Here is a 44,721-nt window from a genome sequence, read left to right as displayed (position 1 = left end):
CAGACCCAGGCCCGGCGGCGCCGCCGGGGGCGTCGGCGGTCAGCGGCGGCGGGCGAGGTCGGCGGCGCCCACGACGCCGGCCGAGGCGCCCAGCTCGGCCATCCGCACCTCGGCGACGGGCCGGTGGCCCCGACCGGTGAGCCGCTCCTCGAAGGCCGCGCGGGCCCGGTCGAGGAACAGGTCGGCGGCCCTGGACACGCCGCCGCCGAGGATGAAGCACCCGGGGTCGAGGACGGCGGCGAGGTCGGCCATGCCCTGGCCGAGCCAGTCGGCGACGCTGGCGAAGGCGGCGAGCGAGGCCTCGTCGCCCATCCGGGCCGCCTCGGTCACCTCCTCGCCCTCGATCCGGCCGCCGGCCAGCCCGAGCAGCGTCCGGGCGCGCTCGGGGTGCAGGGCGGCGGTCTCCCTGGCCTCGGCGACGAGCGCGTTGCCGCTGGCGTACTGCTCCCAGCAGCCGTGGCGGCCGCAGCCGCACAGCCGCCCGTCGGGCACCACCTGCATGTGGCCGAGTTCGGCGCCCATGCCCCAGTGGCCGCGGTAGAGGTGGCCGTCGAAGACGATGCCGCCGCCGATGCCGGTGCCGATCGTCAGGCAGACCACGTGGGACTGCCCGCGCCCGGCCCCGAACCTGGTCTCGCCCCAGGCCATGGCGTTGGCGTCGTTCTCGATCACCACGGGCAGGCCGACGAGCCCGCTGATCTTCTTCTGCAGGGGCTCCTCACGCCAGGCGAGGTTGGGGGCGAAACGTACGATCGACCGGGTCTCGTCGACGAACCCTGCCGCGCCGACGCCGACGGCCTCGATCTCGCGGTCGCCCGCGAGCTCGCGCACCACGTCCGCGACCGTCTCGGCGACCAGGTCGGGCCGGTCGGCGGCGGTGGGCCTGAGCGCGTGCTGGACGATCTGTCCGTCGTCGTCGACCACACCGGCGGCGACCTTGGTGCCGCCGATGTCCACACCGATCGTGAACATTGCCCGCCTTCCCCTTTTTATCCCAGGTCTATGTGCTCGACATTGTCGCGGTCGCGCTCGTCGCGCGGCCGGCGGGGGGCGGGCCTGCTCAGCGCGTCGAACGCCTCGCGGAAGGCGGCGAACAGCTCGCCGCCGGCGGCCATGATGTGCCCGGCGACGTCACCCGCCGCCTCGCCTGCCCGGTTCGTGGCGCCTTCGCGCTGTGCCGCGATCGCGCGGCAGAAGGGGCACGCCTTGCAGACGTACTCGCCTTCGGGCTCGGACACGGCCTCGCCCCAGACGTCCTTCTGCTCCCGCCCGCCGCCACCGCCCGTGAACGAGTTGAACACGGTCTTGCCGACCTGGCGGGTGGCCCGGCCCTGGATCGCGTCGAAGAGCTTGCGCGCCTCTTCGGCGACGGTCCCGATGGGATCTCTGTCGTTGTTGTCGGTCATGTGGCCCTCCCGGCTGATGCGGCGCTCATCCCGTCGCGTGCGCTTCGTCGGATTTCGCCTCCGAGGTGAACCGTACCCGGAGCGCGCCGTCGCGGAGCACCGCCGAGCTGATCTTCCTGCGGGCGAGGGCGGCGGGCAGCGCCAGGATGCGCCGGTAGGGCCCGGCGGTGATGATCAGTTCGTCGCCCTTGCGGGCCAGGTCGACGTCGCCGTGGCGGGCGCCCGGCAGCGCCAGCGTGAGCTCGTCGGCCGACAGCCGCAGCGGCGGCGGCGCGGCGGGCGGGGCGAACGGGTCGGCCTCGCCGTAGAGCGCCTCGCCGAGCCTGGCCAGCGCCTCCCTGCCGACCGGCTCGGCGGGCAGGTAGGGGACGACGTGCACGGGCAGCGGCGCGAACGACTCCTCGGCCTCGGCCAGCAGCCTGCTCTGGGCCTCCACCCACTGGGCGCGCCACGGGTCGGCGTCACCGGCGGGGAAGACCCGGTTGGCGACGACGGCGTCGACGCGGTAGCCGTACAGGTTGAGCGACGTGAGGGTGCGCCGGGCCTCGGCGAGCACCACCGACTCGGGCGTGAGCACGAGGCGGACGGAGGCGTGGCCGCCGGTGAGCAGGTCGCGCACCTCCATCAGGCCGCGGTGGAAGCGTTCGGCGGCGCCGACCACCTCGTCACCGGGCGCGCTGACGCGGGCGACGCCGCGCACGAACGGCGCGGCGACCCGCAGCAGCCGGCGGCCGAGCGGCATCAGCCGGTTGACGTGCCAGTCGAGCGCCTCGGGCAGCGCGAGCAGGCGCAGCGTCTCGGCGGTGGGCGCGCAGTCGACGACGATGACGTCCCAGCGGCCCTCGCGGGCGTGCTCGCGCAGCTCCATGAGGGCGATGAGCTCCTCCGCGCCGGGCAGCACGGTCAGCTCCTCGGAGGTGATCTCGTCCAGGCCCAGCTCGGCGAGCAGGCCGCGGGCGTAGTCGCGCAGCTCGCCCCAGTGGCGCTCCAGCGAGCGCTGCGTGTCGACCTGGTGCAGGTGCAGGCCGGGCGCGACCTCGCCGGGCTCGACGGCGAGCGCGTCGGCCAGCGAGTGGGCGGTGTCGGTGGAGACGATCAGCGTCTTGAGCCCGCGCCGGGCGGCGAGCGTGGCGGTGGCCGCGGCGGCCGTCGTCTTGCCGACGCCGCCCTTCCCGGTGAACAGCAGGACGCGGGGGCTCACCTCAGCGGCCTTCGACGCGCTTCTTGAGGCCCTTGAGCGCGGTGTCCACGATCACCTTCTCCGCCTTGCGCTTGATCATGCCGATCATCGGGACGGCGAGGTCGACCGCGAGCTCGTACGTCACCTCGATCCCCCTGCCCGTGTCGGCGAGCAGATAACTGCCGTCGAGGCGGGAGACCATCTTGCCGGGCTCCGACACCCGCCAGCTCACGCTCTGGTCGTCGTTCCAGGTGTAGGCGAGGGTGTAGGTGTCGCTGATCATGCCGGCGTCGAGGACGAACCGCACGGACTCGGGCCTGCCGTCGGCGCCGGTGGACAGGACCTCGGCGCTCTTCACCTGGCCGGCCCACTCGGGGTAGGCGGGCAGGTCGGCGATGACCGCCATGACGCCGGCGCGATCGGCGTCGATGACGATGCTCGAACTGGTGCGATCAGCCATGCGACCAAGATACTGGGCCGCTCACCATTCGAGGATGTACGGAACGCCCTTTCCCCGGAAATGGCCCACGTTCACGCATTCGGTGCGGCCGATGCGCAGGCGCGGGTAGAGCGGCTGGTGGACGTGGCCGAACAGGGCGTAGCGCGGCTGGGTCCGCCTGATCAGCTCCAGCGTGGCCTCGCTCCCCCGCTCGAAGCGCCGGGCGACCACGTCGTAGAGCAGCTCGGGCACGGCGGGCGGGATGTGGCAGCACAGCACGTCGACCTCGCCGAGCGCCTCGACCTTGGCGGCGTACGCCTCGTCGCTGATCTCGTACGGGGTGCGGTAGGGGGTCTTGAGCCCGCCGCCGACGAACCCGAAGCGCAGCCCGCCGATCTCCGCCGTCTCCCCGTCGAGCACCCGGTGGCCGGGGCGCAGGTAGTCGGCCCACAGGCGCGGGATGTCGACGTTGCCGTAGGTGAGGTAGGCGGGCGCGGGCATGGCGGCGAACAGGTCGCGGTACTGGGCGCGCACGTTGCGCTCGATGTGCTCGCGCGGGTCGCCGTCGAGGCTCGCCCACAGCGCCGCCGACATGGCCCTGGCCTCGTCGAACCGCTTGGCCGTGCGCAGCGCGATGAACCGGGCGGCCTGCTCGGCGCCGAACAGGTCGGCGAAGATGCCCTGCGCGTGGTCGTCGTAGTCGATGAACAGGATCAGGTCGCCGAGACAGATGAGCGCGTCGGCGCCGTCGCCCGCCCGCGCCAGCGCGTCCGCCCTGCCGTGCACGTCACTGACCACGTGGACCCTCATGGGCCGATCCTATGAACAACGGCTGCTAGCGTGATGAATGCCCTTCATCACGTCTGGATGACGAACCTACCGGCGCGTAACTTGTCGCGGTAACGTCCAGCGCATACCAGAAGCGTGCACCCGACTAGGAGTGGATCCGTGCGCGAGTACAGCGTCCCGGTGCTGGTGGATGTGCCTGCCGCCGCCTGCCTGCCCGACACCGTGTTCCGGCGGGGCGAGCAGGAGCCCGGCCGGGTCGTCATGCGCCGCAAGCAGGACGACGCCTGGCCGGTCGTCACGGCGGGCGAGTTCCGCGACCAGGTGGTGGCGCTGGCCCGCGGCCTCGTCGCGGCCGGCATCGAGCACGGCGACCGGGTGGCGCTGATGTCGCGCACCCGCTACGAGTGGACGCTCATCGACTACGCGATCTGGTCGATCGGCGCGGTGACCGTGCCGGTGTACGAGACCTCCTCGGCCGAGCAGGTCCGCTGGATCCTCGCCGACAGCGGCGCCAAGGCCGTCTTCGTCGAGCTCGACACGCACGAGGAGACCGTGCGCGAGGCCGCGCCCGACCTCAAGCTCGTGTGGCGGGTCGACGCCGGCCCCGAGGGCGCCGACGTGGAGGAGGCCGCCGTGCACGAGCGGCGCTCCCTGGTGTGCGCCGCCGACCTGGCCACGATCGTCTACACCTCGGGCACCACCGGCCGGCCCAAGGGCTGCCGGATCACCCACGACAACCTGCTGTTCACCGCCGTCAACGTGCTGCGCGGGCCGCTGGAGCCGCTGTTCGCCGCCAAGGACCCGGCGGCGCTGCTGTTCCTGCCGCTGGCGCACATCTTCGCGCGGATGATCCAGGTGGTGCTCGTCGAGGCGGGCGCGATCATGGCGCACACCCCGAACATGAAGAACGTCGCCCCCGACCTCCAGGACTTCAAGCCCACGTTCCTGCTCGGCGTGCCGCGCGTCTTCGAGAAGGTCTACAACGCCGCCGAGCAGAAGGCCATCGCGGGCGGCAAGGGCAAGATCTTCGCCCGCGCCGTCGACGTGGCCGTGGCCTGGAGCAAGGCCGAGAGCTCCGGCGGCGCCCCCCTCGGCCTGCGGCTGCGGCGGGCGCTGTTCGACAAGCTCGTGTACGGCAAGCTGCGCGCGGCCACGGGCGGCAGGCTCACCGCGGCGGTGTCGGGCGGATCGGCGCTCGGCGACCGGCTCGGCCACTTCTTCCGCGGCGTCGGCATCGAGGTGTACGAGGGCTACGGGCTCACCGAGACCTCGGCCCCCTGCTCGGTCAACATGCCGGGCGCCAACAAGATCGGCACGGTCGGCAAGCCGCTGCCCGGCGTGACGCTGCGCATCGGCGACGACGGCGAGATCCTGGCCCGGGGCCGCAACGTGTTCGCCGGCTACTGGAACAACGACGAGGCCACCGCCGAGGCGATCGACGAGGCCGGCTGGTACCACACCGGCGACGTCGGCGAGCTCGACGCCGACGGCTACCTGCGCATCACCGGGCGCAAGAAGGAGATCCTGGTGACGGCCGCGGGCAAGAACGTCGCCCCCGGGCCGCTCGAGGACTCCCTGCGCGCCCACCCGCTCATCTCGCAGGCCATGCTCGTCGGCGACGGCCGGCCGTTCGTCGGCGCGCTCGTCACGCTCGACCCCGAGGCGCTGGAGCAGTGGTCGTCCGGCAACGGCCGCCCCGCCGACCCGCGCACCGACCCGCGCATCCTGGCCGAGGTGCAGGGCGCGGTCGACCGGGCCAACGCCATGGTGTCGAAGGCCGAGCAGATCAAGAAGTTCACGATCCTGGCCGCCGACCTCACCGAGGAGAGCGGCCACCTGACCCCCACCCTCAAGGTCAAGCGCAACCTCGTCATGCGCGACTTCAACCCCGAGATCGAGGCCCTGTACGGGTAATGCTGGGGCTCCAGCATTGCCAAGAAACCGTATGGAGTCGTCTGCACACGCGGAGTAGCCTTTGGATGACATCGGGACCGGAGATCGCCAACATCCCCGGTCCCTGCCTTCGAAGGTAGGGAGTTCCACCGTGAGTATCAAGGAGACAGGCGTTCGATTCGCGCAGGCAATCCACGATGAGGTGATTCACATCCGAGCGGACAACAAGGAACTCGCGCAGGATCTGACGGAGAGGATCAACGGCGTCGCCGCCCGGGTCAAGACCCTCGACGGAAAGGTCACCCTGCTCGACAAGCGCGTCGAGCGCCTGGAGGTCAAGGTCGACCGCCTGGAAGTCAGGGTCGAGCGTCTGGAGGTCAAGGTCGACCGCCTGGAGGAGAAGGTCGACGCGGGCTTCCAGGCCGTGGAGCGCAGGTTCGAAGCGGTCGACCGCCGGTTCGAGACCATGCAGAAGACGCAGAACGACATGATGGGCATCCTGGTCGACATCCAGCGCAGGCTGAGCGACCCGAGCGCCTGTAACTAGCCGGTCAACTGAGAGGCCGTCGGCCCGCGGGAGCGGGTCCGGCGGCCTCTTCGGCGTTCGTGGGGCGGAAACGCACACGTTGACAGTTTGAAATGGTGCGTTTTCGATGAAGGGTGAGTGAACTCGGGGGAACTTGAGGGTCCGGCAAGGAGGAACCATCATGGACCAACGTCCGCCACTCTCCCGCCGCAATCTCCTGATAGGGGCCGCCGCAGCGTTCGGCGTGCCCGCCGTCCTGACCGGGTGCGGCTCCGGCGCGCCCGCGCCCGGCGGCAGCACGACCGGCAACACGGCCGCCGGCGCCGTGACGCTGGGGTCCAACGCCTCGGACGAGGTGCCGAAGAAGTCACTGGAGACCGTGCTGAAAGGCTTCACCTCCGGCCAGGTGAAGGTCAACACGGTGGACCACAACACCTTCCAGGAGAACATCAACCGCTACCTGCGCGGCACCCCGGACGACGTGTTCACCTGGTTCGCGGGATACCGGATGCAGTTCTTCGCCGAGCAGGGCCTGGCGACGGACATCTCGGACGTGTGGCGGGAGATCGGGGCCGACTACACCCCGGCTTTCAAGGCGGCGTCGACGGGCACCGACGGCAAGCAGTATTTCGTGCCGTTCACGTACTATCCGTGGGCGGTCTTCTACCGCAAGAGCGTGTGGGAGGAGAAGGGGTACGAGCCTCCGAAGACGCTGGACGAGCTGACGGCGCTGTCGCGGCGGATGAAGGCCGACGGGCTGGTCCCGATCGCGTTCGCCGACAAGGACGGCTGGCCGGCGATGGGCACGTTCGACATCATCAACATGCGCACGAACGGCTACGACTTCCACATCGCGCTCATGGCGGGGAAGGAGTCGTGGACGGATCCCCGGGTGAAGCAGGTGTTCGAGACGTGGCGCGGGCTGCTGGAGCACCACCAGCCGGCCGCGCTGGGCCGCACCTGGCAGGAGGCGGCGCAGTCGCTGGCGGAGAAGAAGACCGGCATGTACCTGCTCGGCATGTTCGTCGCCCAGCAGTTCCCCGAGGCGGACCGGGACGACCTGGACTTCTTCACGTTCCCCGAGATCAACCCGGCCTACGGCACCGACTCGATCGACGCGCCCATCGACGGCTACATGGTCTCCGCCAAGGCCAGGAACGTGGACGGCGCCAAGGCGCTGATCAAGCACTTCGCCCAGGCGGCCGCGCAGAACGTGGCCACCGAGGCCGACCCCGGCACGCTGGCGGCCAGCTCCAAGGCCGACACCAGCGGCTACAGCGCGCTGCAGAAGCGCGGCGCCGAGCTGGTCTCGCAGGCGTCGCACATCGCCCAGTTCCTCGACCGTGACACCCGGCCCGACTTCGCCTCCACCGTGATGATCCCGTCGCTGCAGTCGTTCATCGACAAACCTGCCGAGATCGACTCCTTACTCGTGTCCATCGAGAAGCAGAAGGCCAACATCTTCCGTTGATGGCCGTCAAGACCCGTCGCTACTCCGCCCGCGACGTGACCGTGCTGGTCATCGGGCTGGGGGTGGCCGTCATCGCCAGCGTGGGCCTCGTCTGGGGGCCCACGCTCGCCTCCGTGGTGCTGTCCGCGACCGACTGGAACGGCTTCGGGCCGATCGAGTGGGTCGGCGGGCGCAACTACGGCGACCTGGCCGGCGAGTATCCGCCGTTCTGGTCGGCCGTGCGCAACAACGTCCTGTGGCTGGGCTTCCTCGGGCTGGTCGCGACCCCGTTCGGCCTGTTCTGCGCGGTGCTGCTGGACCGGCGGCTGCGGCTGTCGCGGTTCTACCAGAGCGCGCTCTACCTGCCGGTGGTGCTGTCGCTGGCCGTGGTCGGGTTCATCGCGCAGCTCGTCTACTCCACCGACTACGGCGTGCTGAACGCGGTCACCGGGCTGTCGGTCGACTGGCTGGGCGACCGGTCGGTCAACATCTGGGTGGTCATGGTCGCGGCGGCCTGGCGGCACGTCGGCTACGTGATGATCATCTACCTGGCGGGGCTGAAGGCCGTCGACCCGGCGCTGAAGGAGGCCGCGGCCATCGACGGAGCCAATGAGGCGCAGACGTTCTTCCGGGTGGTGTTCCCGACGCTGCGGCCGGTCAACGTGATCGTGCTGGTGATCACGGTGATCGAGGCGCTGCGCGCGTTCGACATCGTCTACGCGATCAACAAGGGCCGCAACGGGCTCGAACTGCTGTCGGTGCTGGTCACGGAGAACATCGTGGGCGAGGCCAGCCGGATCGGGTTCGGCTCGGCGATCGCGGTGGTGCTGCTGGTGATCTCGCTGGGGTTCATCGTGACGTACCTGTCGCAGCTGTTCAGGGAGGAACGATGACGGCCCTCGCCCCGGCCCGGCGGCGGGCCAGGCCGCTGCGCGTCCTGCTGCACGCCTTCCTCGCGCTGGTGGCGCTGGGCTGGCTGCTGCCGCTGGCGCTGGCCGTGTACGCCTCGCTGCGCCCGTACGAGGAGACGGCCAGGCTCGGCTACTTCTCGCTGCCCGAAAGTCTCACGCTGGACTACTACGGGCAGGCGTGGAGCCAGGCCGAGCTGCCCCGCTACTACCTCAACACGCTGATCATCGTAATCCCGGCCCTGCTGCTGACGCTCTTCCTGGCCTCGTTCGCCGCCTTCGCCATCGCCCGGGCCAGGATCCCCGGGCGCCGGACCCTGCTCATCGTCTTCACCGCGGGCAACCTGCTGCCGCCGCAGGTGCTCATCACCCCGCTCTACACGCTCTACACGCTGGTCCCGCTGCCGCTGTGGCTGTCGGACTCCCAGGCGCTGTACGACTCCTACCTGGGGCTCATCCTCATCCATGTGGCGTTCCAGTTCGGGTTCTGCGTGTTCGTCATGGCGAACTTCATGCGCACGATCCCGGAGGAGATCACCGAGGCGGCGCTGGTGGACGGGGCGAGCGTGTGGCGGCGCTACTGGAAGCTGACGCTGCCGCTGTGCCGCCCGGTGCTGGCGGCGCTGGCGACGTTGCAGTTCACCTGGATGTACAACGACTTCCTGTGGGCGCTGGTGCTCATGTCGTCGGGTGACAAGCTGCCCGTCACCTCGGCGCTGAACAACCTGCGCGGCCAGTTCTTCACCGACTACAACCTGCTGGCGGCCGGGTCGGTGCTGGTCGCGCTGCCGACGCTGATCGTCTTCCAGCTCCTGCACAAGCAGTTCGTCGCCGGGCTCACGCTCGGGTCCACGAAGGGGTGATCAGGCAGGGAGGATCACAGCAGGGCGCGGAAGCGGTCGGCGACCCGGTCCCACGACCATTCGGCGGCGATCCAGTCGCGGCCGGCCTCGCCCAGCTTCCGCGCCCGCTCGGGCGCGCTCAGCAGCTCGATCAGGGCCGCGGCCACCTCCCCGGTGTCGCGGCCGTCGACGACCAGGCCGGTCTCGCCGTGCCGCACCGCCTCGGGCGCGCCTCCGGACGCGCCCGCCACCACCGGCAGCCCCGTCGCCGACGCCTCCAGGAACACGATCCCGAGCCCTTCCACGTCGACCCCGCCCCACCGGGTACGGCACGGCATCGCGAACACGTCGCCGGCCGCGTAGTAGCCGGGCAGGTCGGCGGCCGGGACGCTGCCGGTGAACACGATCGACGGGCTGCCCGCGGCCAGCCGCTCCAGCCTGCGCCGGTGCGGGCCGCCGCCGACCAGCAGCAGCACCGCGCCCGGCACCTCGCGCAGGACCGTCGGCCAGGCTCTGATGAGCTGGTCCTGCCCTTTGCGCGGCACCAGCCGGGACACGCACACCACCACCGGCCCGCCGCCGGGCCACCGGGGCTCCACGTCGGGCCGGAACTGCGTCACGTCCACGCCGGGGGCCAGCCGTACCAGCTTGTCCTCGGGGACGACCGGCGCCAGCCGGGCGCGGGTGTAGGGGCCGAGGTAGGTGACCACGTCGGCGTGGCCGGCGATGCGGCGCAGCACCGAGCGGAACCCCGGCGCGCCCGCCCAGGACGCCTCGTGGCCGTGCGTGAGCATGACGATCCGCCGCGCGCCCGCCGCGCGCAGGCGCGGCGCGAGCAGGCCGAGCGGCGCCGCCGCGCCGAACACGACGGTGTCGGCGCCGTGCTCGGCCACCAGCCGCGCCGCCCGCCGGGCGACGGCGGGCGTCGGCAGCATCAGCCGGCCCGGGTGCCGGACGACCCGGTACGGCTGCCGCCGGTCGAACTCGGCGCAGCCGGGCCAGGCCGGGGCGTAGACGGCCACGCCGGGGGTGCGCAGGGCCAGGCCGTGCACGAACGACTGGATGCCGCCGGGGCGCGGCGGGAAGTCGTTGGTGACGACGACCACCCGGCGAGGTGCGCTCACGGCTGGGGGCGGCCGTTCAGCTCGGCCCAGGAGCGGGCCATGGCGATCCGCTGGGCAGCCGTGGGATGGGAGGCATAGAGCACATATTCCACCGCATCTGGCGACAAGTCGGAAATATTGGCTGTTGCCAGGCGTTTCTGCATCGCGACGAACGTGGCCGGGTCGCCCGTCAGGTCCAGGGCGTGCGCGTCGGCCCTGGCCTCGATGTGGCGGCTGATCACGTTCTGCGCCGGGCCGGACAGAAACGTCGCCAGCGTCATCAGCCCCAGCACCACGCCCACCGCCCGGGGATCGGTGATCGGCGCACCACCCGTACGCCGCCGTGCCGCTCCGAACACCAGGAACAGCAGGACCGCCCCCAGCGCCGCGCCGAGCGCCCCGACGAGCGTGCCGTGCAGGACGTCGCGGTTCTTCGCGTGGCCGAGCTCGTGCGCCACCACCAGCTCCACCTCACGCGGCGGCGCCTTGAGCAGCGTGTCGTAGACGACGATCCGGCGGGTCGCGCCGAACCCCGAGACGTAGGCGTTCAGCGCGGTCGTCCGGCGCGAGGCGTCGGCCACCAGCACGTCCTCCACCGGCACCCCGTCACGCTCGGCCATCGCCATCAGGTTGGCGCGCAGCGGCGAGTCCGGCATGGCGTGGAAGTCGTTGAACACCGGCTCGAACACCACCGGGTAGACGAACGACGCCCCCACGGTCAGCGCGAACGCCCCGGCGGCGGCCGGGATCCACCAGCGCCGGATCCGCCGCGCCAGCGCCACCACGGCCAGCACCATGACGGCCAGCAGGGCCGCGTTGATGCCGACGCTCTTGAGCCGGTCGCCCGTCCAGGCCGCCCAGTCCTGCGTGGACAGCCCGAAGTCGCGCAGCGTGCCCTCGAACCACATGCCGAGCGGCCACCGTACGGCCTCCTCGATCACCGTGAGCACGAGGACGCCCAGCAGCACCCGCGCCCACCACGGGCCCCGCAGCCATCCCAGCAGCCTCGCGCCGAGCGGCGTGGCCACGAGCAGCCCGGCGAACACCAGCGTGACGCCCAGCGACAGGTAGCTCGGCACGCTGGTGGCCGCGTCGAACGCCTGCGAGCGGGCGATCTCGGCGGCGCCGAAGTCACGCGCCGGGTCGGGCGTCACCTCGGGCGCCCCGGCGGGCAGCGCCGTCCACGGCGTCGTGAACGCCACCACCCCGGCGATCACCGCCCCCAGCACGGCCAGCCCGGCCCCGGCCTCCCGCCGCAGCCTCGCCTCACGCCCGCCCCCGTCGCCTGTCACGTGCCCGTCCCCGTCCCCGGCCACGTCCTCGTCCCCCGTCTCGGGCGACGGCTCGGCGACGTCCGCCCTCTGGAGGGCGCGGGTGGCGGGCGGGCCGACGTCCTGTTCGGTCGTCTCGCGCCGTTCCTGCCGGTCGTCCATGTCGCGTCCCCTCACGCCAGTCGGTCCCGGACGTACGCGCGCCACAGCCGGGTCAGCGTGCCCGCCGAGAGCCCCAGCGAGGCCAGCGCCCGGCCGGCGCCGTACGTCTGGGCATCACGGTAGAGCCTCACCAGGCTCTTCTCACCCCAGCGCGCGGCGACGAAGCGACACACCAGCCAGGCTTCCTGGTACGCGCGGGCGAGCCGGCCCGCGTCGGCCCCGGGGACGAAGTCGGCCGCGTCCGGCAGATCGGACGGCGTCCGCCCGGCCCGCACCTCGGCGGCCAGCTCGGCGGCGGCCACCTCGACGGGCAGCCCGGCGTCCCGGTAGGCCACGTAGTCGGCGAAGCCCTCGTACAGCCAGACGGGCAGCCCGTCGGTCCCGGCGGCCACGTGGGTCAGCTCGTGCGCCAGCACGACGTCACGCCCGACCGGGGTGAGCCGGGCGAAGTGCTCGGGCACCACGATCACGCGTCCCCGGTCGGCCACCGCCGCCAGCCCGTCGACCGACGCGACGCCGGCCAGCGCGGCGGCCTCCCGCGCCGAGGCGGGCACCAGGACCACGGCCCGGACGTCGCCGCCCAGCACTCCGCCGACCCGCCGCCCCGCGGTGTCGGCCCGGCGCGCCAGGTCCGCCAGCAGCCCGGGGGGCGCGTCCTGCCCGGCGACGAGCGACCGCTCACCGCGTACGACGTCGAGCCCGTCGCCCCAGCGCGCCCGCACGCCGGCGAGCACCCCCGCCTCGATGGCGGCGCCTCCCGGCGCCGGGACCGGGCCGGGCCCCCCGGCCAGGAACGCCGCGACAACCAGCAGCACCACCGGCACGACCCGCCGACGCATCCACGCGGACACCCTGCCGGGCGCGCCGCCGGACGTGCTGCCGAGCCCCTTGCCGGACGTGCTGCCGGGCCCATTTCCAGGCCCGCTGCCGGACCCCCTGTCGGACACGCTGCCCGATCGTAGCCGCCGATCCTGAGCGTCAGCCCGGTCCGGAGCCCGGGAAGGCCGAAGGCCCCGTCCCGGGTCGGGGACGGGGCCTTCGGCGCAGGTCACAGACCGGGACGCACCGCGCCCGCGAACGACGCCTTGCGCCAGCCGCGAAGCTTCTCGACACGCACGCGCTGGCCCGTTCTCGGCGAGTGGACCATCTTGCCGTCGCCGACGTACATGCCCACGTGCCCGAGCCCGCGGAAGAACATCAGGTCACCCGGCTGCAGGTGCTTGTAGGAGACCTTCTTCCTGATGCGCGCGAACTGGCTGTTCGTCACGCGCGGGATCTTCACCCCGGCCTTCTTCCAGGCGTACTGGACGAGGCCCGAGCAGTCGAACGACCCGGGGCCGGTGGCGCCGTAACGGTACGGGTCGCCGATCTGCTTCTTGGCCACGGCCACGGCCTTGCGGGCCTTGGCCTTCTGCCGAGCGACCTTGGCCACCGTCGACGACTTGACGGACTTCTCCGTCTTGGTCACCGCAGTGGTGGCGAACTCATTCGTCGTCGCCGCCTGCGCCGTCGGGGCGTGGACGACCAGACCTCCGGCCGTCACGGTGATCAGCGCTACGCCACTCAGGGCGAGACGGGACAGACGGGGGTTGTGCGAGAGGGTAGACAGGATTGCTCCTAGGGGCTTCCACGAACGCCTACCGGGTTAGCTGACGGATTCGGGCCTGGAAGTCGCCCTACGGCGCTGAACGCGCCGATTCACCCCTGATCACCGCGTACGGGATCGTTGGGTCCCCGGCTCCGTGCCTCCTGGCTGCACGGACTCGGCAGGCCACCGCCGCGTCTTCGCGCCTCGGGGGCGCTGGCCGCGGTGACCGGCGGATGGTTCTCTCTGTCGAACATCGGGGGACCCGATGGTGACCGGCGGGCGTCCTGGCTGGAACGCCGCGACGCCAGAAGTTACGCCGAAAAGTCACGTAATGGCAAAGCCTGAGTAAGCGAGTAAAGATCAGACACGCCGGGAGTCAGGTCCTCATCCCCCGCCGGAGCAGCGGGTTTCGTTACCCAAGTGTGACCCTCCTCACACTTGGGCCGACCCCGTCTTGTCAGGGGCGTACGGCGCCCACGAGACGGCGCCCGTACGACGAGAGTGTGACCACCTTCACCACGTCACCCGTCTGCGGCGCATGCACGATCTTGCCGCCGCCCGCATAGATGCTCACGTGCCCGAGGCCCTCGCTGAAGATCAGGTCGCCGGGCTCCAGCGCGTTGAGCGACACCTTGCGGCTGGCGCCCCACGACCACTGCTGCCAGGTCGTGCGCGGCAGCGAAACGCCACCGGCCCGCCAGGCGGCCTGCGTGAGCCCCGAGCAGTCGTAGCCGCCCGGCCCGGTGCCGCCGAACACGTACGGCTTGCCGACCTGCGCGTACGCGAAGCGCAGCACGGCCGCGGCGTTGCCCGAGGCGGGACCCGTGTACTTGAGGCCGGTGCTGTTGGGATTGCCCGCCTTGTACGCGCCCAGCCGGTCGAGGAGCTTCTTCTGGTCCTTGATGAGGTCCAGGATCTCCGCCCGGTCCTTCTTGACCGCGTCCCGCTCCTTGTCGGCCGCGGCCAGCGCCTCCTCGGCGCGGTCACGGTCGGCCTTCAGCCCCCGGTTCGCCCGGTCGAAGGCGGCGAGCTTCTGGGTGCGCTCCTGCGCGAGCTGCCCGCGTAACGCCATCCCGTACAGCAGATCGGCCGGATCGTCGCTGGTCATCATGGTGGGCAGGGTCGAGAAGTCGCCCCCCAGCTTGTACGTCTCGACGGCCATGTTGACGACCTCGCCGCGCAGATCCGCGACGGTCGCCAGCTTGCGCTTGTACGTGTCGTTCAGCCGGCTGTAGCGCGCCTTGGCCTCTTTGTACTTCTCGGTGGCCGTGTTGTAGCGGTCCACGACCTTGTCGGCCTTGTCGTTGAGCTTGTCGAGCTTCGCTCTCGCCTGCGCGAGAGTCGGCTTGGGATCGGCCAGCACCCCTCCGACGGGGGTCATCACCAGTCCGAACACCAGACCCGCGGCCAGCGGCACCCGGCCCAACCTCACAGCGTCGCCTCCCAGGGGATCATCCTCGGGGCGAAATAGTACAGAAGTGGCGAGTAATCCTCACCTAAACGCCATATTCGTCATCTATGCGCGACCGAGCCGCCTCAGCAGCAGCGCGGACGGAACGGGCCTGGCGCCCATCCGCCTGACGGACTCGGCCACCTCGCGGTCGGAGGACACCACGGCGATCGCCCGGCCGGGCGGCTCGGCCCGGACGAGCTGGCGGATCAGGTCGTCGGCGATCTCACCCGGCGCGCTGAACAGCACCCGCACCCCGCGTGGCGCCACCACCTGCACCGGAGAGTTGAGCTCGGCGCCGTCGAACACCACGGTCACCTCGACGCGCGTCTGCGCGACCAGCCCGCCGAGCCCGGTCATCAGGCGGGCGCGCTGGTCGGCGAGCGTGAGCGTGCCGTAGCCGGACTTGGTCACGTTGTAGCCGTCGATGATCAGATGCACCTGCGGCAGCGCCAGAAGCTGATCGAGCAGCTGCGGGTCGTCGTCAGCCAGCGCGCGGGCGGGCACGCCGCGCACACCCGGCCGCTCACCGGTGAGCGCCGCGACCGAGTCGGCCGGCCGGCTGATCATTGTGGGCAGCGCCAGCTCCCTGCGCAGCCCCGCCGAGGCGTCCTGCAGCGCGTCGAGCAGCACCCGGATGCGCGCGTCCTCGACGCTGCGGCCCTCACGCGCGGCCCGGCGCGAGGCTTCGAGCTGCTTCTCCACATCGGCCAGGCGCTCACGCAACCGCCGCAGCTCCGACTCCCCCGCGCTGCCGGCGGCCGTGGCGGCGTGCCTGGCCTCCTCCGCGGCCTGCTCCATCTCCTCGGCCCGCCGCACCGCGCCCTTCGCGCGCTCGCGGGCCTCGTGCAGCTTGCGGCGCAGCTCGGAGTTCTCGCCGCGGGCCGCCTTCAACTGCTCACGCAGCCGCTCGGCCTCCTCCTTGGCCGCGCTCTTCTGCGCGGCGAGCTGCTCACGCAGCCGGGAGACGACCTCCTCGCGCTCCGACCCCTCGGCCGCGGCGGCGGACTGCTCCAGGTCGGCGCGGGCCGACTCCACCATGTCGGCCCAGCCGGGCGGCCGCGTGAGATAAGCCGCGGCGGCGACCAGCACCGGATCGGCGGCGGGCGGCACGTTGCCCTCGGCCAGCGAGGCCACCAGCTCCGGCCAGCCGGAGGCCACCGACTCGGCGACCACCTCGCGGAACTTCTTGTCGTTCTCCAACTGCGCGGCGATCGGCGCACTGCCCAGCCGGGCACGCTTACGCGGGTCGAACTTGGCGATGCCGCGCAACGGCGCCGGCACCGCCACAGCGGGCATCGAACCGAGAACCTGGGCCGCGAGGTCGACCACATTGAGCCGCACCTGCTCGGGAAGCGGGCGAGACAGGCCTTCACCCGCTGAACTCATCCCACTGTCCCTTCATGACATGCCCTTTCAGACAAGGGTACGGCTGCCCGCTACCTGTCCGTAACGGCCACCCAAGATGGGACAAGCGCTCGTCCAACCCTCGCACCCCCACACGCAGCCCCCACAGGCCCCGGCAGCACCCTCTCCGAACCCGGCACAGCCCGCACAGGCCCGACCACAGCACGCACGGAGTCGGACCCGGCCCCTCCCCCTCCCAGGGACCGGACGCGGCACCCCCGGGCCCGGCACCCCGCGTAGCCGACACGGCAACCCCAGGGCCTGACCCCGCCGATGCCCACACGGCGCTGCCGGGACCCCGCACAGTCCCCCAGGGACCCTGCACAGCATCCCCCGGACCCGGCACGGCACCCTCCTGGCCTGGCAGGGCACCCTCCGGACCCGGCACGGCCCTCGCGGACCCGACACCCACGCCCCAGCTACGGCGCCCCAGCCCCGCCCCCAAATCCCCGCTCCCAGCCTCGCCTCCGGCCGGTACGCCTCACGGACCGGTGGCCTGCCTGGACGGCTCCGCTGCGACAGAGCCCGGGAAAGCTGGAATCCCAGCCCCGTCAGCTCGCGTCGTAGACCAGCAGCGCGATCTGGACCCGGTTGTTCAGCGCCAGTTTGGTAAGGATGCGCGAAACATGCGCCTTGACCGTGGGCACGCTCATGTACAGCTCGCGGCCGATCTCCGCGTTGGACCTGCCCCTCCCGACCGCCAGCGCCACCTCACGCTCGCGCTCGCTGAGCCGGGCCAGCAGCCCGCGCGCCCGCTCGGCCCGTCCGACAGCGCCGCCGTGCGACACGTGGGTGATGAGCTGCCGGGTGACGGCGGGCGACAGGATCGGCTCCCCCGCGGCCACCTTCCTGATCGCGGCCACCAGCTCGACGGGCGGGATGTCCTTGAGCAGGAATCCGGCGGCACCCGCGCGCAGCGCCCGCAGCACCTGCGCGTCGGCGTGGAACGTGGTCAGCACCACGACCTCCGGCGGCGCCTTGGTCGCCCGCAGCGCCTCGGTCGCGGCCAGTCCGTCGACGCCGGGCATCCTGATGTCCATCAGCACCACGTCGGGCCGGTGCTCGGCGACCAGCGGCGGCACCTGCGCCCCGTCACCCGCCTCGCCCACGATCTCGATCCCGTCCACGCCGCCCAGGATCATCGCCAGCCCGGCCCGCACCAGCGCGTCATCATCAACGATCAGCACCCGAATCGACCCAGCCGCCGACCCGGCCGTCAGCCCACGCCTTGACTCGCTCATCACCCCGCCTGTCGCCCTTGTCAGCCCGCTCACCGCCCCGGTCGTCACCCCGTTCTCCGCCCCGCTCATGGCCCCGGGAGGTGGCCCAGCGACCGGTCCAGGAACCCGCTGTGGGGGCGGTCCGGAGATCGGTTCGGCGACCGCCCCGGCATCGCTCCGGGACCGGTCCGGAGGCCGACCCGGCGGCCCGCCCCGGGATCGACCTGGAGGTTGCTCCAGGGACCGGTCCGGAGGCCGGTCGGCAGGTCGGCCCGGAGGCCGGCCAGGACGTCTGCCCGGGGTCGGGAGGGAGGTCGGTTCGGGAACCCGGTCCGGGATCGGGTCCGTCATGCGCTCTCCTCCGGGCAGGGCCACGGCAGCCAGGCGCGCACCACGAACTCGCCGTCCGGCGTCGGCCCGTGCTCCAACCGGCCGCCCGCGAGCTCAGCCCGCTCGGCCAGCCCGATGAGCCCGGCCCCGGCCCCCGGGATGCGGGCGGCATGCCGCGACCCGAGTGCGTTGTGCCTGGACCCCAGCGCATTGCGTACCTCGGCCGACAGCCCGCGCCCCGGCGCACCCGTCACCGTCACGGTGGCCGGTGCCCCGCCCGCATGCTTGCGCGCGTTGGTGAGCGCCTCCTGCACGATCCGGTAGACGTTGCGCCCCAGCGCCTCGGGCAACCGCTGCCCTCCGTACGGCGCGGGCCCTTCGGGCGACGCGGGCATCTCGGACGGCGCAAACCCTCCAGCGGCCGGTCCGACAGGGGGCGCGCCGGTGGGAAGGGCGGCGGGCACGTCGGCAGGCACGATGGCGGGCACGGCAACGGGCGCGTCCGTGGACACAACGACAGGCGCGGCGGCGCGTACGTCGGAGGGCGCTTCTGCGGACACCTCGGCAGGCGGGTCCACGTGCAGGTCGAGGCGGACGTCGAGGCCCGCGCGGCGGCATTCGGCCACCAGCGCGGGGAGGTCGTCGAGGGTGGGCTGGGGCCGGTCGGGGACGGGGTCGTCGGCGGGCGCGCCGGAGTGGCGCAGCACCCCGATGACCTCCCGCAGGTCCTGGAGCGCCTGGTGGGCGCCCTGGCGGATGGCGCCGGCGGCGCGGGCGACCTCGGCCTCCGGCGCCCCGGGACGGAACTCGAGCGCGCCGGCGTGCAGGCTGAGCATCGACAGGCGGTGCGCGAGCACGTCGTGCATCTCGCGGGCGATCCGCTCGCGCTCCAGCCGTCTGGCCTCCTCGGCGGCCCCGTCAGCGCGCTGCCGGAGGGACCAGACGAGCTGCCGCCTGGCCCGTATGACGATGCCCCAGGCGAACACGGTCAGCAGGATCGCCAGCCCGAAGACGAACGTGCCGAGCCAGCCGAGCTCGGCGTCGGGCCAGATCATCGCGTTGGGCGCCAGGGTGAGGACGCCGAGCAGCGCGACCGGCCCGGAGATTTTGAACGGCCGGTGGACGGCGACGGTGAACAGGGCGACCACGGCCGCCCCGCCGATGAGCAGCAGCGAGGAGGACAGGGTCAAGGTGACCAGCGCGAGCGCGACCGGCCATCGGCGGCGCAGCCAGACGGCGAGGCAGGACAGCACGCCCAGCGCCTGCTCGACGGCCTGGACGGGCTCGGGCGCGTCGCGGATCTCGGCGAGGGTCATCAGGGTCAGGCCGCAGGCGCCGAGGAAGAGCGTGAGGTCGACGATCCAGTCGCGCGTCGAGCGGCGCACGGGCCGGCCCGCGCCGCCGTCGCCGAGCAGCACGGACGGCAGGGCCCACCGGTATTCGGGGGCGTGCTCGGGTCCGTTCACGTTTCCCGAGGTTATGCGGTGGGCACGGGCGGGCGGTAGCGACCAAAGTCGATGCTTCCCCCTGACCTGGGTCGGCCCCCGCCGCGTCACCAGGCGGCGAAGCAGCGAGCCGCCCCGGTCGTGAGCCGCGCGAATCCCCGTCGGTCCTGCCCAGGCCCCTGTGCTGGGCAGGCGTGCTCGCGCGGCTCACGTACTGCTTGCTGACATAACCGTATTTGTCACGCTTGCAGGGGAGTTGCAGGATCTTTAACTGTTGACGTATGCCCCCGGCTGGCGGAGGATCTCCGCGTGGCGCCCGGACCGGTGATCTCGTGCCGCGCTCTCACCTGCCGTGCGGGCGGCCGCACGGTCGTCGAGGATCTGTCGCTCGACCTGGGCGAGGGCGAGCGGGTCGCGCTCATGGGCCCGTCCGGGTCGGGCAAGACGACCCTCCTCACGACGCTCGCCGGGCTGGCGCCGCCGGTGGCGGGCCGGGTGCTGGTGGGCGGCGTGCCGCTGGACGAGCAGCCGGGGCTGCGGGCCGGGCTGGCGCTCGTCTTCCAGTCGTACGGCCTGCTGAGCCTGCTCACGGCGGCCGAGAACGTCGAGGTGGCGTTGCGCGCGGCCGGCCGGTCGCCGCGTGAGGCGATGCGGCTGGCGGCGGAGGCGCTGGAGCGGCTGCGGGTGGAGAGGTTCGCCGATCACCTGGTGGAGGAGCTGTCCGGCGGCCAGCAGCAGCGGGTGGCGGTGGCCAGGGCGCTGGCGTTGCGGCCGGTGGCGCTGCTGGCCGACGAGCCGACGGCCGAGCAGGACGCCGGGCACCGGGAGGTCGTGCTGGAGGAGCTGCTGGCGGCGGCCGGTGACGGCGTCGCGCTGCTGATCGCGACCCACGACCCCGAGGTGGCCGAGCGGTGCGACCGGGTGGTCGAGCTCCGCGCGCCCCGGGCCCGGCAGGCGGTGGGCGGCCCGTGATCGACGAACCCTGGCGCGGCGGGGAGCGGCCCACGAGCCCCACGAGCCCCACGAGCATGGTGCGCTGCGACGGGGTCGTGCAGATCTACCGGGCCCGCGACGTCGAGGTGGTCGCGCTGCGCGACGTGGACCTGGTGATCGACGCGGGCGAGACGGTGGCGCTGCTGGGCCCGTCCGGGGCGGGCAAGTCGACGCTGCTGTGGCTGCTGGCGGGGCTGTTGCGGCCGAGCGCCGGGCGGCTGTGGCTGGACGGCGTGGAGGTGGGCCGGCTCGACCAGCGCCGCCTGGACCGGCTGCGCGCCCGGCGGATCGGCACCGTGCTGCAGAACCCGGCCCGCAACCTGATCGGCTACCTGCCGGCCGCGCAGAACGTGGCGTTCGCCCAGCGGGCGGTCAGGCGGGATCGCGGCAGGGTGCGTGAGCTGCTGCGCCGGGTCGGCCTGGACGACGCGGGCAACCGGCCGGCGAACCGGATGTCGGGCGGCGAGCAGCAGCGGCTGGCCCTGGCGGTGGCGCTGGCGAACGCGCCCGCGCTCCTGCTGGCCGACGAGCCCACGAGCCAGCTCGACGCCGCGTCGGGGGCGCGGGTGATCGAGCTGATCAAGCATGCGGCGCAGGCGGACGGCACGACGGCGGTGGTGGTGACGCACGACGTGGCGGTCAGCGAGGCGCTGAGCCGTACGGTGACGATCCGCGACGGCCGGGTCGGCTCGGAGGGCAGGCGCGGCGAGGACCTGGTGGTGGTCGGCCGGGAGGGCGCGGTGCAGGTGCCGCCGGAGTTCCACCATCTGCTCCCGCCCGGCTCGATGGCCCGCATCGAGCCGCTGGACGACGGCATCGTGCTCAGGAGGGCCGGCTCGTGATCCTGCGCGGCCTGTGGGAACGCCGTACGCTCTCGCTGGTCGTGCTGCTCATCGCCGTCGTGCCGATCGCCTGCGCGGCGGTGGGCCCGATCTACACGGCGGCGGCCGCCACCACGGTGGTCCGTGACGCGCTGCTGGCGGCGCCGGTGGACGGGCGCGGCTGGCGTTACACGACGAGGACCGGCGGCATCCAGGCGAAGGCCGCCGCGCTGACGGCGTCGTTCACGGCCGCCCCGGTGTACGGGATGGAGGTCTCCAGCGGCGACGCCGACCTGTCGAGGGAGCTCTCGTACACCCTGGTGTGGCAGGACGGCCAGTGCGAGCGCCTGCGCCCGGTCGAGGGCCGCTGCCCCCGGGCGGCGGGCGAGGTGATGGCGAGCCGGGCGTCGGGGATGGCGGTCGGCTCAGAGGTGCGGCTGGCGGCTCTGGTCAGGCGCGAGCCCGGCACCACGGAGCTGCGGCCCGCGCCGCTGAAGGTCGTCGGCGTCTACGGGCACGAGTCGGCGGGCGACCCGTTCTGGTTCGGCCGCTCGCTGACCACGCCCGGGGGCGAGAGCGGTTCGTCGCGGATCGACCCGCTGTTCACGGTGCCGCAGACGCGCGAGGAGACGGCCGTCGCGGGCGCCGCGCTGACGGCGGACCCGGCGCAGCGTGGCGGGTGGACCGACTACGCCATCGTCACCGTCGACGCGGGGCGCGTCCTCGGCTCCGACCTGGGCGCGCTGACGGCCCTGCAGGCGGCGGCCGACACGGCGGGCCGCGAGACCGGCGACATCGTCTACTCACGGATGCCCGTCACGCTGCGGGCGATGACGACGAGCTCGGAGACGCTCGGCGTGCCGACGCTGCTGGTGTCGGCGCAGCTCGTGGGGCTGGCCTGGCTGCTGCTGTTCCAGACCGTGGGCGATCTGGTACGGGCGCGCGGCGCGGAGATCGCCCTGGCCCGGCTGCGCGGTCACGGCCGGGCGCGGGTGTGGCGGTTCGCGCTGGCCGAGCCGCTGCTGCTGCTCGCGCTGGCCGTGCCGCTCGGGCTGGCGGCGGGGCTGCTGGCCGCGCGGGCGATGGTGGAGGCGCTGCTCCCGCCGGGCATCCCCGCCGTGTTCCCGGCGCAGGCGGCGTACGCGGGGCTGGCCGCGACGGCGGGTGGCCTGATGGCGGCGGTCGTGTCGGCCTGGCGGGTGGCGACGCGCCCGGTCACCGAGGAGTGGCGGCGCACACCGCGCCGCAGCGCGCGCGGCTGGGTGCCGGACGCGGTCGTGCTGGTGGTGACGGCGCTCGGCCTGGTCGAGCTGCTGGCGGGCGGGGTGATCAGCGACACGACGGGGCAGTCCTCCAGCGCGCTGGCCGTGCCCGGCCTGATGGCGCTGGGCGTGGCGCTGCTGGCCGCGCGCGGGCTGCCGGTGCTGGCGCGGCGGCTGTTCGGCCTCACCCGGCGGCGGGGCGGCCTCGGCCCGTTCCTGGCGTTGCGGCAGGTGGCGCGCGGGCCGGTCACCACGGGGAGCGTGATCGTGCTCGGCACGGCGTTCGGGCTGGCGACGTTCGCGGTGTCGGCGTGGACGGCCACGTCCGCCGACTACCGGCGGGCCGCCGCCTTCCACAACGGCGCCCCGGCGGCGATCACGGTCCAGCCGGTCGGGCCGCGCGCGTTCGCCGACGCGGTGGAAGCCGCCGACCCGGGCGGCACTGCAGCCCCGGTGATCAAGGTTCCGGGCCCGCCCCAGCTGATCGCCACGGACCCGGAACGGCTGGCCCGCGTCGCGACCTGGGACCCGGAGCTGGCCGGTGGGATGCGGCTGGCCGAGGCGGCGGCGGCGCTGCCCGGACCCGGGACGCCCAGGGTCATGGTGAGCGGCGACCGGTTCCGGCTCACGGCCCGCCATGACGTGCCGCCCGAGGGCTGGCAGGTGCGGCTGTTCGCCACGTTCCGCATCCCGGACCGGCTCAAGCCCGCCGCGATCCCGCTCGGCGTCCTGCGCCCGGGCGGCGGCGGCTCGTACGCGTGGAACCTGCCGCTGTCCTGCCGTGACGCGCCGTGCGAGCTGCGCCGGGTGCACGCCGAGTTCACCCCGCTGGACGAGCAGGCGACGATCCCGCGGATGGAGGTCGTCGTGACGCGGCTGGAGCTCCGGGACGAGGGCCGCTGGCAGCGCGTCCCCACCCCGCGCTGGCGGGTGGACGGCGACCCGGGCCGTGACGACGGCGGCTTCGTCGTCTCGCTCCAGAACAACCAGACGCTCCGGCCCGCCACCTACGATCCGCGGCCGGCCGCCGTGGTCGTCGGCGTGGGCGCCAAGCTGGTGCCGGGCCTGGACCACGCCTTCGCCACGGGCGTGCGGGCGGTCGCGACGGCCTCGGCCGCGCCCGGCCTGACCGGGCCCGGCGTCGTGATGGATCTGGAACAGGCCGACCGGATCGCGTACGGAGTGCACGAGCAGGCCGTCTACCAGGTGTGGACCCGCGCGGCGGGCGTCCCGGCGCTGGAGCGGGCGCTGCGCGAGCAGGGGCTCACCGTGGTCTCCACCCGCTACGAGAGCGAGGTGGCCGCCGCCTTCGTCCGGCAGGGTCCGGGACTGGCCCTGGTCCTGCTGCTGATCTCCGCGCTGGCCGCCGCCTCGCTCGCGCTCGGCCGCACCGTGCTGGCGCTGCACACGGCGGCCAAGCGGCGCGGCTACGAGCTGGCCGCCCTGGAGGCGTCCGGCGCGAAGGTGGCGGCGCTGCGCGTGGCGCTGCTGCTGGAGCAGCTCATCACCGCGGCGGCCGGCACGCTGGCCGGGCTGGTCGCCGGGCTGCTCGCGGCCGGGGCCGCGCTGGGCCGGATCCCGCAGTTCGCCGAGCCGCTGGTGACGCCGCCGCTCTCGCACGACGTGGCGGCGGCGCCCGTGGCGCTGCTCACGGGCGCCGGCCTGCTGGCCGCCCTGCTGTGCGCGGTCGCCGTGTCGGAGGCGCTGCTGCGCGGCATCCGCGTGGAGCGCCTGCGCGACACCCCCGCGTGAGGGTCAGCTGCCGACCGGCTGCTGCGACAGCGCCTGCATGAACGCCTTGGCCATGGTCAGCGCGCCGTCGAGCCCCTCCTTCTCGGGGATCAGCACGACGTTGCCGGAGGCCGCGGGCTCGCCCTTGGGCCGCTGCGCGCCCGCGTAGTCGATCTCCACCACGACGGCGCCCCGCCGCACGGTCACGGTGCCGCTGCCCGCGAACACCTCGCCCTTACGGGTCCCGACATAGACGCTGTACGCCTCCTCGCCCAGGCCGGGCACGTCGCGCACCTTGCCCCACGAGATGCCGCCGAGCGACGACTGCGCCAGGTTCTTGTCGCCGCCGAGCTGGCCCGTGTAGAACGACCGGGCGGCGGTCTCGTCGGCCACGCCGGCTCGGTTGGTGAAGGAGTGCACGGTGATGAGCACGCTGCGGATCTTGGTCACCTTGTCGCCGGCGGGCACGTCCAGGTTGAGCCAGCGGCACTCGGTCTGCGTGTCGTCGCCCACCTCCAGGCCGCGCGCCCGGGGCGTGTGGCCGGGCACGAGCTTGGCGGCCGTCGGCGTGACCGTCTCGCAGACGGGCGGGAAGACGACCAGCGGCGTCGGCGAGGGCGTGGCGGCGGCGCTGGGCGAGGCGGTCGCCGCCTTGTACGGCTGCGCCAGGACGTCCGGGTGCTGCGCCTTCCAGTCGGCCACGCCCTTGGCGAAGTGCTTGACCAGGCCGCTGACCTCGCGGATCGCGTTCGACTCGGTGACGGACTGGGTGGTCTCGTTGCTGAGGATCTGCGCGTCCTTGCGCTGCTGGCTCGCCTGGTAGCGGATTTCGATCGTGATGTCCTGGACGCGCGCGTACGCCTTGCCGTAGGAGTACCACATCAGGCTGCCGGAGCGGCGCCAGGTGTACTGGGCGAAGGCGGCGTCGCCGGCGCCCTGGATGTCGGTGACCGGGGAGGTGTAGTCCTTCTCGCCCTTCTTCGGCGTGGGCTTGGCGGTCTCGGCGTACTTGGCGCCGCCGTAGTCGACCTCGTAGGAGTTCTGCGCCATGGCGCGGCCGGTCTTGGCGCCGTCGCCGCGGTGCTGCTGGACCTTGACGTCGACCTCGCGGCTGCGCCACCACTCGCCGTGGGAGATGCGCTGGTTGTTCCAGTTGCAGGAGAAGTTGACCGTGTATTCGCTGTCGCGGGAGTCCTTGGACACGGTCGCGCCGGGCACGAGGCGCTCGGCCTCCTCCTTGGGCAGCATGGCGCACACGTCGGGGCCGGTCACGGCGGCGGGCTTGGTCAGCCCGGCCGTGGACGGCTGGCCCGTGGCGGGCGGCCCGGCGATGCCCTGGCCCCGGGTGAGCTGGCCGTACAGCAGGTAGGCGCCCGCGCCCGCGCCGACGAGCACCACGAGGGTGGCGGCGACGACCGGCAGGATCCACGGGCGGCGCCGCGGCGGCCGAGGGGGCAGCGGCACGGGAGGCGGCATCGGCGGCTGGGTCGGCGGCTCGAACTGCCCTCCGGGCACCGGGTGCGGGTGGGTCGGCGGCTGGTGCTCGCTACCGGGATTCACGAGGGACTCCTGGGGTTTGCCATGACGTGCGGTGAAACATGCTAGTCAGCCCGGTTGCAGGATGCTTGCACCAGTTCAGGACCGCAACGCGGCCGAGACCATCGCGGCGGCGGCGCGGGCGGGCTCCTCGTCGGCCGGATCGTCCTTCGGCAGGTCCCTGCGCTGCCAGACCACCTCGGCGAGCACGTTGCTGGTGCGCAGCAGCACGGTGCTGGTGCCGGTGCCGAGCTGATCGGAGTTGCTGTAGAAGCGGAAGGAGTTCTGGACGAACGCGGCCTCCCCCAGGCCCGGCACGTCGCGGACCTTGCCGACGTGGTTGCTGAACGCCTTTCCCGCGGCTCCGGCGCGGCTGGCGCGCTCGATGGCGAAGCGCTGGACGGCCACCTCGGGCGCGCCCCGGCCGGCGGCGGGCCGCTCGGCCCACACCCTGACGGTGAGCGAGGAGATCTCGCGCGGCCCCTTGCTCAGGCGCCACTCGCACTCGCCGGGTCTGGTCTGCTGCCCCCGCACCTCGCTCTTCATCACCTCGGTCACCTGGGCGCCGGTGAGCAGGCCGCAGGCGGCGGGCGCGGCGGCGAACCGGCCGGTGTCCTCCTGGGTGAGCGCGCGCACGCCGTACCAGCCGCCGGCGCCCAGCACGGCGACGGCGGCGAGCGCGGCCACGGCCGGCCACCAGCGGCGGCGAAGGGCGCGCGGCGGGACGGCGCCGGGGCCCGTGCTCGTGCCGAGCAGCCGCTGGAGCCCGTCGCGGACCTGCGCCGCGCCGGGCCGGACGGCCGGGTCCTTGGCGAGCATGGCCAGCAGCAGCCCGCCGAGCTCGCGCCCGGCCCGGACCGGCGGCGGCGGGTCGTGCAGCAGCACCGCGGCGGCGACGGCGGCGGGCATCGCCCGCTCGAACGGCGCCCGCCCCTCCACGGCGGTGTAGAGGCTGGCGCCGAGCGACCACAGGTCGGAGGCGGGGCCGGAGGGCTGCTCGTTGAGCCGCTCGGGCGCCATGTAGCCGGGCGAGCCGGCGCTGCCGTAGCGGTCGCCGCGCCCGCCGAGCGGGACGGCGATGCCGAAGTCGGTGAGCATGGCGGAGCCGTCGGCGTCGAGCAGGATGTTGGCCGGTTTGACGTCCTGGTGCACGATGCCGTGGGAGTGGGCGACGGTCAGCGCCGACAGCACGCGCAGGCCGATGCGGGCCACGGCCTCGGGCGGGAGCGGCCCGTCCTCCTTGATCACCCGGTCGAGCGACCGGCCGCTGACCAGGTCGAGGATGATCCACGGCTGCTCGCCGGTGAGCACCACGTCGTGGACCAGCACGATGGCCGGGTCGCGCAGCCGCCCGGCGGACCTGGCCTCGTGGATGGCCCGGTCGGCGAACTCGGCGCGCTCACGCGGCGACAGCTCGGCCGGGACGCGGACCTGCTTGACCGCGACCTCCCGGTTGAGCATCTCGTCGCGGGCCCGCCACACCGTGCCCGCGCCGCCCTCCCCGAGCCGCTCGACGAGCCGGTAGCGGCCCGCCAGCACGTAGCCGTCACCCCGCACCGCGAAGCTCCCGCTCGGCCGTCCTGGCCGCCCTCAGGGCGGACTCCTTGATCTGGTCGTCGGTGGTGCGGTCGTCGACCCTGGTGAACTCGGCGGCGACCACGAGGTTGGCCAGGCGGAAGTAGACGATGGCCGAGTGCATCCGGCCGGTCTCCCCCAGCAGCTCGAACGCGAACGCCTCCTGGCCCAGACCGCCGAAGGACCTGACGGAGGTACGGGTGACGTCCTGCGGCTTGGTGACGCCGATCTCCTTCCACACCCAGCCGAAGCTCCCGTGCTTGGCCCAGTAGCGCTGCTGGTTGGCGAAGAGGCTGCGGGCCGTGACGGGGGTCATGCTCCACGGGTCGCGGGTGTCGGAGTCCTTCTGGAGCTGCACCGATACGCCGATGCCGGGCTTGGTCCAGTTGCACTCGGGGCCGTACTCGTCGGAGGCGGGCACGCCCTTGGGGATCTGCTGGGTGCGCATCAGCAGGCCGACGTCCTCCGGGGGGAGCAGCGTGCACAGGTCCATCGGCACGGTGAAGGCGGCCGGCACCCCGTTGTCCTGATTTTTCAGGACCAGGAAGACGATGGTGGTGGCCGCCGCGATCGCCAGCGCCGCCGCCGACGCGATCCACAGCACAGCCCTGCTCCGCTTCCTGACGTGGCCGGGCACGGTGGCGTCGTGCTGCGGCGGCAGCGCGGCCGGCTCGCCCGCGGCGACCCGGCGCAGCGCCTGGGCCATCAGCGGCGCCACCGGCCGGGCCGCCGGGTGGCGCGCCATCATCGCGGCCAGCAGCGGGCCGAGCGGCTGCGGCGCGACCGGGACCGGCTGGGTCAGCGTCGCCCTGATCCGGTCGGCGGTGGTGCCGTCGTAGGCGGCCCTGCCGGTGGCCGCGAGGAACAGCGTCGCGCCGAGCGACCACACGTCGCTGGCCGGGCCGCCGGGCTCGCCCTCCAGCCGCTCGGGCGCGATGAACCCGGGCGAGCCGATCATCAGGCCCTGCTCGGTGAGCGTCGCCTGGCCCTCCTGCCGCGCGATGCCGAAGTCGGTGAGCACCACCCGGCCGCTGTCGGTGAGGAACACGTTGCCCGGCTTGACGTCGCGGTGCTGCAGCCCGCGGGCGTGCGCGGCCGACAGCGCGTCGAGCATGTCGGCGCCGATCCTGGCCACGTACTCCGTCGGCATGGGGCCGTGCGCCCGCACCGCCTCGCCCAGCGTGCGGCCGCGCAGCAGCTCCATCACCAGCCACGGCCGCTCGTGCTCGACGACGACGTCGTGCAGCGCCACGATGCCCGGATGGCGCAGCTGCGCGGTGGCCTGCGCCTCGCGCACCGCCCGGGTGACCAGCTCGGCGCGCTCGCCGGGGGACAGCCCCTCGGGCAGCGTCAGCTCCTTGACCGCCACCTCGCGGTCGAGCATCTCGTCCCTGGCCAGCCACACCCGGCCCATGCCGCCGCTGCCGAGCGGCCGCAGCAGGGAGTAGCGGTTGGCGAGTCTTGCCCCGGACATAGAGGGAAGACTAACTAAGGATCAAGCGCAATAGTTATTCGTTCGGATCCGTATCTGTCGGTGCCCGTCTCTATGGTCTTGGTTCGTGGACCCGGTACAAGGCACTCTCGACGAGCTCGGCACCCCGCTGAGCGACGTCACGTTCGTGGTGTTCGACCTCGAGACCACCGGCGGCTCGCCGGCCGAGCACATGATCACCGAGATCGGGGCGGTCAAGGTGCGGGCGGGCGAGGTGCTCGGCGAGTTCTCCACCCTGGTCGATCCCGGCGGGCCGATCCCGCCGTTCATCTCCGTGCTGACCGGCATCACCGACGCCATGGTGGTGGCCGCGCCGCGCATCGAGTCGGTGCTGCCGAGCTTCCTGGAGTTCATCAAGGGCGCCACGCTGGTCGCCCACAACGCGAGCTTCGACACCCGCTTCGTCAAGGCCGCCTGCGCCGCCCACGGCTATCCCCCGCCGGTCAACCCGGTGGTCGACACCGTCGACCTGGCCCGCCGGGTGCTGACCCGCGACGAGACGCCCAACGCCAAGCTGTCCACGCTGGCCCGGTTCTTCCGCAGCGCCACCGAGCCGTGCCACCGCGCCCTCCAGGACGCCAGGGCCACCGTCGACGTGCTCCACGGCCTCATCGAGCGGGCCGGCTCCTTCCAGGTCCACACCCTCGAAGAGCTCAAGTCGTTCGTCCGCGCCCCCACGCCCGAGCAGCAGCGCAAGCGTCACCTGGCCGAGTCGGTGCCGCACGCCCCCGGCGTCTACATGTTCGAGGACGAGCGCGGCGAGGTCCTCTACATCGGCAAGTCCACCAACCTGCGCAACCGCGTGCGCTCCTACTTCACCGCGAGCGAGACCAGGCCGCGCATCCGCGAGATGATCGGCATCGCCGAGCGGGTCCGCCACATCGTCTGCGCCACCGCGCTGGAGGCCGAGGTCAGGGAGCTGCGCCTGATCGGCGGCGCCAAACCGCGCTACAACCGCCGCTCCCGCTTCCCGGAGAAGGTCGTCTGGCTCAAGCTCGCCGGCGAGCCGTTCCCGCGCCTGTCGATCGTGCGCGACCTGAAGGACGACGGCGCCTCCTACCTCGGCCCGTTCTCCAGCACCCGGCTCGCCGACGAGGCCCGCATCGCGCTGCACGAGGCGGTGCCGCTGCGCCAGTGCACCCAGCCGATCAGCCTGCGCACCCGGCGCTCGGCCTGCGTGCTGCACGAGATGGGCCGTTGCGGCGCGCCGTGCGAGGGCAAGCAGTCGCAGGCCGACTACGCCGTCCACGTCGAGACCGCGCGCCGGGCCATGACGCTCGACGCCTCGCCGGTCTTCTCCGCCGTCTCGGCCCGCATGGAGCGCCTGTCGGTCGAGCAGCGCTACGAGGAGGCCTCCGTCGACCGCGACCGGCTGGCCGCATTCGTCCGCGCCGCCGCCCGCATGCAGCGGCTCACCTCGATCACCAGCATCCCCCACCTGGTGGCCGCCAGCCCGGCGTTCGACGGCGGCTGGGAGATGCACGTCGTGCGCTACGGGCGGCTCGCCGCCGCCGCCGTCATGCCGCGCGGCGCCCACCCCAAGCCGTTCGTGGCCTCGCTCACCGCCACCGCCGAGGCGGTCATCCCCGGCCCCGGGCCAGTCCACGCGGCCAGCGCCGAGGAGACCGAGTGCATCCTGCGCTGGCTGGAGTCGCCGGGCGTGCGGCTGGTGGAGGTCGACGGGCAGTGGAGCCTGCCCGCCCACGGCGCCGCCCGCCACAAGGCCCGCATCGACCTGGCCTATCGCGGCCTGTGATTCGATACAGTTGGCACATGGTCACGGCTATCGTTCACATCAACGCCGAGGTCGACCGGATTCCGGAGGTTGCGGCGCAGATCGCCGAGATCGACGGCGTCAGCGAGGTCTACTCCATCACCGGCGACTACGACCTGCTGGCGATGGTCCGCGTGGCGGCCTACGAGCAGATCGCCGAGGTCGTCCCGGGCCGGCTCAACAAGGTCCCCGGCGTGCTCCAGACGGAGACCCACATCGCCTTCCGCGCCTACTCCAAGCACGACCTCGACGCGGCGTTCTCCATCGGCCTGCACGAGGCCGACTGACCCGTCCCGCCCCTCACCTCACCGGAGCCCCCGCCCGCGGCGGGGGCTTTCGCGTTCCCGGAGCCTCCGCGAGCCCCCGGGAACGGGACAGGCCCGGACCTCTCGCGAAGTCCGGGCCTGTCCGTCAGCGGTGTGTCCAGCGGTGTGTCAGTGGGTGAGCGACTTGTCCTCGCCCGGGCCCACCGCCGCGTGCTCGTCCTCGTGGCCGTGCTCGTGCCCCTCGTCCAGCGGGATCTTCTCCCCGCCGTACGCCTTGGACATGCGGCCGCGCAGCTTGCCGAGCGGCCCGCGCATGCCCTTGGGCGGGATGCCCGAGGTGTCCTCGTCCACCGGGAGCATCGGGACGGCTTCCTTGCCGCGCATGTGCGCCGCGATGTCCTCCGCCGGAGGGGTGTGGACCTCGATGAACTCGCCGTGCGGCAGACGCTTGATCACACCCGACTCCACACCGTGGCTGATCACCGCGGCGTCGGAACGCTGCAGGCCCAGGCAGATGCGGTAGGTGATGATGTAGGCCAGCGCCGGCCCCACGAAGATGAGCGCCCGGCCCACGTACGTGGTCATGTTCAGGTTGATGTGGAAGAACGCCGACAGTTCGTCGTTGGCGCCCAGCAGCCACAGCACGCCGTAGAACACGATGGCGGACATGCCGATCGAGGTGCGGTGCGGGTTGTTGCGCGGACGGTCGGCCACGTGGTGCTCGCGGTGGTCGCCGGTGATCCACCGTTCGAGGAACGGATAGAGCGCCAGGCCCGTCATGACCAGTCCGAGCGGCACCAGGGCCGGGATGATCACGCTGAGCGGCAGCGTGCCCGCCTGGGCCGTGCCGAACAGGTTGATCTCCCACGCCGGCATCAGGCGCAGCGAGCCTTCGAGGAAGCCCATGTACCAGTCAGGCTGCGAACCCGCCGAGATGTCGGCCGGCGTGTACGGGCCGAAGATCCAGATCGGGTTGATCTGCGCGAACGTGCCCAGCCCCGCGACCACGGCCAGCGTGAACAGGAAGTACGCGCCCGCCTTGGCCATGAAGGCCGGGTAGAACGGCGCGCCCACCACGTTCTTGTTGGTGCGGCCCTTGCCGGGCATCTGCGTGTGCTTCTGCACCCACATGAGCACCATGTGGGCGGTGACGAGCGCCAGCAGGATGCCGGGGATGAGCAGGATGTGCAGCGAGTAGAAGCGCGCGATGACGTCCTCGCCCGGGTACTCGCCGCCGAACAGGAAGAACGAGATGTACGTGCCGACCAGCGGCAGCGAGATCGCCACACCCTGGGTGATCCGCAGACCGGCGCCGGAGAGCAGGTCGTCGGGCAGGGAGTAGCCCGTCAGGCCCTCGGCGAGGGCCAGCGTCAGCAGCAGGATGCCGATGATCCAGTTGATCTCGCGCGGCTTGCGGTAGGCGCCGGTGAAGAACACCCGGAGCATGTGCACCATCATGCCCGCGACGAAGAGCAGGGCCGCCCAGTGGTGCATCTGCCTCATGAGCAGTCCACCCCGGACGTCGAAGCTGATGTTCAGCGCCGACGCGTAGGCCTCCGACATCATGACGCCCTTGAGCGGGGCGTACGAACCCTCGTAGATCACGTGTCCCATGCCCGGCTGGAACCAGAACGTCAGGAACGTACCGGTGAGCAGCAGGATGATGAACGCGTAGAGGGCGATCTCCCCCAGCAGGAACGACCAGTGGTCAGGGAAGATCTTGCGCATGTTGCGCTTGAGGAAGTTGGCCCCGCCCAGCCGCTCGTCCAGGACGCTGGATGTGCCGGCGATGGCCTTGGGCACCTTGTTCAGGTCGTCACTCATGCCTGGCCTCCCTTGGCCCGGACAGCGGCCTCGGCGTCGCCACGCTCCCAGAAGCTGGGACCGACCGGCACCGCGAAGTCACCCTGCGCGATGAGGTAGCCCTGGTCGTCGACCGAGATCGGCAGCTGCGGCAGCGGCCGCGCGGCCGGACCGAAGATCACCTTGGCGCCGTCGGCGGCGTCGAAGGTCGACTGGTGACACGGGCACAGGATGTGGTGGGTCGTCTGCTCGTACAGGGCCGCCGGGCAGCCCACGTGCGTGCAGATCTTCGAGTAGGCCACGATCCCGTCGTGCGTCCAGTTCTTGTTGGTGCCCGACTTGATCTCCTCGGGCCGGAACTTGATCAGGATCAGCGTGGCCTTGGCGAGCACGGTCAGGTCGTGCTCGTAGCCCTCGGGCACCACCGACAGGATGCCGCCGGGCGAGTTGAAGTCGGCCGCGCGGATCGGCTGGCCGGTGCCCTCGACGACCAGGCGGAGGTTCTTGCCCTCCTTGGTCTTCTCGCCCCACACCGTGTGGCGCAGCTCGTTGTGGAACTGCGACGCCGGCATGTCGTTGTTGTCCAGGTCGCGCAGCAGGATCAGCGGGATCAGGCCGAGCGGCGCGGCGCCGAGCAGCAGCGTGCGGCGCAGCATCTTGCGCTTGACGAAGCCGCTCTCGTTGGCGCCCTGGAGGAACGTCTCGGCCACGACGGCCCGGTCCTCCTTGGCGGAGACCATGTCGTGGCGGTCCTGGACCAGGGAGTACTTCGGCATGATCTGGCGGACCCAGACCACGATGCCGACCGCCAGGCCCAGCACGGCCAGCGTGAGCGTGCCGCCGAGCGCCAGGTTGGACAGGCCCGTCGCCTCCGGGCTGCCCACCGGGAGGATCACGTAGAAGATGAGGAAGGCGATGCCGGCGGCGAAGGTGATCAGGAAGCAGAGCGACACGATCCTCTCCGCCTTGCGCGCCTTCTGCTCGTCCTGCAGGGTGACGCCGGGAGTCTCGCCGCCGGCCGTCGCGGCGGCGGCGGCCTCGGGCTGGTCGCCGAGCAGCGAGGTGCCCGGCGCGGGGGTGCCGATGACGCGCTTGGGGACGCGCTCGTCCGGCTGCTCGATCTCGTGCTCGTTGTCTGTCATGACTTCTGTCGCTTCTTCGCGGTGATCCAGATGGAGGCGAGGACCAGGGCCAGGATGCCCACGATCCACACGACGAGGCCTTCGGTGACCGGGCCGATGCGCCCGAGGCCGAAACCTCCGGGATCCTTCTGCTCGCGGACCTGGGTGATGTAGGCGATCATGTTGCGCTTCTCTTCGGGCGTGATCGTCGAGTCGTTGAAGACCGGCATCGCCTGGGGACCGGTCACCATGGCCTCGTAGATCTGCTCGGGGGTGGCCTCGTTGAGGTTGGGCGCGTACTTGCCGCGCGTCAGCGCGCCGCCGGCGCCCGCCCAGTTGTGGCACTGGATGCAGTTGGCGCGGAACAGCTCACCGCCCTTGGCCGCGTCGCCGAGCTTGGGGTCGACCTGCTCCTTGCCCGGCACCTGCGGGCCGCCGCCGAGCGACTGCACGTAGGCGGAGATCTGCCGGATCGCGTCCGGGTTCTTCTTCACCCAGTCGGGCAGCGGCTTGCGCGGCACCTGGGCGCCCGGGTCGGAGGCCGGCATGCGGCCGGTGCTCATCTGGAAGTCGACCGCCGCGGCGCCCACGCCGATGAGCGTCGGCCCTGTCGCCGTGCCCTGCGCGTTGAGCCCGTGGCAGCTGGAGCAGTGGGCCTCGAAGAGGCTCTTGCCCTCCGCCACGTCGTCGACCTTGCCCGCCGCGAGTGCCGCGTCAGCGGGCCTGCTCACCTGCACAAACGTGGCATATACCGTCCCGACCAGCGCCAACGCCAGGATCAGGACGGCGTATCTCGCGAGCGGATGCCGCCGCCATGCGGTGATCCTAGTCACAGAGATCCCGTTCCTTACTGAATGATGTAGATGGTCGCGAAAAGGCCGATCCAGACGACGTCCACGAAGTGCCAGTAATAGGACACGACGATCGCACTGGTGGCCTGCTCATGCGTGAAGCGCTTCGCGGCGTACGTACGTCCCAGCATGAACAGGAACGCGATCAGTCCACCGGTCACGTGCAGGCCGTGGAAGCCTGTCGTGAGGTAGAACACCGAGGTGTAGGCGTTGGCGGACAGGGTCGCGCCCTCGCTCGCGAGCTCCATGTACTCGTACAGCTGGCCCGCGATGAAGACGGAGCCCATGAGGAAGCTGACGAAGTACCAGAACCGGAGCTTGCCGACCTGCCCCTTCTCCGCGGCCCACACGCCGAGCTGGCACGTCACACTCGACAGAACCAGGATGATCGTGTTGGCCGTCGCGAACGGGATGTTCAGGTGAGCCGCGTGCTCGCTCGAGGCGCCCTGCTGCAGGAGCGCGGGACCCCACTCGAGACCTTGGCCGAGGCTCACCGACCGGATGGTGAAGTACATCGCGAACAGCGCCGCGAAGAACATGAGCTCAGAGGACAGCCAGACGATCGTCCCGACGCTGACCAGGTTCGGTCGTCGGTACGGCTGGGCTGTCGTCGTCGAAGTTATTGCGGATGCTGTCGCCACGGGCAGCATTATTGCGGCTCCGGTGGTCGGTCCGGCGCACGACCCCCCGTTAGCGGGTACAAACCGGGAGCCAAGCTGGGATAATTGCCACAAAACACCCACAAGAGGTGCCAGCCTGGGCTTCCACACCACACCACCGGTACGATCCCAGGTGACCATACCGCTACGACCGATAGTGAGCGCGACCGTGAGCACCGACGACACGATGAGGGTCCTCGTCTACAGCGACGACGCCGCCACCCGTGAAGAGGTCCGGCAGGCCATCGGGCGGCGGCCGGCTGCTGACGTCCCCTTCGTGGAGATCGTGGAGTGCGCCACCGAGCCCAAGGTCCACCAGTGGCTCGCCTCCGGCGAGATCGACGTGGCCGTGCTCGACGGCGAGACCCAGCCCGCCGGCGGCATGGGCGTCGCCCGTCAGGCCAAGGACGAGGTCTACGACTGCCCTCCCATCTGCCTGATCATCGCCAGGCGCGACGACCGCTGGCTGGCCGAATGGTCCAAGGCCGACGCCGTCGTCCCGCAGCCCCTCGAGCCCATCGCGCTCGCCGACGCCGTGGCCGGCCTGATGCGCCGCCGCTCCTCCAGCCGACTCAACGCTAAGTAGGTGCCTACCGTGGACTCGCGGACGACCTGGCCGGCGCTGCTCTCCGCTCTCCTGTCCGGCGAGCACCTCACGGCCGACGAGGCCGCCTGGGCCATGCGGGAGATCATGTCCGGCTCGGCGACGCCCTCGCAGATCGCCGGGTTCGTGATCGCGCTGCGCGCCAAGGGCGAGACCGTGGCCGAGGTGGTCGGGCTGGCCCGCACCATGCTCGAGCTCGCCACCCCGCTCCACGTCGAAGGCCCCGTCGTCGACGTCGTCGGCACCGGCGGCGACCGCGCCCACACCGTCAACGTGTCCACCATGGCCGCCATCGTCGCCGCCGCCGCCGGCGCCCGCGTCGTCAAGCACGGCAACCGCGCCGCCTCCTCCTCCTGCGGCGCCGCCGACGTCCTGGAGCACCTCGGCATCCGCCTCGACCTCACCCCCGAGCAGACCGCCCGGGTGGCCGCCGAGGCCGGCATCGCCTTCTGCTTCGCGCCCGTCTACCACCCCGCGCTCCGCTTCGCCGGGCCGACGCGCAAGGAGATCGGCGTCCCCACGGTCTTCAACTTCCTCGGCCCGCTCACCAACCCGGCCCGCCCCTCCGCGCAGGCCATCGGCGTCTACGACGCCAACATGCTGCCGGTCCTGGCCGGCGTCTTCGCCGAGCGCGGCGTGTCCGCCCTGGTCTTCCGCGGCGACGACGGCCTCGACGAGCTCACCATCGCCACCACCTCGACGGTCTGGACGGTCCACGACGGCGCCGCCACCCGAACGACGTTCGACCCGGCGGTCCTCGGCATCCCGCGCGCCGAGGTCGGCGCCCTGCGCGGCGGCGACGTCGCCTTCAACGCCCAGGCGGTGCACGACCTCGTCGGCGGCAAGACCGGGCCGGTGCGCGACGCCGTCCTCCTCAACACCGCCGCCGCCCTCGTGGCCCTCGACGGCCCCGGCGACGACCTCGACTCCGCCATGATCGACGCCTACTCGCGCGCCGTGCAGGCCGTCGACTCCGGGCAGGCCGCCCGGACGCTCGACAACTGGATCGCCGTCAGCAGCGCCTTCCCCGCCCGCTGACCCTCGTCCAGGCCCTCAGGGGGCTCTGCCGCCCTTCAGGCTCCGGGGCGCGCTCGTACGGGCGTGCAAGGGCCCGGGGCCCGGCCGGAGGCGTCAGGAGAAGGCCAGGGTGGGGCCCGCCTTCAGGGAGCTCCACCTGAGCCACTGCTTCCAGCTCTCCTGCCAGTGCCCCCACCCGTTGGTCGGCTCCAGCTTGCGCGGCGACCCGGTGATGACGATGGGGTCGCCGATCAGCGTGTTCTTGATGAACCAGGCCGCGTTGTCCGGGCTGATGTTCACGCAGCCGTGGCTGACGTTGGAGTTGCCCTGGGAGCCCACCGACCAGGGCGCGCTGTGCACGTACTCGCCGCTGTTGGAGATGCGGACGGTGTTGTAGACGGTCATCCGGTAGTAGCCGGGCGAGCCGGGCCCGATGCCGGGCGAGATCATGATGGTGACCGGTTCGCGGGACATGGCCAGGTGGATGCCGGAGGTCGTGTAGTACTTCCACTGGCCGCCCTGTCCGGCGCTCATCGGCATCTCGCGGATCTTCTTGCCGTCGCGCCTGACGTGCAGGACGTGCTCGTCGGTGCTGCCCTTGGTGATCTGGGAGCGGCCGATCCTGAAGTCGAGCGCCAGGTCGCGCTTGCCGTACAGGCCGTTGCCGCCCCGTACGCCCGCGAGGTTGGCCTCGACGCGGACGTCGGTGCGGGCGGGCCAGTACTCGCGCGGCCGGAAGTCGACGTGGCGGTCGTCGAACCAGTGCCAGGCCCCCTCGACGGGCTTGGAACTGCGGACGAGCAGGTTGCGCTCGACGGAGACGCGGTCGGTGATCGGCTGGTCGAAGGCGATCATGATGGGCATGCCGACGCCGACGGTGAGGCCGGTGTCGTCCCGGTTCGGGGTGATGCGCTCGATGTCGAACGTCTTGACCGCCTTGACCGTGGAGAACGTGCTCTTCTGCTCGGACTCCTTGCCGTCGGCGTTGGCGACGACGGAGGTGATCGTGTACGTGGTGCCGGGGCGGGCGGTGGCGGTGCTGCGCCAGCGGGTGCGGTCGGCGCTGAGCGTGCCCGGCAGGGCGCCGTCCTTGCCGCGCACGGTGACGCTCTTGAGCGTGCCCGCCTGGGCCGCCACGACGACGGTCTGGTCGGTCGGCACGTTGGCGGCCCTGTCGTGCGGGTACATCGTCACGGTGGCGTCGGGCGCCTTGGCGGCCTTCTCCTCGTCGGCGGCGCTGCTCGTCGAGCAGGCCGTCAGCAGCGCCAGTGCCAGCAGGCCGGCTGTTCGATACGCAACGCGCCCCACGAGTACTCCCCCGTCCGAGTAGAGCAGATTCACCTCCCTTATTACCCTGAGTGATCGAATCACCACATCCGCCCCCCGGTAAAGAACGCCAAAAAGCGGGCGTCCCTCCCGAAAAGGAGGGGCGCCCGCCCGGCGGGGTCGCTCAGTGCGAGAAGTGGCCCCGGTAGTACTGGAAGACGAATCCGATCATCGCCATGATGACCAGGAACACGCCGATGATGAACATCCACAGGCCGATGACGAACCCGGCGAAGGCGAAGGCCGCCGCCAGGCAGACGAACAGCGGCCACCAGCTGCTGGGGCTGAAGAAGCCGATCTCGCCGGCCCCGTCGCTGATGTCGGCCTGCTTGTTGTCCTCCGGCTGGGCGCCGATGCGCTTGGCCGTGAACATCAGGTAGTAGCCGATCATGAACGCGAAGCCGACCGAGATCGCCATCGCGGTGGTGCCGACCGGCTCACCCTGCCCCGTGGCCGCCTTGGTCCAGAACCAGTAGGCGACGTCGACGCCGGCGAAGAACAGGCCGCACAGGAGGAACAGCCAACCCTGGACCTTCATCAGTCCTCAACCTCCTTGGCGGGCTTCGCGGACGTGTGCGGGTACTTCAGGTCGAACGCGGGGCGCTCGGACCGGATGGGCGGCAGCGAGGTGAAGTTGTGCCGCGGCGGCGGGCAGGAGGTCGCCCATTCGAGCGAGCCGCCGTAGCCCCACGGGTCGTCCACGGTGACCTTGGGCGCGGTGCGCCAGGTCTTCCAGACGTTGTAGAAGAACGGCAGCGTCGAGGCGCCCAGCACGAACGCGCCGACCGACGAGATCATGTTCAGGTCGGTGAAGCCGTCAGCCGGGCTGTAGTCGGCGTAGCGGCGCGGGAAGCCGAGCACGCCGAGCCAGTGCTGGATGAGGAACGTGGCGTGGAAGCCGACGAACAGCAGCCAGAACTGGAGCTTGCCGAGCTTGTCGTCGAGCATCTTGCCGGTGAACTTGGGCCACCAGAAGAAGAACCCGGCGAACATCGCGAACACCACGGTGCCGAACACGACGTAGTGGAAGTGCGCCACCACGAAGTACGTGTCGCTGATGTGGAAGTCGAGCGGCGGCGAGGCCAGGATGACGCCCGTCAGGCCGCCCAGCAGGAACGTCACCAGGAAGCCGATGGAGAACAGCATGGGCGACTCGAAGCTGAGATGCCCTCGCCACATCGTGCCGACCCAGTTGAAGAACTTCACGCCCGTCGGCACCGCGATGAGGAACGTCATGAACGAGAAGAACGGGAGGAGCACCTGCCCGGTCGGGAACATGTGGTGCGCCCAGACCGTGATGGAGAGGCCCGCGATGGAGATCGTGGCGCCCACCAGGCTGATGTAGCCGAAGATCGGCTTGCGGCTGAAGACCGGCAGGATCTCGGTCACGATGCCGAAGAACGGCAAGGCGATGATGTAGACCTCTGGATGGCCGAAGAACCAGAACAGGTGCTGCCAGAGCATCGGCCCGCCGTTGTCCGACGAGAAGATGTGGGTGCCGAACTTGCGGTCGGCCTCCAGGGCGAGCAGCGCGGCGGCCAGCACCGGGAAGGCCATCAGCACGAGCATGCTGGTCAGCAGCACGTTCCAGGTGAAGATCGGCATGCGGAACATGGTCAGGCCGGGCGCCCGCATGCAGATGATCGTGGTGATGAAGTTGACCGAGCCGAGGATGGTGCCCAGGCCGCTCAGCGCCAGACCCATGATCCACAGGTCACCGCCGATGCCCGGCGAGCTGATCGCGTTGGACAGTGGCGTGTAGGCGAACCAGCCGAACGCGGCCGCGCCCTCCGGGGTGAAGAAGCCGGAGACGGCGATGATGCTGCCGAACAGGTAGAGCCAGTAGCTGACCATGTTGAGGCGCGGGAACGCCACGTCGGGCGCGCCGATCTGCAGCGGCATCAGCTCGTTGGCGAAGCCGGCGAACAGCGGCGTCGCGAACATCAGCAGCATGATCGTGCCGTGCATGGTGAACAGCTGGTTGAACTGCTCGTTACTGGTGAACTGCAGCCCCGGCTGCGCCAGCTCGGCCCGCATGACCAGCGCCATGATGCCGCCGATCAGGAAGAACACGAACGAGGTGATCAGGTAGAGGTGTCCGATGATCTTGTGATCGGTGGAGGACAGCCACTTGGCGATCACCTGACCCTTCGTCACGGGCCGGGGGGCACTCGTCACGAGTGGTTCATGGATGGCGGTCACTGGGCACTCCCAGCCTGGTTGGACGCGATGTACGACTTGAACTCATCCTGGCTGACGAGCTTCACCGAGAAGAGCATGCGACTGTGGTCGGCGCCGCACAGCTCGGCGCACCGTCCGGCGTAGACACCGGTCTCCCCCAGCGTCTTGATCTCGAACTTGCGCCCGGGGTTGTCGTCCGGGATGCCGGGGATGATGTCACGCTTGAAGATCATGTTCGGCACCCAGAACGAGTGGATGACGTCATCGGTGAACAGGTCGAACTCGACCGTGGAGTTCACCGGCAGCACGAGCTGCGGGCCCTGCTGGTAGTCGCTGACCGGCATGCCGACCACCGGCTTGCCGGTCTTCCCGTCGACGGTCGTGGTGAAGCGCCAGCTCCACTGGAACGCCTCGACCTTGACCTTGACGTCAGGGTTGCCGGACACCTTGGTGAGCGTGTCGCTGTCGCGCGCGGTGAAGAAGAAGAACACCGACACCATGACGAGCGGGACCAGGGTGTAGAGCATCTCGATCGGCAGGTTGTAACGCACCTGCGGCGGAAGCTCGGCCTTGGCCTTGCGCTTGGTGTGGAAGATGCACGCCCACACGATCAGGGCGATGACCACGGCGCCCGTGGCCAGCGCGGCGATCCACGCCCCGTTCCACAGATTCGTGACGACGTCACCCTGCGTGGTGATGGATTCCGGCAGAAGGCCACGGGACCAATCGGCCTCGGGAACGTCATTTGCACACGCCGTAGCGGAGGCCAGAAGCAACGCCAAAGCGGCGGCGCGCGGCACTCTACGCCGGGCCAACGAACGCCGCGTCGTACGGCGGGTCGGACTCACGGATCGCCTACCCCACAGATGAAGCCCAGGAGTCTTCTCCTGAGCGCTCGTATTTCCAGATGCACAGCTGATTGCAGACACATTAGCGTGCAAGGGCCTCGCCCTTCCGCGCGCCCCCTCGGTGGCGCGCCGCGGATGGGACGATAGGTCTCGTGGCGTACTTTGACGCGGCCTCGACCGAACCGCTTCACCCTCAGGCGCGCGAAGCGCTCCTGGCGGCGATCGACGTCGGCTGGGCCGACCCCGCGAGACTCTATGGCCAGGCCCGCCGTGCCCACCTGCTGCTGGAGCAGGCTCGCACGGAGGTGGCCGAGGCGCTGGGCGCGCGCCCCGACGAGGTGTCGTTCACCTCGTCCGGCACGCAGGCCGTGCATCTCGGCGTGCTCGGCACAATACAGGGCAGACGCCGAGTCGGCCGACATCTGGTGACCAGTGCCGTCGAACACTCCAGCGTCCTGCACGCCGCCGCGCTGCACGAGCGCGACGGCGGCACGGTCGAGACGGTGGGCGTGGATCTGATGGGCCGGGTCGACCTGGCGGCCTTCACCGAGGCCGTGGCCAGGCCGGACACCGCGCTGGCCTGCCTGCAGACGGCCAACCACGAGGTCGGCACGCTCCAGCCGGTGGCCGAGGCCGCCGCGGCGTGCCGGCGCAACGGGGTGCCGCTGCTGGTCGACGCGGCCCAGACGGCGGGCCGGATGCCGGTGCCGCCGGGCTGGTCGGTGCTGACGGCCAGCGCCCACAAGTGGGGCGGGCCGCCCGGGGTGGGCGTGCTGGCCGTGCGCAAGGGCACCCGGTTCCGCTCGTTCGTGCCGGAGGACGAGCGCGAGCGCCGCCGGGTGCCCGGGTTCGAGAACGTGCCGGGCATCGTGGCCGCCGCCGCGGCGCTGCGCGCGATGGCGGCCGAGGCGTCGCGGGAGCGCTCCAGGCTGTCGGCCCTGGTCGACAAGATCCGCGAGACCGTGCCCAAGGTCGTGCCGGACGTGGAGGTGATCGGCGACCCGGTCGAGCGGGCGCCGCACATCGTCACGTTCTCCTGCCTGTACGTCGACGGCGAGGCGCTGCTGGCGGAGCTGGACAAGGCCGGGTTCGCCGTGTCGTCCGGCAGTTCGTGCACCGCTAGTACGCTTCGTCCATCGCACGTCCTGGAAGCGATGGGCGTGCTGACGCACGGGAATGTCCGGGTGTCACTGCCCAGGGGCGCTTCGGCGGCCGAGGTCGACAGGTTCCTCGCCGTGCTGCCCGAGCTGGTGAGCCGGATCCGCCACGACGCAGGAGTCTCATGACCGAGGCCACTCAGCCGGCATTGACGATCGACGCGCTCGGGAAGAAGTGCCCGATCCCGATCATCATGCTCGCCGAGCAGATCAACCACATCCCGCTCAACGCGGTGGTGGCCGTGCTGGCCGACGACCCCGCCGCGTTCACCGACGTGCCCGCGTGGTGCCGGCTCAAGTCGCACCGCCACGTGGGCTCGTACGAGCTTCCGCAGGGGGGCTGGGCGATTCACGTACGGCGTAACTACTGACGCCCGAACTGGGTAGGGCCCCCGGAAAGCACCGATATCCGGGGGAAAGAGACATGACCGATCAGACTGCTCGCGACCTCATGAATCCGGGCGCGGAGTGCATCCAGGCTCACGAGACGCTCGACCGCGCCTCGCAGATGATGCGTGACATGGGGGTCGGGGCGCTGCCGGTGTGCACCGACGACCGCGTGAGCGGCATCATCACCGACCGCGACATCGTCATCAAGTGCGTGGCGGCGGGCCACGACCCCGCCAAGGTGCGGGCCGGTGACCTGGCGACCGGGCTGGTGTGGGTGGCCGCCGACGCCACCGTGGAAGAGGCGCTGGCGCGCATGGAGGAGCACCAGATCAAGCGGCTGCCGGTGATGCACGACAACCGCATCGTCGGCATGATCACCGAGGCCGACCTGGCCAGGCACCTGCCCGACGACCAGCTCGCCGAGTTCGTGCACCGCGTCTACGCGCGGTCCTGAGCGGCCCCGCCGCCGGGCGGGGCCTGCCCGGGCCCGGGATCAGGGGTGGTAGCAGCGGATGTGCGGGGCGATCTCGGCGGCCGCCTCGGCGCCGTAGGCGGAGCTGAAGCGCTCCATGAACGCCCGCTGCCCCAGCTCGTACTCCTGGCCGCCGACGCGCTCCAGCACGTGCGTGGCGGTCAGGTTGCCGATCTGGCCGCACCGCTCCAGGGACAGGTCCCAGGCCAGGCCCGCGAGGAAGCCGGCCCGGAAGGCGTCGCCGACGCCGGTCGGGTCGGCCTTTCCGCGCTCGGGGGCGGGGGCGACGGCGATGGACGGCTCGCCCTTGCGGTCGATGACGGCGCCCTTGGGCCCGAGCGTGGTGACGCGGACGCCGACGCGGTCGAGGATCTCCTCGTCGCTCCAGCCGGTCTTCTGCTCGATGAGGCCCTTCTCGTAGTCGTTGGAGAAGAGGTAGGCGGCCCCGTCGACGAGCTGGCGGATCTGCTCGTCCTCCATGCGGGCGAGCTGCTGGGAGATGTCGGCGGCGAACGGGATACCGCGGTGGCGGCACTCGTCGGTGTGGCGCAGCATGCCGTCGGGGTCGTTGGGGCCGACGAGCACCAGGTCGAGCCCGCCCACCCGGTCGGCGACCGGCTGCAGCTCGATGAGCCGCGCCTCGGCCATCGCCCCGGTGTAGAAGGAGGCGATCTGGTTGTGGTGCTTGTCGGTGGTGCACAGGAATCGCGCGGTGTGCTGGGTCTCGGAGACGTGCACCGAGTCGCAGTCGACGCCGTGGCGCTCCAGCCAGGACCGGTAGTCGGCGAAGTCGTTGCCGACGGCGCCCACGAGATAGGGCTTCAGGCCGAGACAGGCCATGCCGAAGGCGATGTTGGCGGCGCATCCTCCGCGCCGGATCTGCAGATCGTCGACCAGGAACGACAGTGACACCCGGTCGAGTTGCTCGGCGATGAGCTGATCGCCGAAGCTGCCGGGGAACGTCATCAGGTGGTCTGTGGCGATGGAGCCGGTGACGGCGATGCGCACGGGATTCTTCTTCCTCGTTGTCAGCAGGCCATGGACATCCTCCCCCTCCGGGAGCGAGGGGGGTCCTCACGGTCGCCCGTGAAGGTTCCTGCTTCACCGCCGGTCGCCCTCCTGAGAGGACTCTCGTCAGGGTCGTGCGCCGGATCCGCAGGCGTTTCAGCTCTCCGCCGGCCCGGCGGCGAGGTGGTGCCGATGTTCGTCCGGTGGCTCGGTTGCGGCCACCGCCCGGACACCCTACCGAACCGTGCGGCCCCCTGGGGCCCGGCCAAGGGCACGCGAAGGCCCCGTACGCACCAGGCTTGGGTTCTAGGGTTCGTTGCAACACCCCACTTCAGGGGATGCGATGGACTTCGAGATCCGCAAGGTGCGCAAGGCGCAGGGGGCGAAGAAGCTCCGGGCTGAGCGGGAGGAATACTTTCGGCTCA

The 44,721-nt window shown here is 71.7% G+C and carries 40 protein-coding genes and 1 riboswitch; of the genes, 15 read left to right on the top strand and 25 right to left on the bottom strand.

The annotated features are described in order from the left end of the window. Positions 1 to 39: 39 nt before the first annotated feature. The 5 genes from KME80_RS35290 to KME80_RS35270 are packed head-to-tail and all read right to left on the bottom strand — an operon-like array spanning position 40 to position 3,835. Positions 40 to 972, bottom strand: coding sequence for an ROK family glucokinase (locus tag KME80_RS35290; protein WP_219511203.1), 933 nt, complete (start codon positions 970 to 972; stop codon positions 40 to 42). Between the two features lie 17 nt (positions 973 to 989). Continuing rightward, complete coding sequence (locus tag KME80_RS35285) at positions 990 to 1,406, bottom strand: DUF5304 domain-containing protein (protein ID WP_219511199.1); 417 nt, start codon at positions 1,404 to 1,406, stop codon at positions 990 to 992. A 25-nt stretch (positions 1,407 to 1,431) separates the two neighbouring features. After that, the gene (locus KME80_RS35280) at positions 1,432 to 2,607 is read right to left on the bottom strand and encodes an ArsA family ATPase (RefSeq protein ID WP_219511197.1); all 1,176 of its coding nucleotides are present in this window, start codon (positions 2,605 to 2,607) and stop codon (positions 1,432 to 1,434) included. 1 nt (position 2,608) lies between these two features. Continuing rightward, positions 2,609 to 3,046: an SRPBCC family protein gene (locus tag KME80_RS35275; protein WP_219511194.1), complete on the bottom strand. Its 438-nt coding sequence runs from the start codon at positions 3,044 to 3,046 to the stop codon at positions 2,609 to 2,611. A 21-nt stretch (positions 3,047 to 3,067) separates the two neighbouring features. Beyond that, positions 3,068 to 3,835 carry a metallophosphoesterase family protein gene (locus KME80_RS35270; RefSeq protein WP_219511192.1) on the bottom strand — a complete coding sequence of 256 codons (768 nt, stop codon included), beginning with the start codon at positions 3,833 to 3,835 and terminating at the stop codon, positions 3,068 to 3,070. A gap of 138 nt (positions 3,836 to 3,973) precedes the next feature. On the opposite strand from KME80_RS35270, the gene KME80_RS35265 reads away from it, so the two are divergent. The 5 genes from KME80_RS35265 to KME80_RS35245 all read left to right on the top strand — a co-directional run bounded on the left by KME80_RS35265 (position 3,974) and on the right by KME80_RS35245 (position 9,454). Then, positions 3,974 to 5,728 carry an AMP-dependent synthetase/ligase gene (locus KME80_RS35265; protein WP_219511190.1) on the top strand — a complete coding sequence of 585 codons (1,755 nt, stop codon included), beginning with the start codon at positions 3,974 to 3,976 and terminating at the stop codon, positions 5,726 to 5,728. A gap of 130 nt (positions 5,729 to 5,858) precedes the next feature. Beyond that, on the top strand, positions 5,859 to 6,254 hold the full coding sequence (locus KME80_RS35260; protein ID WP_219511188.1) for a coiled-coil domain-containing protein: 396 nt from the start codon (positions 5,859 to 5,861) through the stop codon (positions 6,252 to 6,254). A 160-nt stretch (positions 6,255 to 6,414) separates the two neighbouring features. Beyond that, the gene (locus tag KME80_RS35255) at positions 6,415 to 7,704 is read left to right on the top strand and encodes an ABC transporter substrate-binding protein (protein ID WP_219511186.1); all 1,290 of its coding nucleotides are present in this window, start codon (positions 6,415 to 6,417) and stop codon (positions 7,702 to 7,704) included. Then, on the top strand, positions 7,704 to 8,576 hold the full coding sequence (locus KME80_RS35250) for a carbohydrate ABC transporter permease (RefSeq protein WP_219511184.1): 873 nt from the start codon (positions 7,704 to 7,706) through the stop codon (positions 8,574 to 8,576). Before KME80_RS35255 ends, KME80_RS35250 begins: the two co-directional genes overlap by 1 nt. Next, positions 8,573 to 9,454: a carbohydrate ABC transporter permease gene (locus KME80_RS35245; protein WP_219511182.1), complete on the top strand. Its 882-nt coding sequence runs from the start codon at positions 8,573 to 8,575 to the stop codon at positions 9,452 to 9,454. The genes KME80_RS35250 and KME80_RS35245 overlap by 4 nt, the downstream gene beginning before the upstream one ends. A gap of 14 nt (positions 9,455 to 9,468) precedes the next feature. Here the strand turns inward: KME80_RS35245 and KME80_RS35240 are convergent, their stop codons facing one another. From KME80_RS35240 to KME80_RS50945, 8 genes are all read right to left on the bottom strand, one after another. Further along, positions 9,469 to 10,557: a glycosyltransferase family 4 protein gene (locus KME80_RS35240; protein WP_219511181.1), complete on the bottom strand. Its 1,089-nt coding sequence runs from the start codon at positions 10,555 to 10,557 to the stop codon at positions 9,469 to 9,471. After that, positions 10,554 to 11,969, bottom strand: a complete 1,416-nt coding sequence (locus KME80_RS35235; RefSeq protein ID WP_219511179.1) for a M48 family metallopeptidase — start codon at positions 11,967 to 11,969, stop codon at positions 10,554 to 10,556. The genes KME80_RS35240 and KME80_RS35235 overlap by 4 nt, the downstream gene beginning before the upstream one ends. A gap of 11 nt (positions 11,970 to 11,980) precedes the next feature. Then, entirely contained in the window at positions 11,981 to 12,916 is a 936-nt protein-coding gene (locus KME80_RS35230) for a hypothetical protein (RefSeq protein ID WP_219511177.1), read from the bottom strand. A gap of 101 nt (positions 12,917 to 13,017) precedes the next feature. After that, the gene (locus KME80_RS35225; RefSeq protein ID WP_308126055.1) at positions 13,018 to 13,512 is read right to left on the bottom strand and encodes a C40 family peptidase; all 495 of its coding nucleotides are present in this window, start codon (positions 13,510 to 13,512) and stop codon (positions 13,018 to 13,020) included. Positions 13,513 to 13,588: 76 nt separating this feature from the next. Further along, positions 13,589 to 13,748: riboswitch (cyclic di-AMP (ydaO/yuaA leader) on the bottom strand. A 266-nt stretch (positions 13,749 to 14,014) separates the two neighbouring features. After that, positions 14,015 to 14,989 carry a C40 family peptidase gene (locus tag KME80_RS35220; protein ID WP_308126054.1) on the bottom strand — a complete coding sequence of 325 codons (975 nt, stop codon included), beginning with the start codon at positions 14,987 to 14,989 and terminating at the stop codon, positions 14,015 to 14,017. Between the two features lie 84 nt (positions 14,990 to 15,073). Then, positions 15,074 to 16,306: an NYN domain-containing protein gene (locus KME80_RS35215; RefSeq protein ID WP_246646282.1), complete on the bottom strand. Its 1,233-nt coding sequence runs from the start codon at positions 16,304 to 16,306 to the stop codon at positions 15,074 to 15,076. Positions 16,307 to 16,965: 659 nt separating this feature from the next. Then, positions 16,966 to 17,655, bottom strand: a complete 690-nt coding sequence (locus tag KME80_RS35210; protein ID WP_219511171.1) for a response regulator — start codon at positions 17,653 to 17,655, stop codon at positions 16,966 to 16,968. A gap of 326 nt (positions 17,656 to 17,981) precedes the next feature. Beyond that, positions 17,982 to 19,430 (bottom strand): sensor histidine kinase, encoded by a 1,449-nt coding sequence (locus KME80_RS50945; RefSeq protein WP_308126053.1) that lies wholly within the window; start codon positions 19,428 to 19,430, stop codon positions 17,982 to 17,984. A 288-nt stretch (positions 19,431 to 19,718) separates the two neighbouring features. Here KME80_RS50945 and KME80_RS35200 point away from each other — a divergent pair, with 288 nt between their 5' ends. Genes KME80_RS35200 through KME80_RS35190 form a run of 3 tightly spaced genes read left to right on the top strand, consistent with a single transcriptional unit; the run spans position 19,719 to position 24,237 of the window. Beyond that, positions 19,719 to 20,381, top strand: a complete 663-nt coding sequence (locus KME80_RS35200) for an ABC transporter ATP-binding protein (protein WP_219511169.1) — start codon at positions 19,719 to 19,721, stop codon at positions 20,379 to 20,381. Then, positions 20,378 to 21,244, top strand: coding sequence for an ABC transporter ATP-binding protein (locus tag KME80_RS35195; protein ID WP_308126052.1), 867 nt, complete (start codon positions 20,378 to 20,380; stop codon positions 21,242 to 21,244). Before KME80_RS35200 ends, KME80_RS35195 begins: the two co-directional genes overlap by 4 nt. Further along, entirely contained in the window at positions 21,241 to 24,237 is a 2,997-nt protein-coding gene (locus tag KME80_RS35190) for an FtsX-like permease family protein (RefSeq protein ID WP_219511166.1), read from the top strand. Before KME80_RS35195 ends, KME80_RS35190 begins: the two co-directional genes overlap by 4 nt. 3 nt (positions 24,238 to 24,240) lie before the next feature. Here KME80_RS35190 and KME80_RS35185 read toward each other — a convergent pair whose 3' ends face one another. The 3 genes from KME80_RS35185 to KME80_RS35175 all read right to left on the bottom strand — a co-directional run bounded on the left by KME80_RS35185 (position 24,241) and on the right by KME80_RS35175 (position 28,801). Further along, complete coding sequence (locus KME80_RS35185; protein ID WP_219511164.1) at positions 24,241 to 25,776, bottom strand: hypothetical protein; 1,536 nt, start codon at positions 25,774 to 25,776, stop codon at positions 24,241 to 24,243. 75 nt (positions 25,777 to 25,851) lie between these two features. After that, positions 25,852 to 27,309 carry a protein kinase domain-containing protein gene (locus KME80_RS35180; RefSeq protein ID WP_219511161.1) on the bottom strand — a complete coding sequence of 486 codons (1,458 nt, stop codon included), beginning with the start codon at positions 27,307 to 27,309 and terminating at the stop codon, positions 25,852 to 25,854. After that, complete coding sequence (locus tag KME80_RS35175; RefSeq protein WP_219511159.1) at positions 27,299 to 28,801, bottom strand: serine/threonine-protein kinase; 1,503 nt, start codon at positions 28,799 to 28,801, stop codon at positions 27,299 to 27,301. Before KME80_RS35175 ends, KME80_RS35180 begins: the two co-directional genes overlap by 11 nt. Positions 28,802 to 28,886: 85 nt before the next feature. On the opposite strand from KME80_RS35175, the gene KME80_RS35170 reads away from it, so the two are divergent. Beyond that, positions 28,887 to 30,575 (top strand): DEDD exonuclease domain-containing protein, encoded by a 1,689-nt coding sequence (locus tag KME80_RS35170; RefSeq protein ID WP_219511157.1) that lies wholly within the window; start codon positions 28,887 to 28,889, stop codon positions 30,573 to 30,575. A gap of 17 nt (positions 30,576 to 30,592) precedes the next feature. Next, positions 30,593 to 30,880 (top strand): Lrp/AsnC family transcriptional regulator, encoded by a 288-nt coding sequence (locus KME80_RS35165; protein WP_219511155.1) that lies wholly within the window; start codon positions 30,593 to 30,595, stop codon positions 30,878 to 30,880. 147 nt (positions 30,881 to 31,027) lie between these two features. Here KME80_RS35165 and qcrB read toward each other — a convergent pair whose 3' ends face one another. Genes qcrB through ctaE form a run of 4 tightly spaced genes read right to left on the bottom strand, consistent with a single transcriptional unit; the run spans position 31,028 to position 35,284 of the window. Then, entirely contained in the window at positions 31,028 to 32,683 is a 1,656-nt protein-coding gene (gene qcrB / locus KME80_RS35160; protein WP_219511153.1) for a cytochrome bc1 complex cytochrome b subunit, read from the bottom strand. Continuing rightward, the gene (qcrA, locus tag KME80_RS35155) at positions 32,680 to 33,804 is read right to left on the bottom strand and encodes a cytochrome bc1 complex Rieske iron-sulfur subunit (RefSeq protein ID WP_219511152.1); all 1,125 of its coding nucleotides are present in this window, start codon (positions 33,802 to 33,804) and stop codon (positions 32,680 to 32,682) included. The genes qcrB and qcrA overlap by 4 nt, the downstream gene beginning before the upstream one ends. Continuing rightward, positions 33,801 to 34,616, bottom strand: coding sequence for a cytochrome bc1 complex diheme cytochrome c subunit (gene qcrC / locus KME80_RS35150; protein ID WP_219511150.1), 816 nt, complete (start codon positions 34,614 to 34,616; stop codon positions 33,801 to 33,803). The genes qcrA and qcrC overlap by 4 nt, the downstream gene beginning before the upstream one ends. Before the next feature lie 14 nt (positions 34,617 to 34,630). Further along, positions 34,631 to 35,284, bottom strand: coding sequence for an aa3-type cytochrome oxidase subunit III (gene ctaE, locus KME80_RS35145; protein WP_219511148.1), 654 nt, complete (start codon positions 35,282 to 35,284; stop codon positions 34,631 to 34,633). Between the two features lie 196 nt (positions 35,285 to 35,480). On the opposite strand from ctaE, the gene KME80_RS35140 reads away from it, so the two are divergent. Together KME80_RS35140 and trpD are read left to right on the top strand one after the other, a co-directional pair. Continuing rightward, positions 35,481 to 35,879: a response regulator transcription factor gene (locus KME80_RS35140; RefSeq protein ID WP_219511207.1), complete on the top strand. Its 399-nt coding sequence runs from the start codon at positions 35,481 to 35,483 to the stop codon at positions 35,877 to 35,879. Positions 35,880 to 35,888: 9 nt separating this feature from the next. Beyond that, positions 35,889 to 36,935, top strand: coding sequence for an anthranilate phosphoribosyltransferase (gene trpD / locus KME80_RS35135; RefSeq protein ID WP_219511145.1), 1,047 nt, complete (start codon positions 35,889 to 35,891; stop codon positions 36,933 to 36,935). A 93-nt stretch (positions 36,936 to 37,028) separates the two neighbouring features. On the opposite strand, the gene KME80_RS35130 is transcribed toward trpD, so the two are convergent. The 4 genes from KME80_RS35130 to ctaC all read right to left on the bottom strand — a co-directional run bounded on the left by KME80_RS35130 (position 37,029) and on the right by ctaC (position 41,221). Continuing rightward, positions 37,029 to 38,222 carry a L,D-transpeptidase gene (locus tag KME80_RS35130; RefSeq protein WP_219511143.1) on the bottom strand — a complete coding sequence of 398 codons (1,194 nt, stop codon included), beginning with the start codon at positions 38,220 to 38,222 and terminating at the stop codon, positions 37,029 to 37,031. A gap of 142 nt (positions 38,223 to 38,364) precedes the next feature. Continuing rightward, positions 38,365 to 38,778 carry a cytochrome c oxidase subunit 4 gene (locus KME80_RS35125; protein WP_219511142.1) on the bottom strand — a complete coding sequence of 138 codons (414 nt, stop codon included), beginning with the start codon at positions 38,776 to 38,778 and terminating at the stop codon, positions 38,365 to 38,367. Next, complete coding sequence (gene ctaD / locus KME80_RS35120) at positions 38,778 to 40,442, bottom strand: aa3-type cytochrome oxidase subunit I (protein WP_219511140.1); 1,665 nt, start codon at positions 40,440 to 40,442, stop codon at positions 38,778 to 38,780. Before ctaD ends, KME80_RS35125 begins: the two co-directional genes overlap by 1 nt. After that, on the bottom strand, positions 40,439 to 41,221 hold the full coding sequence (ctaC, locus tag KME80_RS35115) for an aa3-type cytochrome oxidase subunit II (protein WP_443681638.1): 783 nt from the start codon (positions 41,219 to 41,221) through the stop codon (positions 40,439 to 40,441). The genes ctaD and ctaC overlap by 4 nt, the downstream gene beginning before the upstream one ends. Before the next feature lie 200 nt (positions 41,222 to 41,421). Between ctaC and KME80_RS35110 the strand changes: the two genes are divergently transcribed. The 3 genes from KME80_RS35110 to KME80_RS35100 are packed head-to-tail and all read left to right on the top strand — an operon-like array spanning position 41,422 to position 43,270. After that, a complete protein-coding gene (locus KME80_RS35110; RefSeq protein WP_219511136.1) occupies positions 41,422 to 42,555 on the top strand; it encodes a cysteine desulfurase family protein in 1,134 nt (377 codons plus the stop codon). Next, positions 42,552 to 42,797 (top strand): sulfurtransferase TusA family protein, encoded by a 246-nt coding sequence (locus KME80_RS35105; protein ID WP_049566388.1) that lies wholly within the window; start codon positions 42,552 to 42,554, stop codon positions 42,795 to 42,797. Before KME80_RS35110 ends, KME80_RS35105 begins: the two co-directional genes overlap by 4 nt. Positions 42,798 to 42,850: 53 nt before the next feature. Then, positions 42,851 to 43,270, top strand: coding sequence for a CBS domain-containing protein (locus tag KME80_RS35100; protein WP_219511134.1), 420 nt, complete (start codon positions 42,851 to 42,853; stop codon positions 43,268 to 43,270). A 39-nt stretch (positions 43,271 to 43,309) separates the two neighbouring features. Here KME80_RS35100 and KME80_RS35095 read toward each other — a convergent pair whose 3' ends face one another. Further along, entirely contained in the window at positions 43,310 to 44,296 is a 987-nt protein-coding gene (locus KME80_RS35095) for a carbohydrate kinase family protein (protein WP_219511133.1), read from the bottom strand. Positions 44,297 to 44,721: the final 425 nt, after the last annotated feature.

It is taken from the genome of Nonomuraea ceibae (genome assembly GCF_019396325.1).
In the GTDB taxonomy this organism is placed as follows: Bacteria; Actinomycetota; Actinomycetes; order Streptosporangiales; family Streptosporangiaceae; genus Nonomuraea; species Nonomuraea ceibae.
Note: the sequence above shows the minus strand (reverse complement) of the source record. Positions and strands in the feature narration are given on the sequence as shown.

Coding starts and splice junctions, on each gene's coding strand:
- KME80_RS35290 (WP_219511203.1), bottom strand. CDS start 972: ATGTTCACGATCGGTGTGGACATCGGCGGCACCAAGGTCGCCGCCGGT.
- KME80_RS35285 (WP_219511199.1), bottom strand. CDS start 1,406: ATGACCGACAACAACGACAGAGATCCCATCGGGACCGTCGCCGAAGAG.
- KME80_RS35275 (WP_219511194.1), bottom strand. CDS start 3,046: ATGGCTGATCGCACCAGTTCGAGCATCGTCATCGACGCCGATCGCGCC.
- KME80_RS35270 (WP_219511192.1), bottom strand. CDS start 3,835: ATGAGGGTCCACGTGGTCAGTGACGTGCACGGCAGGGCGGACGCGCTG.
- KME80_RS35255 (WP_219511186.1), top strand. CDS start 6,415: ATGGACCAACGTCCGCCACTCTCCCGCCGCAATCTCCTGATAGGGGCC.
- KME80_RS35250 (WP_219511184.1), top strand. CDS start 7,704: ATGGCCGTCAAGACCCGTCGCTACTCCGCCCGCGACGTGACCGTGCTG.
- KME80_RS35245 (WP_219511182.1), top strand. CDS start 8,573: ATGACGGCCCTCGCCCCGGCCCGGCGGCGGGCCAGGCCGCTGCGCGTC.
- KME80_RS35235 (WP_219511179.1), bottom strand. CDS start 11,969: ATGGACGACCGGCAGGAACGGCGCGAGACGACCGAACAGGACGTCGGC.
- KME80_RS35215 (WP_246646282.1), bottom strand. CDS start 16,306: ATGCCCGCTGTGGCGGTGCCGGCGCCGTTGCGCGGCATCGCCAAGTTC.
- KME80_RS35210 (WP_219511171.1), bottom strand. CDS start 17,655: ATGAGCGAGTCAAGGCGTGGGCTGACGGCCGGGTCGGCGGCTGGGTCG.
- KME80_RS35175 (WP_219511159.1), bottom strand. CDS start 28,801: ATGTCCGGGGCAAGACTCGCCAACCGCTACTCCCTGCTGCGGCCGCTC.
- KME80_RS35165 (WP_219511155.1), top strand. CDS start 30,593: ATGGTCACGGCTATCGTTCACATCAACGCCGAGGTCGACCGGATTCCG.
- qcrB (WP_219511153.1), bottom strand. CDS start 32,683: ATGAGTGACGACCTGAACAAGGTGCCCAAGGCCATCGCCGGCACATCC.
- qcrA (WP_219511152.1), bottom strand. CDS start 33,804: ATGACAGACAACGAGCACGAGATCGAGCAGCCGGACGAGCGCGTCCCC.
- ctaE (WP_219511148.1), bottom strand. CDS start 35,284: ATGCTGCCCGTGGCGACAGCATCCGCAATAACTTCGACGACGACAGCC.
- KME80_RS35140 (WP_219511207.1), top strand. CDS start 35,481: ATGAGGGTCCTCGTCTACAGCGACGACGCCGCCACCCGTGAAGAGGTC.
- KME80_RS35125 (WP_219511142.1), bottom strand. CDS start 38,778: ATGAAGGTCCAGGGTTGGCTGTTCCTCCTGTGCGGCCTGTTCTTCGCC.
- KME80_RS35105 (WP_049566388.1), top strand. CDS start 42,552: ATGACCGAGGCCACTCAGCCGGCATTGACGATCGACGCGCTCGGGAAG.
- KME80_RS35100 (WP_219511134.1), top strand. CDS start 42,851: ATGACCGATCAGACTGCTCGCGACCTCATGAATCCGGGCGCGGAGTGC.